The following is a 57,671-nucleotide window of genomic DNA, read 5'->3' as shown; positions in this document are numbered from 1 at the left end:
CTAATCCGCTCACGAACAGCCATAAGAAATAGAGCCACTGCTTCTGTGGAAGCAGTGCGGACAGGAGTCCGATCAGTCCCCACGCGGCAAGGTGAAAAAGCGTCCAGTAGCCGAGACCAAGGAACAGATCGGAAACCAGCGCTGTTAATAGCCCTTCAGCAGTCCCCATCTTCCAGCCAAAAAACCATCCGGTCAGAATGATAATGAGTGTCGCCGGCTGGATATTCATTCCGTGAATCGCAAGCCGGCCGGCGACCGCGGCTGCAGTTAGCAAAGAGAGCAGTGTCATTTTATGAATGGCCAGCATTATGGTACCCTCCAGGTCACTTATTTTACCGGACAAGCGCCACCGACGCAGTCGCTTTGATCGACAATTTCAAGGTCTTTCTGTTCCTTGAGACGGAGCGTTTGATAGAGTTCAGCAACATCCGCGCGGATTTTGGCTTTGCGCTCAAGGTACACTGCTTTACTGATTGGCTCTTTCGGTGCTTGAGCAAAGCCATGACCACTGTATGGGAGCAGTGAAGTTGACTTGCATAACTCTCGGTATTGCTGCAGCAAATCGGCAATCTTATCCGCTTCATCTTTATGAAAAGTAATGGTACAGCTGACCGAGTTATCTGCCCAGTAAGTTTGAAGAAACAGCTGTGTCGCAAACTGCTCCTCAATCGATACATCATTCGCGGATACAAAGCTTTTATGATAGGCACCGCCTGCTTTAACCGGGAATTCGACGACCATCGTATTCTCAGAGTATACATCTTTTTCGATCGTATAGCCGGCTTGTTGCAGTGCGGGCAGCAAGGGATCACTGTCCTGAAAACGGATGCGTTGAATCAAGTATTTATCGAAACTAAAGTGCATTCCTTCGGATATCCCGACAAGCTTTGAGACTGTTCCGGAAGGTTTGACGGTTGTGTGTTTGATTGATGGACTGCAGCCGAGTGTCTGGGAATACCGTTGATCGGCTTTGACGACCATTTGATAAAAGGCATCAACACATTGTGCCGCTTGCTCATTAAATACCGGTTTTTGATACGAAGTTCCGCTTTCCGGGTCTTGCTCATCAACGAATCCTCTGACGAGACGTTCTCCAAATCGTTCGAGTACCCAGTCTTGGATGCCGCTCATTGAGATGCCGATGCGCCGGTTCTTCTCGATGATTGTTCTTGAGCATTGCCAATCATAGTGCGAGAACGTCACGCGTTTGGCATAGCGGACGGCAAGACTGAAGACTTCTTCCATCGACCAGCCCATTTCTTCTGCAATCCCTGGGAAGACTTCAAATAAGTTGCACGGTTCGCCGTTTCCTAAAGAAATTTCGCCGCAGGGGTTGGTTCCTTCTGCGTCAGCGTCGATGCCTGGCTGACGGCCGTCTGCCAGCCGTCCGTAGTTGCGGATGTTGTCCAGATTGACGATACCCGGTTCTCCATTTTTGGCAATCGCCTCGGCAACCGCATCGTAATGATTAAAATCAGGAGTGACCAGCACACTGTTGTTTGAGGCCCAGCGATGATCCATTAATTGTTCCTGATCCTGTTTCATCGTGACGAAGGCTTGGTCGTCCGGATCACCAAGGGCAATTTCCGCACTGCGGCGCACATTGCCGGCAACGACATTTTTGCCGATTAAATTGCAGATGTCCGTGCAGTCCACGGATGTGAGCTTTTTCCCATTTGCCTGATTCAGCACACGGTTTACTGCGCCCAGCATGTCAATGAACGGAACAGGGCCTGCAGCCACACCACCGAATCCTTTAATTTTCTCCCCTTTTTCACGAATCGAGCTGACATCGATGACCACATGGGAGGCATGGTCAATCCTAGACGAGAAGTGAGCATCAATGAGCAGGGCGTTCGATTCTACCCATCCTTCGCGTGTATCCGGTGTTTGGTAACAGAGGTAAGATTTGCGGTCATGATCCTGATACCAGGTATCGGCATCTTCCGCGCCCGCCTCAAGCGCTGCGGCGTAATCGCCGTTTTCTTTACTGATTAGAATATCCAGCTTCACGTGACGCGTCACCGGAGGGATTTGACGGATATTTGCTTTGGAAACGGAGAAACCGACACCGCCGCCTTTCATTAATTCGTCAAACAGGAAAGAGAAGGGCATGGATACGGCCGGCTGCTCTTTCTCCAGATAGAAAGGAACGATGTGACTGTCCCCATAGGCTTGGGGACGAATTGCAATAAACCAGCAATTATTCAATGCATCGCCGACACGCTGCTGATAGTCCGTACCGGAGATCCAAAGGTTGCGCCCTGATGGGGTGGAGGCAAGGCTGTAAATGAGTTTAAATAAACGCTCGGCTTCTTTTCCAAGCTCGCGGACGGTTGCTTCGGATACGTGATCCGTATGGAGTCTCGGATCCAGATTGATATTGCCTTCGACCACTCGCTTTACCGTCTCGTCCCATTCTTCGTAGCGGCCAAACGGCTCAATCCAGCGGGCATAGGTTCTTTTATAGGTGACCCATCCGAGTTCGCCCCAGTGTGGCTGAACGTCCGACTTTATTTTTTGTATGTAAGCATCAGATAACTTAATCTGCATTATTTTACTCCTCTCAACTACGTTTCCTGCTCATAGTAACTAGATATTGTATTAAAGTCAATTGTATAATCAATATATAGTATTTTGGCTTATTCGGTACAATCATGCATGGTTATCGGATTTTCGGTGGGACAGCCTTTGGATGCATCAATCCAGTTAAATAGAGTGTCACATAATTGTCACTTTGTGAAAACATACCCTATAGACCCTTTATCTGTACAATAACCGTGCAGGCGACAAGGATTTTTTCTGATGAGCGAGGACTAGGGACGTAATGGTTTTGCTGATAGAAATCGATGGCTGCGAAAATAAAATATGAGCTTATTCTTGAAATTGAGAATCATTATCAATAAAATGTGTAGGTGGAGAATAGTCGCTTGCGTTTCAACCCATACTTAAATAAGTACGGGTCTTGAATTCGAATGGCATCATTCTGATTATTGAACTGGTTTTTTTTGATCCCTGCATCGGTAGGAAAATTTATACTATTCGGGACCCCTCCCTTGGCAGTGTTTCTTGATAAATACGGCAGACCTTAGTGGAAGATGAGGAAACAATAATGAGAGACCACGAAACTGGGATTGGCGTGAGCAGCAGTAAAATTATTCTGATTGGCGAACACTCGGTTGTTTACGGAAAACCGGCGATTGCTCTGCCTGTTCCGGTCGTGCATGCAGTGACCAAAACAACGCGCTGTCTTGGACTGCTGAGGCTGCAATGCAGCTTCTATAATGGCATTTTGCGTGATGGAACGGATCAGATTGCCGGACTCAGAACGATTATTCCGGCAGTACTGCATGTTTTAAAGCGGCCTGAAAAAGATATATCGATCACAATTAACAGTACGATACCTGCAGCGCGCGGCATGGGTTCAAGCGCTGCCGTTGCGATATCAGTGGTACGTAGCTTATTCAACTATTTTGATACACCACTTGAACGGAACGTGCTGCTCAATCTCGTCGGCGTTTCTGAAAACTATTTTCATGGAAATCCGAGCGGTCTCGATGCGGCTGCGGCCAGTAGTAATCATCCGATTTTCTTTAGGAAAGGAAAAGGAATGGAATGGATTCACCATAAGCTGCGCGGTTGTTTGGTCATCGCCGACAGCGGGATAAAAGGGCAGACGAAGCGTGCGGTCACCGCCTTGAAACAACGCCTGATGCAAAGTGCACCGCTCCAGCGGAAAATAAACCAATTAGGTGTACTTACCTCCAACGCTAGAGAAGCGTTGGAGGCGGCCGAAGAAGAAGTCTTGGGTTCCATATTGCTGGAAGCGCATCGTCTTCTCCAAGAGCTGGGCGTTAGTCATCCTTCTTTGGATCATTTAGTTGCGGTGGCGATGAACGATGGGGCGCTTGGCGCGAAGATGACCGGTGGCGGCTGCGGCGGCTGCATGATTGCCCTGGTCAAGGATGTGCGCAAGGCACATGATTTAGCGAAAAAGTTAATGGGTGCCGGAGCATCTAAAACCTGGATTCAGCCGCTTCAGGGCAGAGATTTTCCGGTCAATGCCGGGCTCTTGCACTGATCTGCAACAAGAGAGAAGGAGAGTGAGCACATTGTATGCTGCTGCACGCGCGTATACAAATATTGCTTTGATCAAGTATTGGGGGAAGAAGGACGAACAGTTGATTCTGCCGATGAACAGTAGTTTGTCGCTTACGCTTGATGCATTTTATACGGAAACAAGTGTTGAACCGCTGCAAGGGCTGCACGAAGATGAAGTGATGATGGATGGTGTGGTTTTAAGTGGCGCTTCCGTTGCAAAAATCAGCCGTTTTATGAATCTTGTTCGTGAAAAATCGGGAAGGCGCATGTTTGCTCGAATTGTAACGAGAAATCATGTTCCGGTGGCCTCTGGTTTTGCGTCTTCTGCCTCCGGTTTTGCCGCGCTTTCAGCCGCAGCAGCTCGTGCCTATGGCATGGACTGCTCGGGAGCTGCGCTCTCTCGGCTTGCGCGTCGCGGTTCGGGCTCGGCTTCGCGTTCGATCTACGGCGGTTTTGTTAAGTGGATGAAAGGAACAGATGATGCGAGTTCTTATGCGGTTCCGGTTGATCCGGCAAAGTGGCCGATTTGCCTCGTGTCCGTTGCTGTGAACAAGCAGCCCAAAAAGATTTCCAGTCGTGAAGGAATGAGGCGAACCGTCAAGACATCATCCTTTTATCCGGTTTGGATCAAAGAGGCGGAAAGGGATCTTGCCAGAATTGAACCGGCGATTCGCAAACACGATTTGGACATGGTCGGCAAAATTGCTGAAGCAAATGCACTGAAGATGCATGCGGCTATGCTGGCAGCGGATCCTCCCTTTACATACTGGGAAGAAGGAACAATGACAGTAATGCGGTGCGCCGTTCATCTGCGCGAGCAAGGCATACCATGCTATTTTACGATGGATGCCGGCCCAAATGTCAAACTGCTTTGCTCGGAAGCAAATGTCGGGCGGATTCTCGAAGATCTATCTGAATTTTTCCCTTCAGAATCCCTGACCGTTGCCCGGCCAGGACCTGGCGTTGACTATTTGAAGAACCCTATTCAATAAAGGAGACATTCACAAATTGCATGGCGTACAATGTGCACCTGGGAAACTTTATATAGCGGGAGAGTATGCGGTTGTTGAACCGGGCTATCCTGCCATCATTGCTGCAGTCGACAAATCCGTCACCGTAACCATTGAAAGAAGGGAAACATGTGGCCGAATTCAATGGGCCAATGCAACACTCGACTTGAAACGCAGTGCGACGAACCAATGGAACACTGAGGGTGATGTTTCTACGTTCCGTTTTGTCTTATCGGCAATCGAACGAACCGAGCAGTACGTACAATCGCTCGGAAAACAACTCGGCGTTTATCAACTGACCATCAGCAGTGATTTGACTAGAACAGACGGTAGAAAATACGGATTAGGTTCCAGTGCTGCTGTGACGGTTGCCTGCACGAAGGCAATCCTTGCTTTCTATGAAGTGAAAATTGAGCAACAAATCGTATTCAAGCTGGCTGCCCTTGCACATCTTTCTGTTCAAGGAAACGGATCATGTGGGGATATTGCTGCCGGCGTTTACGGCGGCTGGATTGCCTATACCTCATTTGATCGCAAATGGCTGGCACCGTTCACTTCTTCAAAAAAGGATTGGCTGCCGCTGCTCAAAATGGATTGGCCGAAGTTATCGATTCGGCCGCTTGTGCTTCCCGCGAATCTGCACTTAATTGTCGGATGGACAGGCATCCCCGCCTCAACAGCCAAGCTCGTTGATCGGGTGGAAAAAGCAAGACGCGGTCAGAAAAAAGGCTACCAGCACTTTTTGAAGCAAAGCAAAACATGTGTAGAAAAAATGATCGCCGGTTTTTTAAACCAGCAATCCGAGTTAATTTTGGAAGGGATTCGCGAAAATCGCAGGATTCTTGCTCAATTATCCAAGCTGTGTGGGGTCTTCATTGAAACCAATAAATTGCATCAGCTCTGCAGCATTGCCGAAAATAATCGAGGTGCAGCAAAAACATCGGGTGCCGGCGGAGGCGATTGCGGCATCGTTCTTGCTGACCAGGAGACCGATCAGATGGCACTAATCAAAGCATGGAAAGAACATGGAATTACTCCGCTTGCTCTGTATGACAGAGAGAGGTAAAAGGAAGAAGGATCGTGAGATGGAATCGCGTAAAGATCAGCATGTCCGACTATTTCAGGAAACCCACCAGAAGCATACGAATGATTTTGATTCTGTAAAATTCATCCATGATGCGCTGCCGGAAATGAGTCTTAGGCAGGTCACTTACACAACGGATCTGCCGTTCGGCAGTTGGCCGGTTCCTTTTTTTATCAATGGGATGACTGGGGGAAGCCAGAAGACAAAGAAGATCAATGAATGTCTGTCAAAAGCAGCGGCAGCAACGGGGCTTGCGGTTGCATCCGGCTCGCAGAAGGCAGCTTTAAGAGATCCGGAATTGTGCGACACTTTTCAAGTGCTGCGCCGCGTCAACCCGGATGGATTTATTTTTGCAAATATCGGTGCTGAGCTCGATGAGGAGCAAGCGAAACGTGCAGTCGATATGCTGGAAGCGAATGGGCTGCAAGTGCATTTAAATGCCCCACAAGAAATCGTAATGCCTGAAGGTGATCGCAATTTTTCTTCATGGCTAAAAAATCTGGAACGGATTGTTCGCGCTGTTGATGTTCCTGTTGTCGTGAAAGAGGTGGGGTTCGGGATGAGCCGGGCGACTTATCAGAAGCTGATCGATGCAGGTATTGCGGCCATTGATGTTGCCGGTAACGGAGGGGTAAATTTTATAGCGATTGAGAATCTTCGCCGTGAGCGGGCACGATTTGACTACTTACAAGACTGGGGCCAATCGACGGTCATCTCGATGCTTGAAGCGCAGCCTTATATTGATCAGACGGTCTTCTTTGCGTCCGGAGGGGTGCGCAATCCGCTGGATGTTCTGAAAGCTCTTGCACTTGGGGCCCGTGCGGTCGGTATTTCAGGAACCTTTCTTCATACCGCACTCGCGGAAGGCAAGGATGGACTGATTGCCCAGATTGACGAATGGAAAGAACAAATGAATCAGATTATGCTGCTTCTTGGCTGTCCGACTGTACAGGCACTTCGGAAAAAGAATCTGATCCTGAGCGGTTCCCCTTTCGAGTGGGCGCGTCTAAGAGGACCACGGCCCGAAGCACTGGCCACCCGTTCAGCTACGTGAAATGGACACTGTCTTACGTACACGGCGCTATTGCTGTGTCCTAAATCAGAAAGGAGAATGGCTACCCATGACTGCACATTCAAAAAAGGATTCCGAAATGATTGAAATTTGGGATGATGTTGTCCGGATCAAGGATCTTGTCCTCGCGATTGCGATCAACAGCATCACAACGTTAGGCGGCTATTTTGCTGCACCAAACCATGCGCCGATGCCGCTCTTGTTTGGTTTAATCGGGGCAGTTATCGGGTTTATTATTTGCTCACTCTTCATTAAACCGAAACGTATTTTTGAAGAGACGGAAAGTGGGGAATAATGGATGGACCTTGTCCTTTTAGCAGAAATGATCGCTGCAGCTGTTGCGGCTGCACTTATATATACAATTATTGGCATTATCCCGGGAACGGACGAAACGGCCGTTCTGGTGCCCGTCACGCTTATCTTGGTGCTCACCGGTGTTCAACCCGTCATTGTCCTCTGCTTTTTTATTTCAGCTGTGATTGCCAACAACCTCATGGATGCGGTACCTGCCGCCATTGCCGGGATTCCCGGCGGCGTTATGGCGAGTCCGCTCGTGGACCATGCGCAGTTGCTTAAACGAAAGGGAATGGCCGATCGGTCGCTGCGCAAAATGGCCGCGGGTTCGCTGATTGGCGTACTGGTCAGTGTTCCAGTCAGTCTGCTGCTTGCAAGAAGTCTGATCCCGCTTGCTGAAGCAATTAAAGCGTACGCCGATCCGCTCTTCTTTGCCGGCGCTGTTTTACTTGCCTTACTGAGTAAGAATAAGTTACTGGCCCTTGCCTCCATTCTCCCTTTCACATTGCTCATTGAAGGGCTGCGCTATCTCTATTGGGGCATCGGCATTGTACCAAGGGGAACCACAGTGTTCATCTCGTTCTTTCTCGGCATAACGATTGGACCGGTCGTTCTGACTCTATTTGAGTTGCTGAATAAAGAGAAAAGAGAATGTCTGAAGTGTGATCAACCGCGCAGGATTACCCTTCAGAAAGTACCCTTCGAATGGAAATCGCTCAATCCGTTTCACGCGTTGAAAAAACAGGAATGGGTCACAAGCGCCGGAGCGTCACTGATCAGCTGTTTCACTTTTATTCTTAGCCCGGTCGGGATGACGACGCTTCTTGGCGAACTCTTTTCAAAACGGACGCAAGATCCGGTTGATCGGTCGATGCTTGCAATTACAACGATGAATGCACTGGCAAACGCGACCTATCTTTCCGGAACGCTGATCCCGTTGATCGCGTTAGGCGTGCCCCTTTCTCCGGTTGCCATAGGCCCTGCTCATGCGCTGTTTGACTCACCACCGGTCTTTACCGCAACGCACAATATGCACCATATCCTTTCGCAGACCGATTTCATTTTGGCGACAGTGATTGGCGCCGGCGTTGCCCTTATTGTCACGTATACGCTGGCAATCAAATATGCGCAATCGATTTGTGCCTTTGTGTTCAAACGGATTCCCCACGAAGCAATACTCGGCTTGTTTTGCGCTTTCGTTCTCCTGCTCGCGTATATGGATGCGGGTTGGATGAATATCGGTGGCGTCATGCTGATCGGACTTGTTTCCGGACTGCTTCACCGCTGGGGCGTGGGGTACGGGATATTATTCATGGTCTTGTATGCGGCGCCATGGCTCGTTTTGGGCTTGTGATTATGATCCATTCGCTCGCCGATACGAGCGCTGGGCGCAGGGATGAACATCGATTTCTGATTGAATTGAATGGGTCCATTAATTTTAGCGGACGAAACATAGGTTATTCTCATATTTTGGAGGCAACGAAGATGAATGCGTTAAAAGATATTTTTAATCGAATAAAAGCGGATCCTGAAAATAGTCATTTCACAAATAAAAATATCGAACCACTCTACTATGCCACTCCGACGGCAAAGCTGTTAATCATCGGCCAGGCTCCGGGTGTGATCGCGCAAAATACAAAGATAGTGTGGAACGATCGAAGCGGCGCGCGTTTGCGAGACTGGATGGGTGTATCAAGAGATACTTTCTATCATTCGGGAAAAATTGCTGTGCTCCCGATGGATTTTTATTTTCCCGGCAAAGGAAAGAGTGGCGATTTACCACCGAGAAAGGGATTCGCTGCAAAGTGGCACGATCCAATCATTAGGGCAATGCCGGATATCGAGTTAACCTTATTAGTCGGCTCCTATGCACAAAGGTACTACCTGAAGACGCATTCGAAAATGACGTTAACTCAGACTGTTAAAGATTATCGCAGTTATTTACCTGACTATTTTCCATTGGTTCATCCGTCACCGCGGAACTATATTTGGATAATAAGAAATCCTTGGTTTGAGAAAGACGTTTTACCGGATTTGAAGAAGTATATTAACCGAATTCTATCAGATCAGTAAGTGATGATTGAAACGCATACCGAATACATGTTGATTCGAGCACCGGTTGATGCTCCTAAAAAAGCCGAGGGAATAGATACCGTTGATGATTTATAGCCGCATAGCGGATGAGCAGCTTTTTTTTCGAATCAAATCCGGACGGAAACTTACAACGACCGGGATAATCACGGTGAAGACCGGATACCCATCCAAATAAAACAGCACCCTCCTTTTTCAAGAAGCTACTGCTACGAAGCCTTCCTTGGTAAGGAACGAAAAATAAAAAGGATTGAATTCTTGTATACCGCAAGAACTCAATCCTTTTTGTCACGCACAGAATACACAATCGCTTCTCTGTCCTCTTTTTTGCCAAGTGCATAAACCTTTTGGCTATCTTCTTCTTCAAAAAAATGAAACGGCACTTTTCGGTTATAGTCATGAGGAAATCCGTCGAGCAGAACGATGCCGTCTGTGTACTTTAGATCGTCATCCAGATAGGGATCAAATAAATAGAGATAGTGATTCGACGTGTCTGACTTTGTTGCCAGCACATAATGCTCGCCGCCATAGTTTAATCGGAAAATGGCCGCGCCGCTATTCTTAATCGCATCAACGATTTCGCTGCCTTCTCGCAAATGAACGTGTTCACCGGCATCATAGTTTCCGTGGATGTGCAGTCCTTTAATGGGTCCGTTATGATTCAGCCATTCGGAGATAAATTTCATTGCCGATTTTGATGTGCCGCTCTTGCCGACTTCACCAACTGAATTATAGGTATCGAGGGATTAGGCGGTAATTGCTTTGATCACGTCAGGCGGAATCACTTCTCGCGGAAATAGATAGTTTATGGCATTCAATAGCGTTACTGTTCCGCAGTCATACTCAGACATCTGGTAATACAATGGTGTCTTCATGCGATTCCCTCACTTATTATGATTGTTTGAATCAAAGATGCCCCGGAGTGCATTGCTTATCTGTTGTTTTTAGTTTGCGATGTGGTCCAACAGATAACTGATATCTGTGATGATCAATTTTCGATTCTTGACAATCAGAGCGCCGTCACTTTTTAATTCACCAAGCATTCGATTGACGCTGCTGCGCGCGCTGATGCCGCAGAAGCCGGCAATGTCATCATTTGTTAACATGAAATCGATCAGAATTCCCTCGCGCACTTTGCGCCCGAATAAATCAATCAGACTGTAAATAAACGCACAAACCGCGCCTTTTTTCCCATTCATGATCATTCGCTGGGAACGAAAAATATTTTCCGATAATTTCTTGCGATAATAACTTTTGATATAGTTTTGCAGCTCTGGTGTCGCATTGACGTATTTCCAGAAGGTGACACGGTCCACTTGATAAAAGGTTGCTTCATTGGATTCCACGCGTACATTAAAAGGCTGTTCCGTAAACTTGGAAACCTCATCCCGAAGTAGCGAGATGACATCGGGTTTGACGATATAGGAAAGATTGAATTCTCTTCCGTCTTGAAGAATAATGCTGTTTTTTATAATCCCTTTTTTGAGAACATAAGTATACCGTTCTTCGAGACCGTGATAAGTCAGATAGGTATGTCTACTTTTGTTAATTGTTGGTACATCGTGCGCATCCAGAAAATTAATCAAATATTCAATTTCACTTAATACCATGGATTTTTCCTTCCCATCACAAACGTTCAAGTTAAAAAATAGAGATACAATTGTTACATTTAACCCTATTTTAACTGCTTTTTATCTGATGTATGTCACAAATAAAGTAAACATTTGTTAACTTTTTATGATAATAGCAAACGAAACGGACAGTCTTTTTGTTTTGATTTATAACAGATGGTGCACGCAGAAGGGTTTGTGGAACCTTGTGATACGCATGTCACGCGTCCCTTTTTCTCATACTAAGGATCATAAATCTTTTCTACTTGCTATTTTCAAAGTAAAAGAACTGAAAAGAGGGCTGTCCATTTATGGTTAGCATTGAACTACCTTATGACAAAAAAACAATCGAGGCTAATCTGCCCGACCACAATTATGCGGGCAAATTAGTATCTCAAGCAGCGACTTACCACACGGATCGGTCGGAAAACGAGATCGTCGAGGCTTCACTCGATCATCCAATCGGCTCAGTGCCTTTGGAAGAACTGGCAAAAGGTAAGAAAAATATCGTGATTATCAGCTCGGATCACACGCGTCCGGTCCCGTCACACATTATTACACCGATCCTTTTACAACGGTTACGTGAAGCTTCTCCGGATGCGCGCATTCGTATTCTTGTCGCAACCGGATTTCATCGCCCATCCACCCATGAAGAACTTGTTAACAAATATGGACAAAAGATTGTCGATGAAGAAGAAATCGTGATGCATAGATCGACAGACGACGCGTCGATGGTCAAAATCGGCCAACTGCCGTCCGGAGGCGACTGCATCATCAACCGAATTGCCGCCGAAGCCGATTTGTTACTTTCGGAGGGATTTATTGAATCGCATTTCTTCGCCGGATTTTCCGGTGGTCGCAAATCCGTACTGCCAGGTGTTGCTTCCTACAAAACGATCATGGCCAATCATTCCGGCCCGTTTATTGATTCCAATAAAGCACGTACCGGTAACCTGAATCACAATCCGATTCATGAGGATATGGTTTATGCGGCACGTACGGCAAATCTAGCTTTTATCGTCAATGTCGTGCTCGATGAGGACAAGAAAATCATTGGTTCCTTTGCCGGAGATATGGAAGAGGCACATAAAAAGGGCTGCGCGTTTCTTCGCGGACTGTCTAGCGTAAAAAAAATTGACTGTGACATCGCAATCTCAACGAATGGCGGCTATCCTCTGGATCAGAACATCTATCAGGCAGTAAAAGGGATGACAGCTGCTGAAGCAACGAATAAGGAAGGCGGCACAATTATCATGGTTGCCGGCTGCCGAGACGGACACGGCGGCGAAGGCTTCTATCATAATATCGCGGATGTTGCCGATCCAAAGGAATTCTTGGATCGCGCCATCAATACACCGAAGCTGAAAACAGTCCCGGATCAATGGACAGCTCAGATCCTAGCTCGAATTCTGGTTCATCATCATGTCATTGTGGTTTCTGATTTGGTCGATCCTGAACTGATTACCCGTATGCACATGGATCTTGCGACTTCCCTTGATCAAGCACTTGAAATGGCTTATACGCGTGAAGGTAAGGATGCCAAAATAACGGTTATTCCTGACGGCTTGGGTGTTATCGTTCAATAACAATTCCAGAAAAAGAGGAGAGGTGGACAGAAAATGGAAAATGACGAACTGCATACGCCGCTCCAAGATGCTTCTGAGCCCAGTCAAACGAAGACACATGAAAAAGACAGCGGTTTTGCGGATCTCGGTTTTGCAAAGGTTGATCTGACGAGAAAGCAGCGCAACGGCTATCCGGAAGTGATTTATGGTGAAGGTAAAACAGCCGAGCAAATTATCGGCATCATTGAGACCATGCGCAAGCAGACGGTGAACATTTTATGTACGCGCCTTTCCTCGGAAAAATTTGAAGCAATAAAAAAGGTTGAGCCGGATGCTGTTTATTACAAAGAAGCACGCTGCGCGCTTGTGAATCGTGCCGAAGTGAAGAAAACCAGCAGCTATATTGCGATTGTGACCGCCGGGACCTCCGATATTCCGGTTGCCGAAGAGGCAGCGGTTACTGCTGAAGCTTACGGAAACAGCGTGAAACGGGTTTATGATGTCGGCGTTGCCGGTATTCATCGGTTATTTGCCCGTTTGGATGTGATTCGCGCGGCAAAGGTTGTGATTGTCATTGCCGGTATGGAAGGTGCGCTCGCCAGTGTTGTCGGCGGTTTGATTGACAAGCCTTTGATTGCGGTGCCGACGAGTGTTGGCTACGGCACCAACTTAAAAGGTGTGACGGCGCTGCTTACAATGCTCAACAGCTGTGCATCGGGGATCACCGTGGTGAATATTGACAATGGTTTTGGTGCTGCCTACTCAGCCAGCATGATCAATCATTTGTAAAATGGCTTTGGCCCGCATGGAGGATTAAGATGAGAACTCTTTATTTAGATGCTTTTTCAGGAATCAGCGGTGATATGTTCATTGGCGCACTGCTTGATCTTGGCGTCGACTTTGACCGATTTCAATCGGAACTCGCTCAATTGCATGTCAGTGATTATCAGCTGCACAATGAGCGCCTTGCGAAAAACAGTATCTACGGGACAAGCTTTGACGTCGTACTAAATCATGAAAAGGATCACGGATTTATTGAACATCATGATCACCATCATCATCATGATGTTCGGCATTTGAGCGATATTTGCTCCCTTATCAATGCAAGCGGCTTATCTGAAAAGATCAAGAAGCAATCGATTGCCGTTTTCACTGAGATCGCCAAAGCAGAAGCGGCCGTTCATCAGATGCCTCTGGCTGATGTCCATTTTCACGAGGTCGGCGCTATGGATTCGATTGTCGATATTGTCGGCTGCTTTGTCGCACTGGACTTACTAGGCGTCGATGATGTGCGCGCGTCCGCACTAAGCGATGGGTCCGGTTTTATCCAAGTTGCACATGGGCAGATGCCGGTACCGGTTCCCGCTGTCATGCAGATGCGTATCGGCACCAATATCCCAATAAAACAGCGCACGGATGTTCAGACCGAACTCATTACGCCGACCGGTATGGGCCTTGTCAAGGAGATCGTCAGTCACTACGGATCCATTCCGGAGGATGGAATTCTGCTCAAGACCGGATACGGGTTCGGCAAGCGCGACACCGGTTCCTTTAATGCGCTGCGCGCGTTGCTCTTTGAAACGAAGAAAAGCATGCAGACGGTGAATACGGATCATGATACGGTGCTGCTGATCGAAGCAAATCTTGATGATCAAAGCGGAGAATCACTAGGATTTGCAATGGATGTGTTGCTTGAAGCAGGCGCATTCGATGTATTTTTTACACCGATTTACATGAAGAAAAATCGACCGGCATGCAAGCTCTCTGTTCTTTGCGCGCCGGAAGAACGCGAAACATTTGTTGACTTGCTGCTGAAACACACCTGCACCCTTGGTGTTCGCTATCAATTAATGCAGCGGTCAATCATGAAGCGCAGCTTTAAAAAGGTAGAAACAAAGTATGGAACAATTCGTGTGAAGGTTGCCAGCCGTGACGGTGTCGTTAAGCAGACTGCTGAGTATGACGATTGTGCTCAGGCTGCACGCTCATATGGTGTTTCTCTAGCTGCGGTTGAGCAGGAGGTTCGACGGCAGCTGCTGGATTCATTGAATCAGAATTAGATTATTTGGAGGGAATACTGTGATTCATCAACTCGTTGCTGAATTCTTAGGGACAGCATTAATGATTGTTTTTGGTGTTGGCGTCCACTGCTGTGAGGTGCTCAATACATCAAAATATCAGAATTCCGGTCACATTTTTGCTATTACAACTTGGGGTTTTGGTATTACCATCTCGTTGTTTATCTTCGGAGATGTGTGTATTAACCCAGCGATGGTTGTCGCTCAGGCCGTCCTTGGCAATATTCCATGGACGAGTGTCATTCCATTAAGCATCGCAGAAGTACTCGGCGGTATCTTCGGTTCCATTGTTGTCTTTATCGCTTACTATGATCAATTCAATGCATCCAAAGACGTCGATCGGGTCAAAATTCGTAACATCTTTTCAACAAACCCAAATGTGCGTCATTTGCCGCGCAACTTTTTCGTCGAATTTATTGATACGTTTATCTTTATTACCGGAATCTTAGCCATCGCTTCGATTAAAACACCAGGCATTGTGCCGATTGGTGTTGGCCTTCTTGTGTGGGCAATCGGTATGGGTATGGGGGGTCCGACGGGATTCGCGATGAACCTCGCGCGTGATATGGGTCCACGTATTGCCCATGCGATTCTGCCGATTCCGGGCGGCAAAGCGAGCAACGATTGGCAATACGGCATTATCGTTCCGGGCATCGCACCATTCTTAGGCGCTGCTTGTGCCGCACTTTTCGCCAGAGGATTCCTCGGACTATAACCAGGCTGTCATTAATAAAAATAACTATAAAAAAGGAAGGTAAATACTGATGAGTACGTTAACTGAAAAAAAACAGGCTCTAGTTGATCAATTGAAAAAGATGAATCGTGTGGTTGTTGCTTTTTCCGGAGGTATTGACAGTACACTCGTTCTGAAAATGGCGCTGGATACGCTGGGCAAAGACAATGTACTTGCCGTTGTTGCCAACTCCGAACTTTTTACGAATGAGGAATTTGACAAAGCCGTCTCCTTGGCAAAAGATCTGGGCGCTGTTGTTAAGAAAACTGAACTCAACTATCTGTCTGAAGAACATATCAAACACAATACGCCGGACAGCTGGTACTATGCGAAGAAAGGCTTCTATGCGCGAATGAACGAGATCGCGGCGGCTGAGGGCTTCGAGTTTGTACTGGACGGCATGATCAAGGATGACGAAAGCGACTTCCGCCCAGGTCTGCGCGCCCGGACAGAGGCAGGCGCACGAAGCGTTCTGCAGGAAGCAGGTTTCTATAAAACCGATGTTCGTGCTTTGGCAAAAGTAATTGGCCTGAACAACTGGAACAAGGTTTCTTCATGCTCAGTATCTTCCCGCTTCCCTTACGGAACAACACTCACGTTGGAAAAAATCGATCAAGTCATGAAGGCGGAAAAATACATTCGCGATCTCGGTTTCCCTGTTGTCCGCGTCCGCTATCATGGTGAGATTGCCCGTGTTGAGGTTCCGGCAGAACGTTTAAACGACTTCATTGAATTGAATGATAAGGTCAGTCAGACGCTCATGGATTTTGGCTTCCGTTATGTGACACTTGATTTGAGCGGCTTCCGCAGCGGACGGATGAACGAAACCCTTTCAGCAGAAGAACGCAAGGCCTTTGTTTCTTAAGTATAGGGACATCAATGAGCGGCTGAAATTTTCGAATCTCGAAAATGGATGCCGTTTTTTTTAACGATGAGAACGAAAGGAAGAATTAACGTGTTGAAAAAGTGTCTGCCCTATTATTTAGGTTCAATCATTCTGCATGTTGTTGGTATTGGTCTGCTTTTTCTTGTGGCAGAAAATAATCCGGTCATGCTCGGGCTTGGACTTGTCGCCTATACACTCGGTCTTCGTCATGCCTTTGACGCGGATCATATCGCAGCTATTGACAACATTGTGCGGAAACTGACGCAGCAAAAGGAGAACCCGATGGGTGTCGGCTTTTATTTCTCACTCGGCCATTCATCCGTAGTTCTGCTCATGGCCTTGGTTTTAGCCTTGTCCGTGAGTTGGGTGCAGAATCATCTGCCGCAATTCGAACGTGTCGGCGGTGTTATAGGCGCCACGGTCTCCGGTGGATTTTTGATCGCAATTGCAATCATTAACCTATTTGTTTTAATTGATTTGCAGAAAATGTTTATTCAATTAAAAAAGAGTGCTTTCGATCAGGAAAAGTTCGAACAGCTGCTGCAGTCCCGAGGCTTTCTGTCCCGCGTGTGCGCACCGCTTTTTGCGTTTATCAACAAGAGCTGGCACGTGTTTCCGCTGGGCTTCTTGTTTGGTTTAGGGTTTGATACCGCGACAGAAATCAGCCTGCTTGCACTTTCCGCAGAGTCCGCACGAGCGCATATGTCTGCTGCTGCCATACTTGCTCTGCCGATTCTTTTCGCAGCAGGCATGAATGTTATGGACACAACTGATTCGGTCATGATGACACGTGCGTACCGCTGGGCGCTCGATACGCCTGTTCGAAAAATTTATTACAATATTACGGTTACGGCCATTTCGGTTGCTGCGGCATTAATGATCGGTGCCATAGAACTGAGTCAGGTTGCGGGTAAGGCGTTCCAGCTGCAAGGCGGCTTTTGGAACTGGGTGCAGCAGATTAATTTAAATTGGGTCGGCTATGGATTAAGCGTTCTTTTTGTCACGATATGGGGGCTTTCGTATATTATCTGGAAATTTTTCCGTATCGATCAGCGCTGGAACCAAAATTATCTCTAATTGATTGCACCATTATTAAAAAGCAAACTTCCTTAATGAACCCTTGGAATTCCTATGCTTAAGGAAGGGGATACAAGGCATTTTTATAGTGAAGAGTGGTAGATGATCATTACGTTTCTCTAATATAACCGAACACTTTTCCAAATTTTATTAGTCTCTATTGCAAAAAAGTGATAAGAAGCCAATAATGGACATGTAAGCGGTTTACAATAGGAGCTACCCTGGTAAAAACGCAGCCCATTTTTACCAGAGACTGCGAATGAAGCATTACAATTCGGTCGAAGCGACTTATGAAGGGGAGATCTGAATATGAAACGTGTTGTAATCACTGGTGCATCATCGGGTATGGGACTAGCAGCGGCAAAACTGTTTGCTGAACGCAACTGGGATGTTTTGATGGTCGATTTAAATGAAGAAGGCTTGGCAAAGGCAGCTTCGGAATTGCGGCAGAAAACAAAGGTTGAAGTTTACACGTACGCGGTCAATGTTGTTGATGAAAATGCTGTTTCAAGTCTGGCAAATCAGATTAAAGCTAAGTTTGCAACAATCGATTCGTTAATAAATAATGCCGGGATTGCGAGAATGGGCAGTGTTACGGATACGGACAGTAAAACGTGGGATGCAGTGCTGAATGTTGACGTTAAATCTGTTTTTCTCATGTCTAAATATTTTGTTCCACTTTTGATTGACAATAAAGGCGGAACAATCGTAAATACTGCTTCGATCTCAGGACTCTGCGGTGATTTTGGAATGGCTGCCTATAATGCTGCTAAAGGTGCTGTGGTCAATCTGGTTCGTTCCTTAGCTCTGGACTTTGCGAAATACAATATCCGGGTCAATAATGTGAATCCGGGTGCAACGGAAACACCTATGTTTCTTCAGAATCCAGAGGAGGTTCAACAGCAGTTCAGGGACGCAATTCCACTGGGACGTTTAGCTAAACCGGAGCAAATTGCGAAGGTCATGTATTTTCTTGCTTCGGACGAATCTGATCCGATTGATGGTGTCAATCTGCCGGTAGACGGCGGACTGAGTATCCAATCCGGACAGCCGCAGCAATAAATGATTCGCAGGTAATGATTCATTAGGTTGCTAGAATTAGAGAAATTTTAATAGACTGAAGAAGAATATGAATGGTTACTTTCAAACCTCTAAATACGCCTTCAAGGACCTGAAAATCTTGATGAACCAAGATTTTCAGGTCTTTTTTCAAGAAAAGAAAGTATAAGATTTTACGGATTAATAAAAAGTAGGAAAAACAGACACGAAAGCGCGGTGCACCCGCGGTCGCGCTCAGTTGATGCGAGCAACCGAAGCGATGAATTCAGCACCATAAAGACACAAATCAATCACATATGCCCGGTCTTTCTTACTTTATAAAAAGTATCTTGATCGTTACCCGTAATACGTCTGGCTTTTGCAAACACGTGATTCGACCGCGAGACGACCAGACTGTCGGCATAAAAGACAAATAAAAGGATTCTCTTCCTCAAGAGGTCTTTTTTTGATACGATAATCAAGTTGATTTTATTACTATTCTTTCTGGGACGGCTGTGATGTATTGTGATGTGGAGAAGAGGTATTGGCGCAAATGTGCGCTATAATTACATTTATTATTTCTGTTCTTTTTTTGGTGTGGCGGCGCTTTGGGTACTCTATCTGACGCATCGCGGGATGTCGCTGGTCGAAGTGGGGCTGCTTGAAAGCATTTTTCACGTAAGCAGCTTTATATTTGAGGTGCCGAGCGGGGCACTTGCCGATCGCTTGAGTTATCGAGCGGTTTTGATTTTGGGCCGCGTCTGTTCAATTGTGAGCAGCTTTATCTTGATTTTTTCTCATGATTTTCTGTGGTTTGCTGTCGGGTTTATTATTTCTGCATGGTCTTATAACCTTAACTCCGGTACGAATGAGGCTCTGATCTACGAGTCGCTGCGCAATCTGAAACAGGAAAAGAAGTACATCAAAGTATCGGCAAATGTCAACGCAATCTATGAATTTACGGACACCTTGGGCATTTTTGTCGCAGGCTGGTTCGTCAATGTTTACTTTGAAGGTGTGTACTGGATCCAGATCGGGATTTCATTGCTGGCGATTCTGACCGTCATGATGATGGTTGAACCCGTGAAATCGGAACGGAAAGAAGAAAAGATTACCGGATATTTCGCCATTTTGAAGAACGCCGCTGCTTTTTTAAAAGAAAACGCTCAACTGCGCTTCCTCATGTTCTTCTTTGCTCTATTTCAAGGTATTGCCGCAACGTACTACTTTTATTTTCAATCATTCGTGGATGGGCGCGGGTTCAAAGGAATTCAAATCAGTCTGCTGATGGTCGTTTCGGCTGTGTTTCAAATTATCGGAGCGAAAATCTCACCCAAAATAGAAAAAAAAGTCGGTCAAGTCCGACTGATCAAGTATTTTTCCATTCTATTGTGCGTGCTGCTCATCTTGTCTTATGTGAATCAGCTGGTGATGCTGATCGTCTGCTTCATCGTGATGAACGCGCTGGTTGCAGTCAGCCAGCCGATTTTCAGCAACTATTTTAATGAATTGATCCCATCGTCCAGCCGTGCGACCCTGCTGAGCGTTTCCAGCATGCTGTTCAGCGTGACGATGATTCTTCTCTTTCCACTGACAGGATGGATGATTGAGAAGTTGGGCTTTACCCTGAGCTTTGGAGTAATGGGCAGTTTGGCAGCATCTTTGTTGCTGGGACTTCCGCACCTAGCGAAGAACAGGCAAAATCAATAACGATGGATTAAGGAAGATATTGCTGCCACTTGATCGCGTCAATATAGGCTGCCATATAGGCATGTTTTGAAATCGCAAATTGCTCTAAGTAGTCGTTAAGTGCAGCCCAATCTGCCTGTTCGAGTAAGAGAACACCATTAAGATGGGTTCTGAAGTTATTGTCTTGTCCCATCAGTGCTTCTTTTACTTCGGCGGGAAAAGGGAGCGTAGCGAGAATATCTTCCATCTTTTGATTCGTAAGTGCATCAATTGAGGAAAAAAGTCCAACAAGGCAGTAGTTGTCCTCCTCGTCCTGTGCATTCAGGAGTGTCGCCAGCTTTTCCAGCATGCGCCCACGAATAATGCAAGCTTTGATTAACTCAGCGTTAGGCAGGTTTTGAAGCTCTTGAAGAAGAAAAAGATGCATCCATTTTGATAAATCCTTTACACCGATCCGTGTGAGGGCATTCTGAATGGAGCGGACAGGAATCATCGCACCGTAATGGAGAGTATTCGCAATCCGCATGATTTTATAGGTGAGTCCAAGATCATGCTGAAAGTGTTTGGAGAGAGCTCTTAAATTGACGTCCTCTTTTTTTAATTCTTTAATGATGTGCAGCACATGATAATTGAACGAAGGAATGTCGGTTCCGTTAATCATCGCCGGCTTGCTGAAAAAGTAACCTTGAAAGAGATGGTAGCCCATGCGAAGCGCCAAGGTATATTCTTTTTCCGTCTCTATTTTTTCAGCTAAAAAAAGCTTCTGCTGTCCGTATTTCTTGATCAGGCGAATTTGCTGATGCAGCGGATTCCGATTGAATTCAATCTTGATCATATCGACCAGTGTCATCAGCGGAGACCGCATTATTTTCGGATCGAAGGTAAAGTCATCCAAAGCCAGTGTGTAGCCGGCTTTCTTTAACCCTTTGCAGGCATCGATAACCTCCTGGGTCAGGGGAACATTTTCTAGAATCTCCACAATGATTTTATTTGGAGACAGTAATTTTGGAAAGTCATTGGTGAGAAAATTTTCCGAGAAATTGATGAACCCTTTCGTTCCATCGATGAGCTGGTCGAAATTCATGACCAATATGGAGTTTGACAGCAATGCTGCTGTGGCTTGATTATCATCGGTTCCTTCGAAATAATTATTCATGCTTTTTCGATAAAGCAGTTCATAGCCGTACAGATTTATTTTCCGATCAAAAATCGGTTGCCTGGCAACATAGACATCCATCAATACTCATCTCACATTCAAACAGCGCAAGGGTGCAGTTCTTTGTATTTATATTAGCTTGAAAAATGGGAAAAGACAATGACATGTATGACGAAAGGAGGAGACGATGTTGGGAAATATATGGGATCCGGAGCAGGTGGTTTCAGAAAAATTAGCGCGAACATTGATCGAACGGCAGTTTCCTGAGCTCGCGCCAGCAAAGGTTTCTGCGCTAGGCGAAGGCTACGACAATACTGTTTATCTTGTCAATGAACGGTATGTATTTCGATTTCCTCGCCGGCAGATAGCGGTTGGACTGCTGCGTGCGGAGAGTGGAATCTTGCCAAAACTGGCAGATCATTTACCGCTGCAGATTTCTAAACCGCTTTTTTTTGGCAATCCGGACGCTGAGTTTTCATGGCCGTTTCTTGGTTATGAGAAGGTTCGCGGGTATTTGCCGGTTATCCTGACCCATGAAGAACGTGCGCGTTCGGCAGCAGACTTGGCTCAATTTTTGCGAGCTCTGCATCATTTTCCGGCAGAACAGGCTGCTGCACTAGGTGTTCCCGATGATGAGCTCGGACGGCTGGACATTGGGAAACGCAAAATGGCGCTGCTCCAACGTGTGGATCAGTTAGCGATGCAGAATCTGTATCATCGAGTTGGTAAGCTACGGCAATACGTCGAAAAAACGGATCCGATTCCTCTGGCTGAGCAACGGTGTCTGGTGCATGGCGACCTGCATATTCGGAATCTAATTAGTAATCAGCTTGGCAGGGTGACCGGTGTGATTGACTGGGGAGATGTTCATATTGGTGATCCTGCTGTGGATTTATCGATTGTGTACAGCTTTTTGCCTTATGGTGCGCGTTCGCAATTTTTTGCGGTTTATGGTGAAGTGAGCGATGCGACGAAAGCATTAGCTAGGTGGAAGGCGGCTTTTACAACGGTTTCACTGTTCATGTACGGTTATGATCGGCAGAATGCGGACATTGTTGAGGGATGCAGGCAGAGTCTGGATTTGATTCTAGAGGATTGAGCGTCGAGAGAAGGATTTGGAAATCCAGCCGTCGAACTTCTTATCATGAAAGTGAGGCGATCGAGTGTTCGACAAACCCATCCAAATCCCATACCACGTGCTCCAGTATGAAGCGCTGACGCGGCGGATGAAAGCGGGCAGTACGCGTGATCATGTGCTGTCGCTCTATAAAAGGGCGTTCGCCGGTTGGCATGGTGAGCAATCTATGGACGATCCGCTCAGCTATCTCCCCGACAAAGAATTTCGTATTTTCCACAACCTCCGTTTGTCAGACTATGTCCACGTTTTCCAAATTGATTTTCTTGTTCTTTGTGATCGTTTTGCGCTGATCCCATTACACAGGCCGAGTATTTAACTGATTCGCTGCAACAGTGGTTGAATGAACACGACTGGTCACTGCCGATTATTAATCGTGTGGTGATCGCTTCAAACGCTCAGCTGCAATTTAAAGGATTGAGGAGCCGCGAAAAAATGAGCCAGGTAGTTCGGCGGGCAAATCTCAGAGCAGAGCTTTCACGTTTCAGTAAGCAATTCAGCAAAGCACATTTGTCTGTGAGGGATTTGGACAACATTTCAGATGCACTGCTTGCGGCCCATAAGCCACTGATTATCAAACCCTTTCGATCATTGATCAACCCCGAAGCAATCATAAAAGGTGTGCGCTGTCCCGAGTGCGGTGCAATGCCAATGGAGAAGCTGAAACAGAGCTGGATTTGTCCACATTGCGAGCATACCTCTCTCGAACCGCGCATTTACTTGCATGACGCGACTATTATCTAATTCACGGGCCGGCAATTACAAACAACCAATGCCGCGATTTTCTCATGCTAAGGCCCAATTTAACCGCGAGACGCTTGCTTCATCGAACAGCACTTCGTTACGAGGGTGAAAAAAAGTCTAGGATTTACTATTTATCAGAGGACGTATTTGCCGAAAAATCAAACCGGTCGATAAAAAGTTAAAAGTGATCGATAAATTCGTCAAAGTGACTGATAAAATCTGGATAGCGGTCGATAAATTCGTCAAGGTGACTGATAAAATCTGAATAGTGGTCGATAAACACAAACAAGGAGGCTTGAGCACATGCCCAACCAAGAAAAAAACTACCATACAGCATTCGGTTGCTACGGTATTGCCGAACACAACAACAAAATCATTATTATCGACAAAACCGGCGGCCCGTATATTCATCGCTACGATTTGCCTGGCGGCAGCCAGGAACCTGGCGAATCATTGATCGAAACACTGCACAGAGAATTTAATGAGGAAACCGGCATGGCGGTTTCCGACTGCTTTCAAATTGGCACCTTTGACTTCTTTTTGCCGTGGAACTGGAAGCAGTTCACTCATGTCCATCATGTCGCGGTTTTCTATCTAGTGACGCAGATCAGCGGATCGTTTGAGCGTCCTGCTGAATTTGACGGACAGGATTCGGCCGGCGCGCACTGGATCAGCATTGACGCGCTGAACATCAATAATTCATCTCCGCTTGTGCTGAAAGCGGTCGATTGGTTACGCAATCAGTCACGTCCCGATCAGGCAACCATTTACGAATCATGGCCTGTGCTGTGACTGCGCCCAAGCTTCTTGAACCGCCCATGCCTGATGTTCGTGGAATAACAACTGACCACATTTCGAGACATCAATCCATTCTAAGAAGTTGTCGGATTCAGTCGGCTGCTGTACTTGCTGACCAAGCCGTGCGGTATAAAAATAACCGTCACTGACCATGGGCTGAACAACGGGAAGCGTTGACAGAAAATAACGTTGCGCATGGCCAAAATAGTGAATCTCATCGATGGTGCAGCCTGTTTCTTCAAGCAGCTCGCGCTTCAGGCACTGTTCATCTGTCTCACCAGACTCAATTCCTCCGCCGGGAAGAAAATATTGGTTGCCGTTAGCGCGGATCAACGCTGTGCGGTCGCCTTCAAAAATTACAGCATAGGCGCCTTTTCTCAGTATATAGTTCACTCCGTTTTTCACGGTTCCGAAAATGCGCACAGTCTCCACCTCATTAAAAATCGAGAATAAGTTCATAATAGCATAGAGAATATGTTGTGGAGGGCTTGCTATGGTCTTTTTTAAACCATTAACCGCCGAAGATGCGGAGCAGTATCGCGCATTGAGGCTCGAAGCATTGACAAATAATCCGGAGGCATACGCATCGGACTTGAATACGGAACAAAATCGGACAATGGATCAAATTCGTAAACATCTGTCTGACCCCGATGTCTTGACTGTTGGCGGTTTCGATGAGGAACGACTGATCGCGATTGCATCACTGCATCGGGAAACGCTGCCGAAAATGGCGCACCGTGCAACACTCACCAGCGTCTATGTATCGCCAGAATACCGAGGTCAGGGCCTTTCCAGAAAAATCATCGAATTTATGATTGGTGATGTGATAAAAGACGGTGTTACCAAAATTTATTTATTTGTCGTCACGAACAATGAGCCTGCGATTCGCGCCTACAAAAAATTCGGATTTAAGATCTACGGCGAAGATTATGACGCAATGAAGGAAGACAGCGGATTTGTAGACGAGTATCTGATGGTAAAGTATATCTAAGCCCATTGAGCGGCCGGTGCTAAACGGCCGGAATCAGCTGCAGGTGACAAGTAGCCGCCAAGCGTTCCGGAATAAAGGGTTTCCGCTTCGTTCAGAACGAGAAAATCAGACGGTTTGATAAAATAGGCGGGCTTGCTGAAGCGGTATGCGCCGCTTTTCTCGAGCAGTGTTGAAACAAATTGAGAGCAAAAATAGGCATTTATTCCGCTTATTCTGCGGTGAAGCATGATGCCGATAATTCCCTTAAAATTATAATGATAGGAGTCACCGTAATCTTGAAAGTAGGCGAGCAGAATACGAGCTCGATAATAGGCATTCTGAGTCATTGGAAGACGCAGAACGCTGATTTGCGTTGCTTGATCCATATCAGCGAACTGTTCCTCAATAAATCCTCCGTTAAGAAAGTTCAGCCTGCTTTTCCTACCGAAGCTGTAAGCGGTCATAGGTGAATCAAGAGAAATGGCCACGTGTGAATAGGTATCACCGGTCCAAAGCCGGACGAGTTTTGCGGGCAGTGTTTTTGAATGAGTAAGTAAGATATAAGCATACATGACGGGCAATCCTTTCGATCAATGTACCTATACTTTAACTTGACGACGGATCTTCAGGAATAAGCCTCAGCCATATATTCCTCTAAGACTTAAGGCTAATATCCAAACAGAGTCATACTGGGCACCTGTTCTCAGGAGGGCATGAAAAATACCGACCGGCGTTGCCGATCGGTATTTAATAATTAATGAGTCTTGCTAAAGGCGGTTTCATCTTTCAGTTCATCGCGCAGTCCTTCTACGCTGTCCTTGCGTCGCTTGTTTTTTTCATGCAGCTGACGTTTTTCATCCTCGTTCATTTCATCGCCGTGCGCTTTTAAATAGTCATTGGTTTCGTCAATGTTTTGCTGCGTGTTACCGATGTTGTGGCCGATTTTCTCCCAATTGTCAGAACGATCATCTGGTTTTGCCATTGTTTCTCCCCCCTTTTTCGTCAATTATTATGTGATTGATGAGGATGTCTATACATACCAAACTTGGCCATCACTCCTAGACTGAGCAAAAAATTGTCATCATTTTTAGCCGGAAAAAACGTGAACAAGAGTGTTGACCACTAGGTCAATGCATGCTATAGTGTCATTGACCTAGTGGTCAAAGCGTGATCAAAAGGAGGTTCACTGAGATGCCGGTTATTGAATTGAGCCACATCAGTAAACGTTTTGGCAAGTTTGTTGCTGTGAATGATCTGTCCTTTTCTGTTGAGCAAGGTGAATTTTTCGGATTCATCGGACCGAATGGAGCAGGCAAATCGACAACAATGAATATGATGTTGAATTTTATTAAACGAAGCGGCGGGGAGATATCACTTCTCGGAAAAAATGTTCCGCAGCATGATCTGGAGGTCAAGAAAAGAATTGGCTATGTGCCAAGCGATGTCCGTTTTTATCCGCAGCTGCGCGTTCAGGATCTGATTCGCTATACGCTTGATTTTCATCAAATGAAAGGCGATCAGGCGGAGATTGATCGCTATTGTGAACTGTTTCAGATTGATCGCAAGAAGAAGTTCGGTGATCTGTCTTTAGGAAATAAGAAAAAGGTTGCATTAGTCTGCGCACTCATTCATCATCCGGAGTTAATTATCATGGATGAACCAACGAACGGACTTGACCCGCTGATGCATGCTCGGCTGTTCCGAGTGCTCAAAGAAAAGCAGGAACAGGGGGCGACCATCTTCCTCTCAAGTCACAACCTGAAAGAAGTTGAGGATTATTGTTCAAAGGTCGCGTTTATTCGCAGCGGCCAGTTGATCGGTGTTGAAGATCTGTCTCAAGTCAATAAAAAGATGAAGATTGTTGTCTTGAAAGGAAGCAAGCTGCCGCTCGATGAAATGAAGGCTATTGGTGCGACCTGCACGAAAAAAGAGGAACATGAAGCGCGTTTTCTCTATGAAGGCGGCTTGCCGCAGCTGTTCTCAACCTTGTCGAATCTTTCAGTAGATCTTGAAGATGTTACTGTTGCGAATCGTGATTTGGAAGAACAGTTCATGTCTATGTATGAACGTCAGGAGGGTGAACGATTATGACCTTATTCAAGCTTGAATGCAGGACACACATAAAAACACTTTTGATTTGGATTGTTGTTGTCGGATTGCTGACGCTTGGTTTGGTGTCGTTATTTCCCGCAATGAAGGACATGGGTCTGCAGCAGATGGACTTGAAGTCAATGCCGAAAGATATGCTGAAGGCATTCAATTTATCGGATATGGCGGCTCTGGCGACGATCAAAGGCTACTTTGGTTATGAATACCAGTATGTGATCATTGCCACCGGTATTTTCGCAGCGATGCTCGGAACCAATGCACTTGCCAGAGAAGAGGCGGAGGGAACAATCGGCTATCTCTATGCTCAGCCGATTACGCGTCTTTCCATCGTTGGATCGAAAATGCTCGCCAACAGTTTGCTATATACATTATACTGGGCAGTATCAATGGTCATTGCTTTTTTGGGATGCATCCTCTTCAAGGAGTCGGGAGCATCCGTTGCTGGGCTGTTTAAGAGCTTTGCACAATTAGCTTTTTCCGGATGGGTAATGGGCCTTACTTTTCTTGCGTTCGGTTTCCTATTATCGGCGTTCCTGTCCACAAATAAATCGGCGACTTCATTATCTCTTGGTATTGTTTTTCTTACCTTTATACTTGGTGTTGTGGGTAAGATGAATGATGATTTTCAGGCACTGGTTTTCTTCTCGCCGGTTGACACGGCGCTTCCGAGCACTGTTTTTAAGAATGGGATTGAATGGAAATACATTGTGACCGACCTGATTGTGATCGTGGTTTCTTGTCTGCTTGCGCTTTGGACATATAAGAGGAAGGATTTGAAAGTGTAATGGATGAAACGAAAGAAAAGGCTATTTTGAACGCTGCGATTCATGAATTTGCGGTAAAGGGATTTGACCGGGCATCGACCAATCAGATCGCAAAATTATCGGGCGTCTCAAAAGGGCTGATCTTTCACTATTTTGATTCTAAAGAGAAACTCTTTGAAGAAAGTGTGGATTATGCCATACGGTTTACAATGAAAGAGCTTGACTATGAGAACTGGAATTTATCGTCTGATATGCTTGCAGATATGCGGAGAATATGTGCCATGGAAATCAGTATTTATAAAAAATATCCAGATATTTTCCAGTTTATCATGAATGCATTTACTCGACCTCCGGAAAAACTGACGAAAAAAATGATTAGTCTATATAATGAATTGAATGCAATGACTCCGGATTTCGTTGGGGATACGATTGAAAAACTCGACTTGAAGGACGATGTAGACCCGAATCTTTTAAAAGAGGTACTGCTCTGTATTTTTAATGATTACAGTAATCGGACGATGACTTATCTAAAGAAACACCCGAATTCGAATATTGACGATCTCATGCCGTTCATCGACAGGGTGATTGCAATGATCGAAATAACCCTGCGTGGTTTGATCAGAAGTAATGAAGAACTGTGAAGTGAAGAAAAGGGAGCGGGAGTATGATCGCGCGTGCGCGGTTAAAGTCCCGCTTTTTTAATTTTTACTATAAAAAAGTATATAAATTTTAAGGAAAATAGTATAAGTGCAACTATGACTTCGCCTTGCTAGAGGCTTGGCAAAGCCAAGTTTTCTAATCGTTTGATGCGCTGAACGTCTAATGATGTGTTTAAGGCATCTTCACGCAGAAGATCAATGCGGTCCAGTACATCAAAGTGCTTGTCTTTAATCTCTTGTTTCAATGCAGCAAATCCGGAGCGCATGTCATTCTCCATGTGATTTATTCGTGTGTCAAGCTGATCCATTCTCTGTTCAAACTTGCCCATCCGTTCATCGAGCGTGCTGATGTTGTTTCCAAGCTCTTTAATGGCTTGCATCACCATTTGCAACTCGCTTGCCATCATGATCATCTCCTTTCTTTTTCATAAGTATAACAGCCATCAAATCAAAGGTACACTATAAAAAGGAGATCATTCGTTCGCTAAATGATCTCCTTTTTTTACACAAATAAGAAAGTATAAAGATTTAGAGGAATTTAGTGTAAATGCAACTAAGCCTTTGCCTTTGTCAGAGGCGCAGCCAAGTTTTCTAATCTGTTTATGGTTTATTTTCTACGCTTATTCCGGCTGTTGCACACGGTTTCTGCTTGTGCCGGTTTCCAGAACTTCAACAACACAATCAAGCGCGCCTTCATCGATATTTTGAATGGCTGTTTCCGTAAAGAAACCAACATGTGGTGTCAACAGGACTTGATCCATAGCGATCAACTTAGCGAGAAGCGGATCATCAAGCGGTTGTCCGCTTAGATTTTTGTTAATCACGGTTTCGTTCTCAAATGTGTCAAGCGCAGCCCCGGCAATTTCTCCGGTTTCGAGTGCATCAATAAGATCCTCTGTGTTGATGAGCCCTCCGCGTGCGATGTTGATAAGAAAAGCACTCTTTTTCATCAGTTTTAATGTATTTTTGTTGATCATATGCCGTGTTGAATCAAAGAGAGGCGTATGCAGGGATACAATGTCTGCTTCTTTCAGTACAGCCTCCAGCGATGGGCGATAGTCGAGAATTGATTTGACGCGATCGTTTGGGTATTGGTCGAAGCCGATAACCTTTGCCCCGAGTCCTTTGAAAAGCTCGGCGGCCGTGGCTCCGATGCGGCCGGTTCCCACGATGCCGACGGTTAATGAGCGGATTTCTTTAGAAAGCAGACCGGACCAGCGAAAATCTTGATTAGAGATGCGCTTCTGAAATTGTGGAATGTGGCGAACGAGCTGCATGGCCTGAGTGACTGCAAGCTCTGCTACGGCATAAGGCGAGTAGGCAGGAACATTTGTGACGATTAAGCCGTTATTTTCCGCTTCGGCCAAGTCAATCATGTCATAGCCTGCCGTGCGTGTCGCGATCTGCCTGATTCCATAGTCCTTCAGCTGTGCGTACAGCTTCGGTCCGCCAAGCGCAATCGGCTGTTGAATGCAGATGCCGTCAAAGCTTTTTGCACGTGCAACGGTCTGTTCGGAGAGGAAGTCCGGTGTGGTCACTATGTCAACTTTATGTGATTCAGCCCAGTCTGCGATGATCTTCTTTTCGTGATCTTGTACGCCGTACATCAATAGTTTCACTATTTTTATCCTCCTTAAATCTAAACATGTGAATCTGTTCACAACAAGTGTATCGAAGTGTTCAAAATATGTAAACGGTTTCGATATAAAGCGTAAACGCTGTTATGTAATAAAGTCGCAATGTGCAATTAAGAAATTGTTAAGGATTCGATGATAATCTATGTCTGAAAATTGTTACGAGCAAGGAGTTGTTTTATTGAAAAGAAAACATTTATATGAAATTGATTTGATGAGAGCGATCATTATGTTTGGTGTTCTCTCCGTCCATACAATGAGTATCTTTGACAGTCAGCTGAAAGGATGGACAATGAGCTCTGTGACGATGTCGGCGATTCATTCCTCAATGCATGTCACACGTATGGCATTCATGTTTATTACGGGATTTATTTTGTTTATCGTTTACGCCAACCGTGATTTGCGGATTGCAGATTTTTGGAAGAAACGCTTTTTGCTCATTGGCATTCCCTATTTGTTTTGGAACATTATCTATCTCTTGTTTCAGAATGATTATTTAATGCATACACGAGAGCCTCTATTTCAATTCCTGAATGATTTGTGGCTTGCGTTCATCCATGGGGATCAATTTTATATTTACTACGTTCTCGTTACGTTTCAATTCTATCTTGTGTTCCCATTTATGCTTCGCGGGCTGCAAAAGTTTAAAAAGTGGCATTTGCATGTGTTCCTATGGAGTGTGTATGTGCAATTGATCACAACGGTTTTTATCAAATTTGTGCTGCCTCATCTGGATACATCTAGCTGGCCGTACTTATTGTCTCATTACGGCGTGTTCGTCGTCACCTACCAATGTTATTTTGTACTCGGCGGCTTGGCAGCGTGTCACTATAACGAGATTTGCACATTTATTGATCGGCATATCAAATTGCTGATCGGTATCCTTGCCGTCAGCTGGATGGGTATGTGCCTGCATTATTATTTAAACCGCGTCATCTTACATGAAAGCGATCGTGCTGCTCAGTCTGTGCATCAGCCTGTATATCTGCCCTACACTATTCTGATCATCGCTTTGTTGATTTTTATCGGAAGGTACTGGGCGAAGCGCAGGGAAACAGGGAGCGGGCCGGTGTTTAATCGATTCGTTCAGACCGCATCAATGACGTCGTTCGGTATGTATCTGGCGCAGCCTTTTCCGCTCTATTTGGTCAGTACTTATTTTGTACCCTATTTAAAAGTCGGTTCACTTGCTTTTTACTTGTCTCTGCCGCTTGCCATTCTTTTTGTTTACGCAGCATCTATGCTTATTGCCTATGCTTTTTATAAAACACCGATTCTGTCCTATTGCATTGGTCGTCGTTCAAAATGGCCGAGCCTGAAGCGGTCAAAGCCTGCAGCTTTGCCTGAAGAAACAAAATAAACGAATTAAAGGAGATAACGTCTATGTCACAATTAACACGCGAATTGCATGAGCATATGAAGCCAAGTGACAGATCTATGATAAATGAAGGCAATCATTGGTATTCGGCAGGCGAACTTCAATCCGAAATCAAAAGAATTCAAGCAATTATGGTGCATGCGGGGATTGAAAAAGGGGACAGGGTCGTTCTCGGACTGCCAAACTCCTATTCATTTCTTTGTTTCTTCCTTGCAATTATTGATTACGGAGCAGTTGTTGCAACCATAAATCCGGAAATGACGGATACGGAATTTAAACGATTCATACAGAGGTGCCGACCGGTTCACGGGTTCGTTCACGATCGGCATGCTGCCGTTTTATTCGATGACACGATGGCTTATTCTTTGAATTCGCTCTGCATTTATCATGGGGATTTGTCGGATCTGTCCTATTACTTCAGAAATAATCACCAATGGATAAGGGTATGGAATGCGGAGGCCGCGTTTGAATCATGTACTTCGGTCGAGCCTCCTGAAGATGCAACAGCCATTCTTCTCTATACATCAGGAACGACCGGGGCACCGAAGGCAGTCGGCCTGACACACCGGCAAGTGTATGCGGCAGCGCGGCATATTATCGCCTCGCACCGACTGAGCGCATCCGATCGTGCTTATAACATACTTCCGCTTTTTCATATCAATGCTCAGGTTGTCACCGTTTTGTCTACACTTCTTTCAGGAGGGCAGATCATAATGGCGCCAAAGTTCAGCGCGTCTAAGTTTTGGAATGTTGTCATCCAAGACAAGGTGACATGGGTATCGGCGGTGCCGGCGATCATCTCGATTTTGCTTAAGATTCCGAAACCGACGGTCATTCCTGATTCTTTGCGTATGATCCGATCCGCGTCAGCTCCGCTTGCACCGCAGCTGGCAAAACAATTTGATGATGTCTTTGGCATTCCGCTGATCCAATCCTACGGTATGACTGAGGCAGCAAGTCAGATTTGTGTTAACCCGCTGCCGCCTATGAAACGTAAACCTGCATCGGTCGGCATTCCGTACGGCTTGGAATTGAAAGTTGTTGATGATCAGGATCAGGAACTGGCGTGCGGGAAAGTGGGAGAGCTTACGATACGCGGCGACAATGTGATCAGATGCTATGAAGACGGCGCAGGAAAGGACGCTTTCCAAGACGGCTGGTTTCACACCGGTGATGTTGGCTGGGTTGATGAAGACGGCTATGTCTTCATATCAGGAAGGAAAAAGGAATTAATTAATCGCGGAGGCGAGAAAATCAGCCCTTATGAAGTGGAACAGGTCATCCGAACGGTTTCCGGGATAAAACAAGCTGCCGTTATTGGGTTGGATGATCCAAAGTACGGAGAACGAGTTGCCGCTTATATTGTCGCTGAAGAGAAAGTCCAGACTGATCGGCAGGAACTTATACGGGCTGTTTGGGAGCAATGCAAGCGATCCTTATCCGCACACAAATGGCCGGAAACCATAGAATTCTTGCCCGAAATACCCACCGGACCAACAGGGAAAGTTCAAAGAAGCCTGTTAAAGCATCATTTGCTCGTTCAAAATCTTGAAATAGGGAGTATTAATAATCATGCGTAAATCAAAGCTGCTCGCTCTGTCACTTATACTCATTATCGGTTTTCTTGTCTCCGGGTGCGGAACATCATCATCGGACACCGGAAACAAAGTCATTCGCATCGGATACCAAAAAGGCGATGAATTTAACATTGCTCAGATCAGGGGAAATCTAGCCAAAGCACTAAAGAAACAAGGATATAAAGTGGAGTGGAAAGAGTTCCAAGCGGGTTCGGCATTGCTTGAAGCGCTGCGGGCCGGAAGCATTGACTATGGTCGAACAGGAAATACGCCGCCGGTCGTCGCACAAGCATCAGGTACGGACATCGTCTACGTCGGCGTGGGAAAATCCAAAAATGTCGGCAGCGGCATTGTTGTTAAGAAAAACAGCTCAATTACATCGCTTGCCGATTTAAAAGGGAAGAAGATTGCTTTTTCAAAGGGATCCAGCTCTCATTATCTTGTAGTCAAAGCATTAAAAAAAGCAGGCTTAACATTGAATGATGTGCAGCCTGTGTACTTGCAGCCTGCAGATGCACGTATCGCGTTTGAGAAGGGCAATGTTGATGCTTGGGCAGTTTGGGATCCATTCACAGCGGCAGCACAGATTACCGGCAATGCAAAAATGCTTGTCAACGGCAAGGGGATTACGACTGATCGCGACTTCTTCTTGGCGAAACGCAGCTTTGCAAAAAGTCATACAAAGGTCACCAAAACAGTTATGAGTCAAGTATCAGAAGCCATGGATTGGGCAAATAGCCACCATACGGAATTGATTGCAAAGCTGGCAGACGCCCTCAAAATGGATAAGGACATTGTAGCAATGTCTGTCAATCGCCGCACCTATGGCATTGACAAAATGAATAGCACTATTCTCGATGAACAACAATCGATTGCGGATCAATTCTATCAATTAAAAATCATTCCGAAGAAAATCAATGTACGTGATGCGTTGCTGAGCAATTAAGGAGGCATAAATCATGAAAATCAATGTAAGAAAAGATTTGATGCATGTTCTCCCGTGGCTGATTCCGATCGTTTTGCTGCTCGTCTGGCAGGGATTATCGTCATTGGGAGTCCTATCCGCAACGGTGCTTCCTTCGCCGCTCGGTGTTATTCGTGCAGGGATTCGGTTGTTTAAAAGCGGGGAATTGATGAATAATCTCGGGATCAGTCTCTATCGCGCGATGAGCGGTTTCTTGATCGGGGGTATTACAGGCTTTGTTTTAGGACTGTGCAATGGAATTTTTAAAGTTTCCGACTCACTTTTTGATTCTTCTGTGCAAATGCTGCGCAATGTACCGCATCTGTCTCTGATTCCTTTAATGATTCTCTGGTTCGGCATTGGCGAGACACCGAAAATTGTCCTAGTTGCACTCGGTGTGCTGTTTCCGATCTATATTAATACGTATCATGGCATTAAATATGTGGATAAGGAATTAGTAGAAATGGGACAAGCCTATGGATTAAACGGATTATCACTTTTTACGCATATCATTTTTCCAGGTGCACTCTCATCAATTCTCGTCGGCGTCCGTTACGCACTCGGTGTGATGTGGACAACCTTAATTGTCGCGGAGACCATATCATCAAACTCGGGAATCGGCTATATGGCAATGAATGCACGAGAATTCATGCAGATGGATGTTATCGTCCTTTCCATTTTGATTTACGCATTACTCGGCAAATGTTCCGATCTGATTGCAAAACTATTTGAGAGGAGGTGGCTGCGTTGGTCACAGGTTTAAGACAGGCAGATGATCGACCGGTTACTGTACTTCATAGCCAAGATGAACTTTATGGATCGAAAAAGGTTGTGCTGGAATTGCGGAACATCCGCAAACATTATCAGGATCAGCAGGTTCTTAAAGGCGTCAACCTTACCATTCGCGAAGGCGAATTTGTCGCAATCATTGGGAGAAGCGGGTGCGGGAAAAGTACGCTGCTACGGCTGATTGCCGGTTTAGAGCAACAAACAGAAGGCGAAGTGGAACAGAACCGGCAGCCTCTGGCGGGGATCAATCATTCGGCACGCTTAATGTTTCAAAATGGCCGCTTTCTTCCTTGGAAAAAGGTGGTTGATAATGTTGGCATCGGCTTGAATGGCAATTGGAAAAAAAGTGCTGTGGAAGCACTGGAAGCAGTAGGTCTGTCCGGATTTGCTGATAAATATCCATTGACATTATCCGGCGGGCAAAAACAGCGAGTCGCGCTCGCGCGGGCATTAATCAATCAGCCGGAACTGCTCTTGCTTGATGAACCGCTCGGCGCGCTGGATGCATTGACCAGGATGGAAATGCAGGACTTGATTGAAAAGGTATGGAAAAAGCAGGGCCTGACCTGCATCCTTGTGACTCATGATGTGGAAGAGGCAGTTCGATTAGCGGATCGTGTTATTCTGCTTGAGCAGGGCGTAGTCAGCGAAGATCTTGCCATCCCTCTTGAGCGGCCGAGAACACGAACGTCGGCATCGTTTAATCACTATACCGAACAATTGCTTTACAAATTACTTACGCCTAAGAATAACTGATAAGAATTTGCTAGTCTGTGAAACGTGGGCTTTTTAATTGGCCTTTCGAAAGCATAAGCAGATTTCAATAAACAAAAAAATCGAGAGGATTCGTCTCCTCTCGATTTTTCATTTTGTTGTTGGGTGTAGGGTCTAGATGCCCTTGAATGCTTGACGATAGATTGCTTCCAGTTCGGTAACCAGCGGCATCTTCGGGTTGGCGGTCGTACATTGATCGCCAAATGCACGATCAGACATCTTTTCAACAGCTTTTTCAAAAGCTGCTTTGCTGACACCATTTGTTTCAATGCTCATCGGCATATTCAGCTCTTGAGTCAGTTTTTTAATCGCCTGAACGAGGTTTTCCACACTTTCTTCAGTCGTCTTTCCGCCTACACCGATGATCTGTGCAATCTCTGCATAGCGTTCATCGGCAATAAAGTGTTTATATTTCGGGAACGATGTGAACTTCGTCGGCTTCTGAGCATTGTAACGGATGACATGCGGCAGAAGAATCGCACAGCACCGGCCGTGTGCCAGATGGAATTCGTTGCCAAGCTTGTGCGCAAGGCTGTGATTGATTCCCAGAAATGCATTAGAGAATGCCATGCCGGCGATGGTTGACGCATTATGCATTTTCTCTTTTGCTAATTTGTCGCTGCTGTCCTTATAGGAGCGCGGCAAGTATTTGAACACGAGTTGAATTGCTTTGATACAAAGTCCGTCTGTAAAATCATTGGCCATGTTGGACACATAGGCTTCAATCGCATGCGTGAGCACATCCATACCGGAATCGGCGAGCACGCGCGGCGGTACAGTCATGACGAATTCCGGATCGATGATCGCCACATTTGGTGTCAGCGCATAGTCGGCGAGCGGATACTTCATATCATTTTCTTTGTCTGTGATCACGGAGAAAGAAGTCACTTCTGATCCGGTTCCCGACGTGGTTGGGATTGCGACGAATTTTGCTTTTTTACCGAGATCAGGGAATTTAAAGACACGTTTCCGGATGTCCAAGAACTTTTGTCTGAGTCCAAAGAACTCTGTTTCCGGGCTTTCATAGAACAGCCACATACCCTTTGCCGCATCCATTGCCGAACCGCCTCCCAGGGCAATGATGACGTCCGGTTTAAAGCTGCGCATCATTTCAGTACCTTTCATAACAGTAGTGACGGATGGATCCGGTTCCACATCAGAGAAAATTTCGTACTGGATCGGTTCATTTCGTTTTCTCAAATAGTGGACAACACGGTCGACGTAGCCGAATTTAACCATGCCCGGATCGGCAACGATAAAAGCGCGTGTAATATCCGGCATCACCGACAAATACTTGGTTGAATTTTTTTCAAAATAGATTTTCGGCGGAACCTTGAACCACTGCATGTTGTTGCGGCGATTGGCCATCGTTTTAATATTGATCAAGTTCGCTGTCCCGACGTTTGTGGATACTGAGTTGCCGCCGTACGTGCCGCAGCCCAAGGTCAGTGATGGAATAAAGTGGTTGTAAATGTCCCCAATACCGCCGAGTGACGATGGCGCATTAATGATCAGACGGCCGGCCTTCATCTTCATAGCAAAGGCATTAATTACTTTTTGGTCGTTTGAATGAATAACTGCCGAGTGCCCGATGCCACCAAATTCAAGCATTTCTTCACATCGCTGTAAGCCTTCTTCGGTTGTTTTCGCTTTGAAACAGGCGAGCACAGGACTCAGTTTTTCACGTGAAAGCGGTGATTCCGGGCCAACACTGTTCAGCTCGGCAATGATAACCTTAGTGTCATCCGGAACTGTGACGCCGGCAAGATTAGCAATGTATGCGGCCGACTTGCCGACAATTTTGGGATTGACGGCGCAACGCTTTTCATCAATGACCAGTGTCTCTACTTTTTTCCGTTCTTCATCATTTAAGAAGTAGCATTTGTTTGCGGTCATTTCTTGTTTGACCGCTTCATAGACTGCTGCGTCCACAATGACTGCCTGTTCCGAGGCGCAAATCATGCCGTTGTCAAAGGTCTTGGAAAGGATCAGATCGTTCACCGCCTGCTTAATGTCGGCCGTTTTTTCGATGTACGCAGGTACGTTCCCAGGACCAACGCCGATCGCCGGTTTGCCTGAACTGTAGGCGGATTTAACCATGCCTGAACCGCCGGTCGCGAGAATGAGAGCCACGCCGGGGTGATGCATCAGCTGCTGGGTTGCGGCAAGTGATGGTGTTTCAATCCATTGAATACAATTTTTCGGTGCTCCGGCACGTATCGCGGCATCACGAACCACGCGAGCCGCTTCGCTGCTGCATTGTTGCGCCGACGGATGGAAGGCGAAAATAATCGGATTTTTTGTCTTGATTGAAATGATGGATTTAAACATCGTCGTTGATGTCGGATTGGTCACTGGAGTAACACCGGCGATGACGCCAACTGGCTCGGCGATTTGGACAATTTCTTCATACGGATCCTCGTTAATGATGCCAACGGTTTTGTTAGTTTTTATTGAGTTATAAATGTATTCGGTTGCAAAAATATTTTTAATCATTTTATCTTCATAAACACCGCGTCCGGTTTCTTCGACGGCCATTTTCGCCAATTGCATGTGCTGATCAAGTCCGGCCAGAGCCATTTGTCGTACGATCTCATCAATTTGCGTTTGGTCAAGCGGTTTAAATTCATCCAGTGCGGTCTGAGCATTCGTTACCAATTGATCGATCATCGTTTCCAATGTTTCTTTTTTCGAATCCTTTGGATGTAATGCTTGTTCTTCAATAGCCATATGGTGGTCCTCCTTCGGAAAATAGGGATCATGACTTTGTGAATTAATTCACATATATAATTTACTTTATAACCAGTGGATTGGCAACAATTACGAAAACGCTGTCACAAAGTGGCCATTTGATTTTGTCTGATTTGTGTCGAGCAAATAATTGAGGTTTTAAGCAACAGTAAAGTGGGTTGCATCTTTGTTGCGCAGTAGACGGAAGAGGTGCAATAACTCGTAAGATGTGCGGATGTCTGGACTTGTAACGAATCGAGAAAAAGTCGTAACGAAGACTCTCAAATTCGTAACGAACTAAGGAAAAATCGTAACGAACTTCTAAAAAGTTGTAACTAATTTCAAACGAAGAGCGGAAATTCAACCCAACACTCGAAAAGTTCAACCCAATCTCTGGAAAGTTCAACCGAAGAGAGAGAAAACCCATTCGTCTCAACTGCTATCCGCTTGTCCCGCTTTCTCGGTTGAAAAAAGCGAATTGAGCGCACCTGCTCAATTCAGCTTAGTCCATAAAGCATTGGCGACATTAATACCCGCCCGTCATATCGCTGAGCAGTCCCTCGTAATCGTAATTTGCCGTGCTTTTTTCAGAATCGACCTCCCATTTGTTTCCTTCCTTCTTAAGATTGATTTTATAGCTGTCGTCGGATGTCTGTGTATCAGTATTTTTAAACACCTCCCCAATATTTTTTGCCATGTACACATACCAGCCTTTCAGCGCAGCATCATAGTCCGAATATTTGCCGCGGTTGTCATCAATAAACTGATCCTTCAATTTTTCAATCTCGTCATACATGTCGTCGAGGAAAAGTACTTTTGGAGTAACTTCGACAACGGCTGAATCCGGAAGGGCTGTATCAACCTTTAGAACGACGCTTCCTTTTTCACGATTGGCGCTTTCAAAGGCTTCATAAATTTGATTGGTTTGCTCATCAGACAACTGATCATCGAGCTCGCTGCCCATATTTTTGATGAATACGTCTTTCATTTGCGCTTTATCTTTATTTGCATCATTGGCGACAAGGGTTGCGTAGTTCGAATCATCTTTTCCAAAGAAAACAGTTTGTATATAGGCGTTCATGGCATCCTTAATTTGCTGCTGATCGTCTTTGAACTTCTTGGTATTAATTTTTACAACAATTTCATCAACCTTTTTATCTCCTTTATAGACGTTTGGCTGAAAGTGCAGTTCATAGGTTTTGTTCTTGGCGACTCGAAACGGAATGTAGCCGGTTACGGTTTTATCTTTGGCAAGGGAGTCAGTGTCCAGCATTTTAAAGCTGCCTTCTGAATCGTCATAGATGGAGTCATCCACCGATACTTTTTCATTCTTGGAATCATAGAGTGAGAAGTCATCAGTGAGCAGATCCAGCGAATCGTCGGAGTGGTTGGTAATACTGATATTGAGCGCGAGCAGTGCGCTATCGTCGGAGTTTTCTTGACCATCCTTTGTAATATATTGGCCGTTTTTCACTGTCACCGTCGCAATATCGGATTTGCCTTCTTCTTTCTTACTGCTTGAGTTGCCGCATCCGGCAATGAGCAGCAGAAGTGCGAGTCCCATGATGAGCAAAAGCTTAAGTTTAATCGTCATCGCCCCCCAAAATTGTTTGAAGTTCGGTTTGTCATGAAACCGTCAAAAAGTCTACGGTCAGTTCTATGTGATCACCTTTAAAAATAGACTGGATCAGTTTGTACCATTTTCATCCGCATGAAAAAATGCAGCTTTGATTAAATAGGAGTCACTTCACGAATTTTGCAGCATAGAATGGGCAAATACGGAAGGAGACGTGAAAGCGATGCGATTAGGAAAAAGCAGCATGGTGATCATCGGCACGTTCGTACTTATATTAATGTTTCTTCTTATTCTAGTCGGTATAGGTCACTCGAAGTCTTCTCCAGAACACCTGCTTCAGAGCTTTAAGGAGACGATCAAGACTAACGATGCGTCAGCACTCAAGCAGCTGCTCATTTCAGATAATAAAAGTGCTGAAATTACGAAATCCTCATCTCAGGCACTGCTTAATTATTTGCGTACGCACAAGGGAGCCTATCGAGAAATAACCGACAGCCTGACAAAGGCGGCACAGACAAAAAAATTAGATTCGGACGGCGTCCTGAGTATCACGCAACAGGGACGACGCTATCTGCTTTTTAAAAATTATAAATTGAAGCTTCAAACGCAGCCGATTACGGTAACTGGGTTGCGCAAGGGTGAACAATTGGCACTCAATGCTGATCAACAGGGAATTGCACATAAGGGAACCAAGTATGGACGAATTCTTCCCGGAACCTATGTTCTTCAAAAACAGCTGACCAATGATTTAGGCATTTTTGTAAAAAAAGAAAAAATAGCAGTGTGGGATCAACCGATAACAATCGACGTCAATTCGGCGGCCTGGATAGCACGTGATGCGTCGGTGCAAAAAGCAGTGATTGAGCGCATTAATCAGTTTAACAGCGAAGTATCCATTTGGGAGACTTCTGAATATGTACCGACAAAACTTCCTTCTGCTTCGGAACAATTTAAAAAGACCCAATCGGCTGCACGAATGATGCAATTCGAACAAATAAAGGGACAATTGGATGAAGTTCAATCTGCCTATTTAGGGATGGTGGTTGATCCGGACAGCCTGACGCTGACGCATTTCGGGGATCAATGGAACGCCTCAGTAGATACTGTTGTTTCCTATAAATACGGTTATAAGCTAAAGAAAGAGAAACAAATGAAAGACGATTCCTATCAGCGAGGCATCAATTTCCGGCTGGTTTATGATAAAAATCAGAAGCGTTGGCTGGTAAATGGAATTTCCGATAATTATATAACGCTTCAAACGGCATCTCTATGGACACATAAAAAGAAGCTGTCCGTCCCAAATCCGGTTGTTCACACATGGCCTGCAGACAAACAGCCGAATTTGTAGGAATATAAACTGCTTGAAAACTGGACCCTATCTCCATGAAGTATGAATAGGTGTTATCCCCAAAAAGAAAAGCCCAATGAAAAGAGCGAGGCAGTCTCAAAATCCGTTTTGGACTTTGAGACTGTCTCGTTTCTATGAATAACATAAAGGCGAATTGATTGATGGCAGGTTTTGCCTGAATGGGCCATTCTTTTTTCTAATTCCGAACGTTTACCAAAATAAATTATATAGCGTTCGCTGTTTCGTTGACGGCGGCTCCTATCTGCTGATATAATGAACGATGTAAAAAAAGAGTTTTATTTTGTCTGCATACGTCGAAATTAATTTTCAACATGTCATCATGAGTATTGCATTTATTCTATTCGCTTCATTGGCTTTGAAGCTTTTTTATTTTGGGTTCATAGCCGTTCATCGACAAATATTGGCGGATGCGGACAAAATAAGAAAATGAGGGGGATTATTGTGAACGAGAATTGGTTGTCACGTTATTTTCAATTTTCCGAGTTAAAGACAACTTTAGGCCGTGAAACACTTGCTGGTTTGACTACCTTTATTTCCATGGCGTACATATTGTTCGTCAATCCGAGTGTTCTCGGTGCATCAGGCATGGATAAAGGTGCTGTATTCACAGCAACCGCGATTTCCAGTGCGCTTGGCTGCTTGATCATGGGTATCATAGCTAAGTACCCGATTGCAATCGCACCGGGGCTTGGTGTTAACGCATTTTTTGCTTATTCAGTATGCATCGGCATGAAAATTCCGTGGGAGACGGCACTGGCCGGCGTATTCATTGCATCGGTAGTGTTCTTTCTGATTACGATTTTCAAGCTTCGTGAAATTATTATTGACGCAATTCCGCAAAGCCTGAAGCTGGCAATGGCTGCAGGTATTGGCTTATTCATCGCATTTATCGGCCTTCATGAAGGCGGTTTGATCGTTGCCGACAAAGCAACGACAGTAGCTTTCGGACCGCTGAATGTCGGCACAACTTGGCTGACCATCTTCGGATTGATTGTCACGATCATCCTTATGGTTCGAAAAGTTCCCGGTGCTATTTTCATCGGCATGGTTCTGACTTCGATTGTGGGCATCATTTTCAAACTGATTCCGCTTCCGTCTTCGATTGTTTCGACTGCGCCTAGCCTCGCGCCTACTTTCGGCAAGGCAATTACACATGTTCCGGACATTAATACATTACAGCTCGGCGTTGTTGTCCTGACGTTCCTGCTTGTTACATTCTTTGATACGGCCGGCACGCTGATCGGACTTGCTGAACAAGCCGGATTCATGAAGAACAACAAAATGCCGCGCGTCGGACAAGCACTGCTTGCTGACTCGACATCAATGCTTGCAGGTTCTGTACTTGGTACATCACCAACCTCTGCTTACATTGAATCATCAACAGGTATTGCAGTCGGCGGACGTTCCGGATTCACTGCGGTTGTTACCGGTATTTTGTTCCTGTTCGGCATGCTGTTCTCGCCGCTGCTGTCTGTTGTTACGTCACAAGTAACCGCACCTGCGCTGATCATTGTCGGTGTACTGATGGCATCTGCTTTGAAACAAATTCCTTGGGATAAATTTGAAATCGCGGTTCCTGCATTCCTGACTGTACTCGGCATGCCGCTGACGTACAGCATCTCTGATGGTATCGCACTTGGTTTCATTCTTTACCCGATCACGATGATCACGGCAGGACGCTGGAAAGAAGTTCATCCGATTGTCTACGTACTGTTCTTTGTTTTCATCGTCTTCTTCGCATTAATCTAAAAGCGATCTTTTTAAAAGCCTTCCTCATTGAGGAAGGCTTTTTTGCAGGTAAAGAAAATTTATCGTTCTGCCCTGCTGACGATGAGCCTCATAAGCTGCTGATTCCCATCTGTTCTTAGCGGTTGGGCGATGAGGTAAGCGCCCAATCTGATAAATAGACGGAGAAATTACCCTTATTTAGAAAATGAGCGAAAAAATCGCTTAAATAGACGGAAAAATTCCGCTTATCGAATCTAAAAACATGAAAATAGAGAGCTTTGCTTTGCATAAGCGGAAAAATTACCCTTATTTACCGGCAAAATAAGCTCCATGGTGATATAAGCGGAAAATTTCCGCTTATTTTATTCGTTGCTTATAAGGATCAGAATGCTTAGTGAAACAGAAGTAGGATGTGCCAGAAGTTGCCTGCGGGCTCGCTGTGCACCCGTGGTCGCGCTCAGTTTGCCCGGTTTTTCTAACGCGACCTGTGCGCACCTGCCTAAAGCAGAACCGATGTCCCTTTTCGATTCAAAACATTTTTCGCGGCATAATGCATTTTGCAGATCCCTGTATTGCCGAATACATGCACCTCGTCAGTGACATGATAAGGATAATCTATCCTAAAGGGCGTGAATGAAATGGCTGCTTTAATCATTGCAATTTTGTTTTGGATTCTTGGAATGGCTGTGCTCTGTGCAAGCTTTTATCTGACGAAAGAGATGAGACAGGCTGGTGACCACTTAATTGTGGAAGCGGAGCATGAGAAGGGAAAGGATGATTCTGCAAGTATAGCCATGGCGATCGAAGCAAGCTTCCTGAAGCGTATTCCAAGTTACATGATTCACATGGTGACAGGGACCATCGGTGCAACATTGATTGCGCTTGGCTTTGTCGCGCTTGCTTTTTACGTTCATTAATGAAGTGTCGATGAAGCCTGTCGAAGCAGCAGGTTAATTGATATAATAAAAATATGAAATTTCGATAAAAGACGACATTTAACGCGTGCAGCTGCGCGTGATTGACATGGAGCGGTGAACATTCATTGGGAAAACGAAAGCAAGGGAATTCGGATAAGCGATCAAACATTACGCTATTGAAAAAGCAATTTACTGTCGGAGAAGATGAGACCATCAATCAATGTCTCGAACGGATGAAAGCCGAAGGATACGCGCCGATCAGGCGGACAGAGCGTCCGATTTTTCGAGAAACGGAATCAGGACCGGAATGCATCGGTCGGCAATGTGTTTTCGACGGAAAATTGATTTCGTCAAAAGGCGAACAATAGTACGAAACATTTCATCTAATGTTCGATAATCCGGTTGACATGCGGTGAATGTTGTTGATATGATGAGAGGGTCAAAAAGAAAAGCGAACCCTCATATATTTTTGGGAATATGGCCCAACTGTCTCTACCTGGCGACCGGAAATTGCCGGACTATGAAGGGAAAATAGCAACGTTTTGTTGGAAGCCGCTGCCCGCGGTAAAAGACCAGACGGTTGTTTTCTCTTCATTTTCAGGAAAACAGCTGTTCTGGGCTTTTTATTGTCTGGATTTTGAATGTGTTTAAAGAGCCTGAGAGACAGAAAAAGAGCTGATGATGTCGATTCGGCTCGACAATGTGTTCGTTCACGCTCTTTTTAAATGCTTTTTATTTGGGAGGCAGTATTGTGAGTCAAGCAGTAGTTGGTGTGATTATGGGAAGCAGCTCCGATTGGGAAACCATGAAGAATGCGTGCGATGTTTTGGATATGATGGACATTCCTTATGAGAAGAAGGTTGTGTCCGCGCACCGTACACCGGATTTAATGTTTGAGTATGCGGAGACTGCACGCGAACGCGGAATCAAAGTGATTATTGCAGGTGCTGGCGGAGCCGCGCATTTACCGGGTATGACCGCGGCAAAGACGACCTTGCCGGTCATCGGCGTTCCTGTGAAATCCCGAGCGCTCAGCGGTATGGACTCATTATTATCCATTGTTCAGATGCCGGCCGGCATTCCGGTGGCAACTGTAGCAATTGGTGCATCCGGGGCGACCAATGCCGGTTTACTCGCTGCTCAGATGCTCTCGGCATTCGATGATCAGTTGAAGAACCGTTTAGAAGACTATCGTGAATCTCTGGCCAAGAAGGCAAAGGAAAGTGATCTGAAATGAAGCAGAAAACGATCTTGCCGGGACAAACCATCGGCATTCTCGGCGGCGGACAATTAGGACGGATGATGGCGATCAGCGCGAAACAAATGGGCTATCGGATTGCCGTACTTGATCCGACTAAGGATTGCCCGTGCGCGCAGGTCGCGGACATCGCAATTGTTACGGATTACGACGATCCGGAAGGCGCAAAGAAAATGGCGGCATGTGCTGATGTCGTCACCTATGAATTTGAAAATGTAGACGTTCAGACGGTGGACTACCTGCAGGAAAACAGTTATCTTCCTCAGGGCGGCCACCTGCTTGAAATAACCAAGGATAGACTGAATGAAAAGGCGGCAATCCGCGAAGCGGGCTTGCCGGTTGTTCCCTACATGCCTGTCCGTAATCATGATGAATTGGAAAAAGCTATTGCTGAAATCGGATTTCCGTCCGTACTGAAAACAACTCAGGGCGGCTACGATGGAAAAGGCCAGTACGTTCTCAAATCTGAATCAGATTTAGAGGAAGCACGCCCTTATATAGGAAAGACTCCATTTGAATTGGAAAAATGGCTTCCGTTTGAAAAAGAAATCTCTGTTATTGTTGTACGCAGCACGACCGGGGAAACCTCTGTATTCCCGGTTGCTGAAAACATACATCGTCATAATATTTTGCATCATACTCTAGTGCCGGCGAGAATACCTGAAAGTCTCCGCGTTGAAGCAACCGAACATGCGTTGCAGCTTGCGGAAGCCCTCAAGCTCGTCGGCACGCTTGCCGTCGAAATGTTTGTCGGCACGGACGGAAAGGTGTACGTCAATGAGACCGCACCGCGTCCGCACAACTCCGGACATTTTTCAATTAATGCCTGCGAGACGTCTCAGTTTGAACAGCATGTGCGTGCGATCTGCGGTTTGCCGCTGTCCAGCACGCAGCTGCTCAAACCGGTCATTATGATCAATATTCTTGGCGAGCATGTCCAGCCGGTTTTGGACAAAATTGATTTATTGAAATCCGCGCACCTCCACTTATATGGAAAAGACGCGGCGAAAACCGGACGCAAGATGGGTCATCTGACGATCCTGGGTGACAGTGTTGATGAAGCAATTGAGCAAGCAGAGAGATTAGGAATATGGAAAATTGAACAGGAAGTGGGTAAGCATTCATGATTGATCGGTATACACGGCCGGAAATGGGCGCAATTTGGACAGAAGAAAACAGGTACAGGGCATGGCTTGAAGTCGAAATTCTTGCCTGTGCCGGTTGGTCGGAACTCGGAGAAATACCAAAGGAAGACGTTGAAAAGCTGAGGAAAAATGCGACATTTACGGTTGATCGCATCCATGAGATTGAACAACAGACGCGTCACGATGTTGTAGCGTTCACACGAACCGTTTCCGAATCGCTAGGCGACGAAAAGAAATGGGTACATTACGGTCTGACCTCGACGGATGTTGTGGATACCGCTCAAGGCTACCTGCTGAAGCAAGCAAATGAAATTTTGGAAAAAGATATTGAACAGTTTATTGAAGTCATCCGCCAGAAGGCGAAGAAATATAAAAATACGGTCATGATGGGCCGTACGCACGGGGTTCATGCCGAACCGACAACCTTTGGCCTTGTTTTAGCCCTGTGGTATGAAGAAATGAAACGCAATCTGGAGCGTTTCAAACGCGCAGCCGACGAAGTGCAGTACGGCAAAATTTCCGGTGCGGTCGGCACGTATGCCAATATCGATCCTGCTGTTGAAACCTATGTGTGCGAACATCTCGGGATTAAGCCGGCGCCGATCTCAACACAGGTGCTTCAACGTGATCGTCACGCACACTATATGTCCGTGCTTGCGCTGATTGCGACCTCAATTGAGAAATTCGCGGTTGAAGTACGCGGCTTGCAGCGTTCGGAGGTTCGCGAAGTTGAAGAATATTTTGCAAAGGGTCAGAAGGGCTCATCGGCAATGCCTCATAAACGCAACCCGATTGGTTCGGAAAACATGTGCGGACTTGCCCGCGTGATTCGCGGTTATATGCTGACTGCCTACGATGATGTGCCGCTTTGGCATGAACGCGACATTTCACACTCATCGGCAGAACGGATCATCCTTCCGGACGCGACCATCGGCTTGGATTACATGCTCAATCGTTTCTCAACGATTATTGAGAAGCTGACTGTTTTCCCGGAAAATATGAAACGCAATATGAAGCGTACCTTCGGCTTGATCTTCTCGCAGCACGTTCTGCTTGCCTTGATTGAAAAAGGAATGAGCCGCGAAGCTGCTTATGATATTGTTCAGCCGAATGCAATGAAGTCATGGGAGACGGAAACGCCATTTAAAGAAATCGTTGAAGGTGATGCGCGTATTACCGATCAATTGACTCAGGCTGAAATCGATGCCTGCTTTGATGAAACCTACCACCTGAAAAATGTTGACTTTATCTTTGAACGTCTGGGTTTGAACGACTAAATCTGTATCTTCAGCGAAAAGGGGAAAAACAAATGAGTCAGCTTTTATATGAAGGAAAAGCGAAAAAAATGTTCACGACGGATGATCCGAACGTATTGCGAGTGGTGTACAAGAACGACGCAACTGCATTTAACGGTCAGAAAAAAGCGCAGTTTGAAGGAAAAGGCCGCTTGAACAACGCGATCTGCACCAAGATCTTTAAAATGCTACAGGGAAAAGGTGTTCCAACGCATTATATCGAAACGATTTCCGAAACTGAGCAATTAGTCAAAGCGGTGAGCATTGTTCCGATCGAAGTTGTTGTTCGAAACGTTGTTGCAGGCAGTCTGTCAAAACGTCTCGGTGTTGATGAAGGTGAAACGCTCGGACGCACAATCGTTGAATTCTACTATAAAAGTGACGAACTTGGCGATCCGATGATCAACAGCGATCACGCTTTGGCAATGGACATCGCAACAAAAGAAGAACTCGCGGAAATCCGCCGCCTTGCACTCAGCATTAACGAATCATTGCAGGCATTCTTCGCTGAAGCAGGCATCTTGCTTGTCGATTTTAAAATCGAGTTTGGCAAACTGAAAGAAACAGGTGCCATTGTGCTTGCCGATGAAATCTCGCCGGACAGCTGCCGTCTATGGGATAAAGAGACTCATGAAAAGCTTGATAAAGATGTTTTCCGCCGCAATATCGCTGATCTCCCCGAAACCTATGAAAAACTTTTGAAACGCTTGGAGGATGTCAAATGAAAAAGGTGAAGGTGTTCATTACATTGAAAGAAAGTGTGCTTGATCCTCAAGGTCAGGCGGTCATGCAGTCGCTGCACAATATGGACTATAAAGCCGTTAAAGATGTGCGCATCGGCAAATACATTGAACTCCAGATGGAAGACTCAGCAGATGTCGCGGAGCAGGTCGATACGATTTGCGACCAGTTGCTCGCAAATACGGTTATTGAAAATTATCGCTATGAAGTCGAGGAGGAGGTTCATTCGTGAAAACCGCGGTCATTGTTTTTCCCGGCTCCAACTGCGACCAAGATATGTATTACGCGATTAAAGATGGACTGGATGAAGAAGTAGACTATGTGTGGCATGCGGAAACCTCGCTGGACGGCTATGACGCGATCATGATTCCCGGCGGTTTTTCCTATGGCGACTATCTGAGATCAGGCGCAATCGCACGTTTCGCCGGGATTATGCCGGCAGTCATCAAGGCTGCCAAAGAAGGCAAACCGGTACTGGGTGTGTGCAACGGCTTCCAGATTCTGCTCGAAGCAGGACTGCTGCCCGGAGCAATGCTGAAGAACAAGCATCTCAAATTCATTTGTGAAACCGTTAATCTTCAGGTTAAAAATAACGATACACAATTTACAAAGCTTTACAATCAGGATGAAGTGATTCGCATTCCGATCGCACACGGCGAAGGCAATTATTTCTGCGACGACGAGACGCTCAAGGAACTGCAGGAGAATAACCGGATTGTCTTCACCTATTCAGGAGAAAATCCAAACGGATCAAGAGCTGATATCGCCGGCATTATTAATGAGGCCGGCAATGTGCTCGGCATGATGCCGCACCCGGAACGCGCCGCCGATGCACTGCTCGGCAGCGATGACGGTCTTCGTCTGTTCCAGTCGATCCTAAACCATTGGAGGGAATCTACTCATGCCGCTTACACATCTTGAACCATCACCGGAGCAGATTGAACAGGAAAAAGTATACCGCACAATGGGGCTCACGGAAGAAGAGTACCAAAAGGTGAAGAATTTGCTCGGACGCAAGCCAAACTATACGGAAACCGGGCTGTTCTCGGTGATGTGGTCGGAACACTGCAGCTACAAGACATCAAAGCCGGTGCTGAAGTATTTCCCAACAACCGGCGAACATGTCCTCCAGGGTCCTGGCGAAGGTGCCGGTATTGTTGACATTGGTGACGGTCAGGCAGTTGTGTTCAAAATCGAAAGCCATAACCATCCTTCGGCCATCGAGCCGTACCAAGGTGCCGCAACCGGTGTCGGCGGAATTATCCGCGATGTGTTCTCAATGGGCGCACGTCCCGTGGCACTGCTTGACTCACTTCGTTTTGGCGATTTGGACAGTTCTCGTGTCCGCTATCTTTTTGAAGAAGTGGTCAGCGGAATTGCCGGATACGGTAACTGCATCGGCATTCCAACGGTTGGCGGCGAACTTCAATTTGATCCGTGCTACAACGGAAATCCGCTTGTGAATGCGATGTGCGTCGGCATCATGGATCATGCCGACATTCAGGTCGGTCAGGCGCGCGGCATTGGCAACACGGTTATGTACGTTGGCGCAAGCACAGGCCGCGATGGTATTAACGGCGCGACCTTCGCTTCCGAAGAAATCTCTGAAAAATCGGATGAGAAGCGTTCGGCAGTACAGGTTGGCGATCCGTTCATGGAAAAATTGCTCGTTGAAGCATGTCTTGAATTAACGAAGCATGATGCGCTTGTCGGTATTCAAGATATGGGTGCGGCCGGGCTTGTTTCCTCCGCAAGTGAAATGGCAGCTAAGGCCGGCGTCGGCATTCATATGAATCTCGATCTGATTCCGCAGCGTGAAACGGAAATGACGCCATATGAAATGATGCTCTCCGAATCACAAGAACGCATGCTGATCGTTATTAAGAAGGGCAGCGAGGAAGAAATCAAAGCGATTTTCGCCCGTTGGGGTCTTCACGCGGTAGCGGTTGGCGAAGTTATTGAAGAAGAAGTGCTTCGCCTCGAGCATAAAGGCAAGATTGTGGCCGATGTTCCATCGGATTCTTTAGCGTCTGCACCGGTTCGCCATATGCCGTCCAAGGTTCCTGCAGTTTATCTTGCAAATCAAGCGGCTCCGGCGTGGAAGCCTGAAATCAATAATTACGCGAAAACAATTAAAAAACTGCTCGGTCAGCCAACTCTAGCTTCAAAAGAATGGGTGACTCGTCAGTATGACTATATGGTACAAACGAACACGGTTGTTGCACCGGGCTCTGATGCAGCAGTTGTCCGTGTGCGCGGAACGAAAAAAGGCCTCGCCATGACAACGGATTGCAATGCCAAGTATTTGGCACTTGATCCTAACGAAGGCGGAAAAATTGCTGTTGCTGAAGCAGCGCGAAATATTGTCTGCTCCGGCGGCGTGCCGCTCGCGATCACTGACTGCTTGAACTTCGGCAGTCCGGAAAATCCGGAAGTGTTCTGGGAAATCGATGAATCCGTCAAAGGAATGGCAAAGGCGTGTGACGTCCTGAAGACTCCGGTTATCAGCGGCAACGTCTCCCTCTACAATGAAACCGATCGCGGTGCCATTGATCCGACTCCGGTTGTCGGCATGGTCGGCCTCGTTGAAGATCTTGATCATGTCATGACTGCTTCCTTTAAGAACGAAGGCGACGCAGTCTATGTCATCGGCACGGCAAAACCTGAATTCGGCGGCAGTGCATTGCAGATCCTTATGGACGGCGAAGTGAGCGGTAAGGCTCCGGCACTTGATCTTGAACTGGAAAAGGGCCGTCAGGGTAAAGTTCTTGAGGCAATTAAGTCAGGCTTTCTCGCTTCGGCTCACGATATTTCCGAAGGCGGTCTAGCTGTTGCCGTTGCTGAGTCGGTATTTGGCACGGAGCTCGGCTGCGATCTTAAATTTGATACCGATCCTGCAGTAGAACTTTTCTCAGAAACTCAGTCACGTTATCTGATTACTGTACCTGAAATAACCAAGAAGGATTTTGAAGCATTAGTAGGCGACGCTGTTTTTGTCGGCAATGTGACACGCAGCGAAACCGTAAACCTAGCCTTTGCATCGTCAACCGTCACTCTGAATCGGAATGAACTCGAGAACGAATGGAGAGGGGCACTGTCATGCATTATGTCGGCAAAGAACTGAATGAAGAATGTGCGGTTTTTGGAATCTGGGGTCACGAAAACGCGGCAAAGCTGACCTATTACGGTCTTCACAGCATGCAGCACCGCGGACAGGAAGGCGCCGGTATTGCGGTTTCCGACGGAAAACATATTTATGATCACAAAGGACTCGGCCTCGTCAATGATGTATTTGACCATGATAAGCTCGATGCTTTGAGCAAGGGGTATGCAGCCATTGGTCATGTTCGTTATTCGACACAAGGCGGTAACAGCTATGCCAATGTGCAGCCGCTCGTTTTCCGCTCACAAAAAGACTCGCTCTCGATCGCGCATAACGGTAATTTGGTGAATGCCCATAAATTAAAAGGAGAGCTTGAAGAACGCGGCAGCATTTTTCAAACGACATCCGATACGGAAGTTATCGCTCACTTGATTAAACGCGACTATGCCGATAATTTTATCGAAAGCGTCAAGCACGCATTATCGGTAATCAAAGGCGCTTATGCGCTTGCAATGCTGACTGAACACCAATTGATCGCGGCTTTGGATCCAAATGGACTGCGCCCGCTTTCACTTGGTAAATTGGGTGACGCATGGGTGGTTGCTTCGGAAACCTGCGCGTTTGATCTGATCGGCGCGACTTATGTCCGCGATGTCAATCCGGGTGAAATCATTGTTATTGACAATGAAGGTCTGCACTCAGACTTCTTTACCAACCGGACCGAGCCTGCGATCTGCAGCATGGAATACATCTATTTTTCTCGTCCAGACAGCAATATTCAGGGCATCAATGTGCATGCGGCAAGAAAAAATCTTGGCCGTATGCTCGCCCAAGAAGCGCCGGTTGAAGCAGACGTTGTCACCGGTGTTCCGGATTCCAGTATTTCGGCGGCGATCGGCTATGCCGAAGCAACCGGAATTCCGTACGAACTCGGCATGATCAAGAACCGTTATGTCGGTCGAACCTTTATCCAGCCGTCACAGGAATTACGTGAACAAGGAGTGAAAATGAAGCTTTCTCCGGTTCGCGCAATTATCGAAGGCAAGCGTGTGGTCATGGTCGATGATTCGATTGTGCGTGGCACAACAAGCCGCCGCATCGTCGGCATGCTGCGTGATGCAGGCGCGACCGAGGTTCATGTTCGGATCAGTTCGCCGCCGATCACCCATCCATGTTTTTATGGGATCGACACATCAACGTCTTCCGAATTGATCGCGTCTACGCATTCAGTAGAAGATATTCGTGAATTAATCGGTGCTGACTCACTCGTTTACTTAAGTCCTGAGGGATTGAAGAAAGCGATCGGGCGCGACCCGGCAATGAAGAACTGCGGACAGTGCATGGCTTGCTTCACGGGCAAGTACCCGACGGAAATTTATCCGGATACGGTTCTGCCGCATGAAAAAGAACTGCTTGTCTGAGGAGGACCATCATGGCGAACGCATATAAAAAAGCCGGCGTAAACATCGAAGCCGGCTATGAAACAGTCGGACGAATCAAGAAGCATGTGCAGCGAACGTTCCGCCCCGAAGTGATCGGCGGATTAGGCGGTTTCGGCGGTGCAATTGATCTGTCCCAAATGAACATTAAAGAACCGGTCTTGGTTTCGGGAACAGACGGAGTTGGTACCAAGCTGATGATCGCTTTTGCGACGGAGCGACATGACACGATCGGCATCGACGCTGTTGCAATGTGTGTCAACGATATCGTCACGCAAGGCGCCGAACCGATCTATTTTCTCGATTATCTGGCCTGCTCCTCACTCAAGCCGGAAAAAGCGGAAGCGATTGTCAAAGGAATTGCTGACGGCTGTGCCGATGCAGGCTGTGCATTAATCGGCGGTGAGACCGCTGAAATGCCGGGCATGTATCAAGAAAATGACTATGATATTGCCGGTTTTTCGGTCGGCGTTGTGGAAAAATCAAAACGGATTACCGGTGAGAATGTAAAGGTCGGCGATCTCTTAATCGGGCTCGCATCAAGCGGCATACACAGCAATGGATTTTCACTTGTCCGCAAACTTATTTCCGATGCCGGTTTAACCTACAGCGATGCCTATGCACCGGAACCGGGAAAAACGGTAGGCGAAATCTTGCTCACGCCAACGAAAATCTACGTTAAACCTGTGCTTGATTTACTTAAAAAGGTTGATGTTCACGGAATTGCACATATTACAGGCGGCGGATTCTATGAAAATGTGCCGCGTATGTTCCCAGATGGCTTAACGGCGGAAATGGACGTCTCTGCTTGGAAACGTCCTGCTGTGTTTGATTGGCTGAAAGAGTTAGGCAGTCTGCAGCTCGATGACATGTTTCATACCTTTAACATGGGCATCGGCATGGTGGTGGCTGTTGCTCCTGAAGATGCAGACCAAGCTCTGGCTGCGCTGAAGGCGTTTGGTGAAGCACCGGTTGTTGTTGGAAAAGTTGTCGAAGGTCATGAATTGACGCTGGTGAATTGTGATGAAGCATAAGATCGCTGTTTTTGCCTCAGGACACGGTACGAATTTCGTCGCAATCAACAAAGCGATTCAAGAGGGACAGATTTCTGCAACCATCGAACTGGTTGTTTGCGATCAGCCGGGAGCAGCCGTTATCGAGCGCGCGAAGCGGGCGGGTGTCGATACGTTGGTCGTTTCAAGGAAAGACTACCCGTCCAAAGCGGCATTTGAACAAGTCATTGCCGACGCGTGCAAAGAACATGATGTCACGTATATTTTTCTTGCAGGGTACATGCGAATTCTCGGCAAGGTCATGCTTGCTGCGTATCCGCATCGGATTATTAACATTCATCCATCATTACTTCCTTCTTTTACCGGACTGGATGCGATTGGTCAAGCCTTTGAGAAAGGCGTAAAGATCACAGGCATTACGATTCATTATGTGGACGAGGGCATGGATACCGGCCCGATCATCGCCCAAGCAGCCGTTCCGGTGAAAGATAACGACACAGTTGAGACACTGGAAGCACGCATCCATGAAACAGAGCACAACGTGTATCCGGCAACCATCGCGAAGCTGCTCAGCAAGTGATCGAACGATCCAGTGGGGCGGGAGTTAAAGCTAATCCGATGAGTAAGCACACTATATATAGCAGTACTTCATAAACAGACATATTGCGGATTGAAAATAGAAAGGATGTATCGAAGTGGCAAAACGAGCATTAGTCAGTGTTTCTGATAAGACAGGGCTTATTGATTTTGTAAAAAAATTGGTAGACGCCGGAATTGAGATTATCTCAACCGGCGGCACGAAAAAAACGATTGAAAATGCGGGAATTCCCGTTATGTCGATCAGTGAAATCACTGATTTTCCGGAAATTCTTGACGGACGTGTGAAGACGCTGCATCCGGCCGTTCATGGCGGTTTGCTGGCTGTTCGCGGTAAAAAGGAACACATGGATGCAATCAAAGAACTAGGCATTCAACCGATTGATTTTGTTGTCGTTAATCTTTATCCGTTCAAAGAAACCATTTCAAAACCGGATGTTGCTTATGATGACGCGGTTGAGAACATTGATATCGGCGGACCGAGCATGCTTCGCTCAGCTGCGAAGAATCATCGCAGCGTGACCGTTGTCTGCGATCCTGGCGACTACGATCTCGTTGCGGAAAGTCTCGACGAGAATGCCGATGTTCCTTTTGAACTCAAACAAAAGCTTGCGGCAAAGGTATTCCGCCATACCGCGGCTTATGACGCGCTGATTGCCGACTACTTCACCAAGCAAGTCGGTGAGGAATTCCCAGAAAAGCTTACCCTGACTTATGAAAAGAAACAGCCGCTTCGTTATGGTGAAAATCCGCATCAAAAGGCTGCCTTCTACAGTGATCCAATCGAAGACGAATCAACGATTGCCGCAGCAAAACAGCTGCACGGCAAGGAACTTTCCTATAATAATATCCGCGATGCAGATGCTGCACTTGGCATTGTAAAGGAATTCAGACAACCGGCTGCGGTTGCTGTTAAACATATGAATCCATGTGGCATCGGCATTGGTGAATCCGTTAACGAAGCCTATGCCAAAGCCTATGAGACAGATCCTGTATCTATTTTCGGCGGCATCATCGCATTGAACCGGGAAGTGGATGCTGCTCTTGCCACAGAGCTCCACAAGATCTTCCTTGAAATTGTCATCGCTCCTTCATACTCTGAAGAAGCTCTGGCAATTCTCGAAAAGAAGAAGAATCTTCGTTTGCTGCAAGTCGCGATGAGCGATGAACCGCAAGACTTCGCTCAATATACATCTGTTCGCGGCGGTATGCTCGTTCAAGATTTGGACACGAAGGGCTATGCCGACATTGAAGAAAATCTGAAGGTGGTCACCGACCGCAAGCCGACAGAAGCAGAAATGGAAAGCTTGAAATTTGCTTGGACGATCGTCAAACATGTGAAATCAAACGCAATCGCACTCGTTAATGATGGACTGATGGTCGGCATGGGCGGCGGTCAGACAAACCGTGTCGGTGCAGCGAAAATTGCACTTGAAGAAGCCGGCGATAAGACAAAGGGTGCTGTGCTTTCTTCCGATGCATTCTTCCCAATGGGCGATACCGTTGAAGCAGCAGCCAAAGCAGGTATTACTGCAATTATTCAGCCGGGCGGCTCCATCCGTGATAAGGAATCAATCGAAATGGCAAACAAATACAACATTGCCATGGTACTCACCGGCATGCGCCACTTCAAACATTAAGTTTATTCGCTTATTGAAAGGGGTACGATCATGAACGTGTTGATTGTCGGCGGCGGCGGCCGCGAACATGCGATGGCTTGGAAGGTATCGCAAAGCAAGCTGGTAGAAAAAGTTTACGCTGCGCCTGGCAGCGACGGCATGGCTGCCGTTGCGGAATGTGTTCCGATTGATGCGATGGATTTTGAAGCACTGGCGACCTTTGCTAAAGATCACGATGTTGCACTGACGCTTGTCGGTCCGGAGCAGCCGCTTGTCGGCGGAATTGTCGATGTTTTCGCGGCGAATGGGCTGAAGGCTTTCGGACCATCGAAAGCGGCAGCACAGATCGAGGGCAGCAAATCGTTTGCCAAGGCATTGATGGCAAAATACAAGATCCCAACATCACATTATCAAACCTTTACGGACTATCAAGAAGCCAGTGATTATCTTCAGAAGGTCGGCGCACCGATTGTTCTTAAAGCCGATGGACTTGCTGCCGGAAAAGGGGTCATTGTCGCCATGACGATGGCGGAAGCCGAAAACGGTCTAAAAGAGATCATGAAGGATAAAAAATTCGCCGATGCGGGATCTCGTGTGGTCATTGAAGAGTACCTTGAAGGTGAAGAATTTTCATTAATGGCTTTGGTGAACGGTGAAAAAGTCGTTCCTCTGGCAATTGCTCAGGATCATAAGCGGGCCTATGAAGGCGACAAAGGCCCGAATACTGGCGGAATGGGCGCCTACTCACCGGTTCCACAGATTGCACAATCAATTGTAGACGGAGCTGTGAAAACCATTTTGCAGCCGACTGCTGACGGCATGGTGTCTGAAGGCTTCACGTTTACAGGTGTGCTTTATGCCGGATTAATCCTGACTGCTGCCGGTCCGAAAGTGATCGAATTCAACTGCCGATTCGGTGATCCGGAGACACAGGTTGTGCTGCCTCGAATGGAATCTGATTTCATTCAAACCGTACTCGACGTACTGGACGGCAAACAGCCTGATCTTGCATGGAGCGAAAAAACAGCGGTCGGCGTCGTGCTCGCCTCCGAAGGATACCCAGGCAACTATGAGAAGAATTTGAAGCTTGGAAATCTGGACGCACTTCCGGAAGATGCCCTGCTTTTCCACGCCGGAACGAAAAAATCCGGTGCGGACTGGCTGACCAATGGCGGTCGCGTACTACTCGTTACAAGACTTGGCAACGATTTGCGCTCGGCCCGTGACGCAGTCAACAAGGATCTCGAACGTATTCAAACGGATGCCGTATTCTTCCGCAAGGATATCGGGCATCACGCATTGGAAGTTTCAAAATAACCGATAAGTGATAAAAGCTGTCTTTGCCTGAAGGGTGAAGACAGC

General features: G+C 46.4%; 57 protein-coding genes and 1 riboswitch (1 of these 58 running past the window's edge). Of the genes, 44 read left to right on the top strand and 13 right to left on the bottom strand.

What is annotated here, in order from left to right; genetic code table 11:
- A protein-coding gene (locus tag NOM01_RS13975; protein ID WP_255749115.1) for an ECF transporter S component crosses the window boundary here: on the bottom strand, nucleotides 1-307 show its 5' portion. The gene continues 194 nt to the left of window position 1, outside the view; only the first 307 of its 501 coding nucleotides appear in the window; the start codon lies at nucleotides 305-307; its stop codon lies off the left edge, out of view.
- Between the two features lie 20 nt (nucleotides 308-327).
- Nucleotides 328-2,553 carry a ribonucleoside-triphosphate reductase, adenosylcobalamin-dependent gene (gene nrdJ / locus NOM01_RS13970; RefSeq protein ID WP_255749114.1) on the bottom strand — a complete coding sequence of 742 codons (2,226 nt, stop codon included), beginning with the start codon at nucleotides 2,551-2,553 and terminating at the stop codon, nucleotides 328-330.
- A gap of 559 nt (nucleotides 2,554-3,112) precedes the next feature.
- Here nrdJ and mvk point away from each other — a divergent pair.
- From mvk to NOM01_RS13935, 7 genes are all read left to right on the top strand, one after another.
- The gene (mvk, locus tag NOM01_RS13965; RefSeq protein WP_093672854.1) at nucleotides 3,113-4,081 is read left to right on the top strand and encodes a mevalonate kinase; all 969 of its coding nucleotides are present in this window, start codon (nucleotides 3,113-3,115) and stop codon (nucleotides 4,079-4,081) included.
- A 22-nt stretch (nucleotides 4,082-4,103) separates the two neighbouring features.
- Nucleotides 4,104-5,093, top strand: a complete 990-nt coding sequence (mvaD, locus tag NOM01_RS13960) for a diphosphomevalonate decarboxylase (protein ID WP_255749113.1) — start codon at nucleotides 4,104-4,106, stop codon at nucleotides 5,091-5,093.
- 16 nt (nucleotides 5,094-5,109) lie between these two features.
- A complete protein-coding gene (locus NOM01_RS13955; RefSeq protein ID WP_255749112.1) occupies nucleotides 5,110-6,177 on the top strand; it encodes a phosphomevalonate kinase in 1,068 nt (355 codons plus the stop codon).
- 19 nt (nucleotides 6,178-6,196) lie between these two features.
- A complete protein-coding gene (gene fni / locus NOM01_RS13950; protein ID WP_255749111.1) occupies nucleotides 6,197-7,249 on the top strand; it encodes a type 2 isopentenyl-diphosphate Delta-isomerase in 1,053 nt (350 codons plus the stop codon).
- Between the two features lie 67 nt (nucleotides 7,250-7,316).
- Nucleotides 7,317-7,562 carry a hypothetical protein gene (locus NOM01_RS13945; RefSeq protein WP_255749110.1) on the top strand — a complete coding sequence of 82 codons (246 nt, stop codon included), beginning with the start codon at nucleotides 7,317-7,319 and terminating at the stop codon, nucleotides 7,560-7,562.
- Nucleotides 7,563-7,565: 3 nt separating this feature from the next.
- Complete coding sequence (locus NOM01_RS13940) at nucleotides 7,566-8,915, top strand: tripartite tricarboxylate transporter permease (protein WP_255749109.1); 1,350 nt, start codon at nucleotides 7,566-7,568, stop codon at nucleotides 8,913-8,915.
- A gap of 131 nt (nucleotides 8,916-9,046) precedes the next feature.
- A complete protein-coding gene (locus NOM01_RS13935) occupies nucleotides 9,047-9,634 on the top strand; it encodes a uracil-DNA glycosylase family protein (protein WP_255749108.1) in 588 nt (195 codons plus the stop codon).
- 293 nt (nucleotides 9,635-9,927) lie between these two features.
- Here NOM01_RS13935 and NOM01_RS13930 read toward each other — a convergent pair whose 3' ends face one another.
- From NOM01_RS13930 to NOM01_RS13920, 3 genes are all read right to left on the bottom strand, one after another.
- Nucleotides 9,928-10,338: a hypothetical protein gene (locus tag NOM01_RS13930; RefSeq protein ID WP_255749107.1), complete on the bottom strand. Its 411-nt coding sequence runs from the start codon at nucleotides 10,336-10,338 to the stop codon at nucleotides 9,928-9,930.
- Between the two features lie 60 nt (nucleotides 10,339-10,398).
- Complete coding sequence (locus NOM01_RS13925; protein ID WP_255749106.1) at nucleotides 10,399-10,527, bottom strand: hypothetical protein; 129 nt, start codon at nucleotides 10,525-10,527, stop codon at nucleotides 10,399-10,401.
- A 69-nt stretch (nucleotides 10,528-10,596) separates the two neighbouring features.
- Nucleotides 10,597-11,262, bottom strand: a complete 666-nt coding sequence (locus NOM01_RS13920) for a Crp/Fnr family transcriptional regulator (protein ID WP_255749105.1) — start codon at nucleotides 11,260-11,262, stop codon at nucleotides 10,597-10,599.
- A 311-nt stretch (nucleotides 11,263-11,573) separates the two neighbouring features.
- On the opposite strand from NOM01_RS13920, the gene larA reads away from it, so the two are divergent.
- The 8 genes from larA to NOM01_RS13880 all read left to right on the top strand — a co-directional run bounded on the left by larA (nucleotide 11,574) and on the right by NOM01_RS13880 (nucleotide 20,349).
- Complete coding sequence (larA, locus tag NOM01_RS13915; RefSeq protein WP_255749104.1) at nucleotides 11,574-12,848, top strand: nickel-dependent lactate racemase; 1,275 nt, start codon at nucleotides 11,574-11,576, stop codon at nucleotides 12,846-12,848.
- Between the two features lie 33 nt (nucleotides 12,849-12,881).
- Nucleotides 12,882-13,616, top strand: a complete 735-nt coding sequence (gene larB, locus NOM01_RS13910; RefSeq protein WP_255749103.1) for a nickel pincer cofactor biosynthesis protein LarB — start codon at nucleotides 12,882-12,884, stop codon at nucleotides 13,614-13,616.
- A gap of 29 nt (nucleotides 13,617-13,645) precedes the next feature.
- Nucleotides 13,646-14,887, top strand: a complete 1,242-nt coding sequence (gene larC / locus NOM01_RS13905; RefSeq protein ID WP_255749102.1) for a nickel pincer cofactor biosynthesis protein LarC — start codon at nucleotides 13,646-13,648, stop codon at nucleotides 14,885-14,887.
- A 19-nt stretch (nucleotides 14,888-14,906) separates the two neighbouring features.
- A complete protein-coding gene (gene larD, locus NOM01_RS13900) occupies nucleotides 14,907-15,620 on the top strand; it encodes a D/L-lactic acid transporter LarD (RefSeq protein ID WP_255749101.1) in 714 nt (237 codons plus the stop codon).
- Between the two features lie 49 nt (nucleotides 15,621-15,669).
- On the top strand, nucleotides 15,670-16,503 hold the full coding sequence (gene larE / locus NOM01_RS13895; protein WP_255749100.1) for an ATP-dependent sacrificial sulfur transferase LarE: 834 nt from the start codon (nucleotides 15,670-15,672) through the stop codon (nucleotides 16,501-16,503).
- A gap of 66 nt (nucleotides 16,504-16,569) precedes the next feature.
- Nucleotides 16,570-17,601, top strand: a complete 1,032-nt coding sequence (locus NOM01_RS13890) for a HoxN/HupN/NixA family nickel/cobalt transporter (RefSeq protein ID WP_255749099.1) — start codon at nucleotides 16,570-16,572, stop codon at nucleotides 17,599-17,601.
- Between the two features lie 309 nt (nucleotides 17,602-17,910).
- Nucleotides 17,911-18,663, top strand: coding sequence for a meso-2,3-butanediol dehydrogenase (gene budC / locus NOM01_RS13885; protein WP_255749098.1), 753 nt, complete (start codon nucleotides 17,911-17,913; stop codon nucleotides 18,661-18,663).
- 504 nt (nucleotides 18,664-19,167) lie between these two features.
- Nucleotides 19,168-20,349, top strand: coding sequence for an MFS transporter (locus NOM01_RS13880; RefSeq protein WP_255749097.1), 1,182 nt, complete (start codon nucleotides 19,168-19,170; stop codon nucleotides 20,347-20,349).
- Nucleotides 20,350-20,356: 7 nt separating this feature from the next.
- Here NOM01_RS13880 and NOM01_RS13875 read toward each other — a convergent pair whose 3' ends face one another.
- Complete coding sequence (locus NOM01_RS13875) at nucleotides 20,357-21,565, bottom strand: EAL and HDOD domain-containing protein (protein ID WP_255749096.1); 1,209 nt, start codon at nucleotides 21,563-21,565, stop codon at nucleotides 20,357-20,359.
- Nucleotides 21,566-21,674: 109 nt separating this feature from the next.
- Between NOM01_RS13875 and NOM01_RS13870 the strand changes: the two genes are divergently transcribed.
- The 4 genes from NOM01_RS13870 (at nucleotide 21,675) to NOM01_RS13855 (ending at nucleotide 24,155) form a co-directional block, all read left to right on the top strand.
- Complete coding sequence (locus NOM01_RS13870) at nucleotides 21,675-22,583, top strand: phosphotransferase (RefSeq protein ID WP_255749095.1); 909 nt, start codon at nucleotides 21,675-21,677, stop codon at nucleotides 22,581-22,583.
- Nucleotides 22,584-22,647: 64 nt separating this feature from the next.
- Entirely contained in the window at nucleotides 22,648-22,938 is a 291-nt protein-coding gene (locus NOM01_RS13865; RefSeq protein WP_255749094.1) for a nuclease-related domain-containing protein, read from the top strand.
- A 116-nt stretch (nucleotides 22,939-23,054) separates the two neighbouring features.
- Nucleotides 23,055-23,363, top strand: a complete 309-nt coding sequence (locus NOM01_RS13860; protein ID WP_255749093.1) for a zinc ribbon domain-containing protein — start codon at nucleotides 23,055-23,057, stop codon at nucleotides 23,361-23,363.
- Nucleotides 23,364-23,666: 303 nt separating this feature from the next.
- Nucleotides 23,667-24,155 (top strand): NUDIX hydrolase, encoded by a 489-nt coding sequence (locus NOM01_RS13855; RefSeq protein WP_255749092.1) that lies wholly within the window; start codon nucleotides 23,667-23,669, stop codon nucleotides 24,153-24,155.
- Here the strand turns inward: NOM01_RS13855 and NOM01_RS13850 are convergent.
- The gene (locus NOM01_RS13850) at nucleotides 24,138-24,584 is read right to left on the bottom strand and encodes an NUDIX domain-containing protein (protein WP_255749091.1); all 447 of its coding nucleotides are present in this window, start codon (nucleotides 24,582-24,584) and stop codon (nucleotides 24,138-24,140) included. The genes NOM01_RS13855 and NOM01_RS13850 overlap by 18 nt on opposite strands.
- A 70-nt stretch (nucleotides 24,585-24,654) precedes the next feature.
- On the opposite strand from NOM01_RS13850, the gene NOM01_RS13845 reads away from it, so the two are divergent.
- Nucleotides 24,655-25,152, top strand: coding sequence for a GNAT family N-acetyltransferase (locus tag NOM01_RS13845; RefSeq protein WP_255749090.1), 498 nt, complete (start codon nucleotides 24,655-24,657; stop codon nucleotides 25,150-25,152).
- Here the strand turns inward: NOM01_RS13845 and NOM01_RS13840 are convergent.
- Together NOM01_RS13840 and tlp are read right to left on the bottom strand one after the other, a co-directional pair.
- Entirely contained in the window at nucleotides 25,149-25,703 is a 555-nt protein-coding gene (locus tag NOM01_RS13840; RefSeq protein ID WP_255749089.1) for a C40 family peptidase, read from the bottom strand. The two genes, NOM01_RS13845 and NOM01_RS13840, sit on opposite strands and share 4 nt — an antisense overlap.
- Before the next feature lie 182 nt (nucleotides 25,704-25,885).
- Complete coding sequence (gene tlp / locus NOM01_RS13835) at nucleotides 25,886-26,113, bottom strand: small acid-soluble spore protein Tlp (RefSeq protein WP_255749088.1); 228 nt, start codon at nucleotides 26,111-26,113, stop codon at nucleotides 25,886-25,888.
- 209 nt (nucleotides 26,114-26,322) lie between these two features.
- On the opposite strand from tlp, the gene NOM01_RS13830 reads away from it, so the two are divergent.
- From NOM01_RS13830 to NOM01_RS13820, 3 genes are read left to right on the top strand one after another with little or no spacing between them, the layout of a single operon-like run.
- Nucleotides 26,323-27,222 (top strand): ABC transporter ATP-binding protein, encoded by a 900-nt coding sequence (locus tag NOM01_RS13830; RefSeq protein ID WP_255749087.1) that lies wholly within the window; start codon nucleotides 26,323-26,325, stop codon nucleotides 27,220-27,222.
- Nucleotides 27,219-28,025: an ABC transporter permease subunit gene (locus NOM01_RS13825; protein WP_255749086.1), complete on the top strand. Its 807-nt coding sequence runs from the start codon at nucleotides 27,219-27,221 to the stop codon at nucleotides 28,023-28,025. Before NOM01_RS13830 ends, NOM01_RS13825 begins: the two co-directional genes overlap by 4 nt.
- A complete protein-coding gene (locus NOM01_RS13820; RefSeq protein WP_255749085.1) occupies nucleotides 28,025-28,645 on the top strand; it encodes a TetR/AcrR family transcriptional regulator in 621 nt (206 codons plus the stop codon). The genes NOM01_RS13825 and NOM01_RS13820 overlap by 1 nt, the downstream gene beginning before the upstream one ends.
- Nucleotides 28,646-28,773: 128 nt before the next feature.
- Here the strand turns inward: NOM01_RS13820 and NOM01_RS13815 are convergent, their stop codons facing one another.
- Together NOM01_RS13815 and NOM01_RS13810 are read right to left on the bottom strand one after the other, a co-directional pair.
- A complete protein-coding gene (locus NOM01_RS13815; RefSeq protein ID WP_255749084.1) occupies nucleotides 28,774-29,067 on the bottom strand; it encodes a hypothetical protein in 294 nt (97 codons plus the stop codon).
- Between the two features lie 216 nt (nucleotides 29,068-29,283).
- Nucleotides 29,284-30,282 carry a D-2-hydroxyacid dehydrogenase gene (locus NOM01_RS13810; protein ID WP_255749083.1) on the bottom strand — a complete coding sequence of 333 codons (999 nt, stop codon included), beginning with the start codon at nucleotides 30,280-30,282 and terminating at the stop codon, nucleotides 29,284-29,286.
- A gap of 196 nt (nucleotides 30,283-30,478) precedes the next feature.
- Between NOM01_RS13810 and NOM01_RS13805 the strand changes: the two genes are divergently transcribed.
- The 5 genes from NOM01_RS13805 to NOM01_RS13785 all read left to right on the top strand — a co-directional run bounded on the left by NOM01_RS13805 (nucleotide 30,479) and on the right by NOM01_RS13785 (nucleotide 35,761).
- Nucleotides 30,479-31,657, top strand: a complete 1,179-nt coding sequence (locus NOM01_RS13805; RefSeq protein WP_255749082.1) for an acyltransferase — start codon at nucleotides 30,479-30,481, stop codon at nucleotides 31,655-31,657.
- 23 nt (nucleotides 31,658-31,680) lie between these two features.
- Nucleotides 31,681-33,255, top strand: coding sequence for an AMP-binding protein (locus NOM01_RS13800; protein ID WP_255749081.1), 1,575 nt, complete (start codon nucleotides 31,681-31,683; stop codon nucleotides 33,253-33,255).
- Nucleotides 33,248-34,198 carry a sulfonate ABC transporter substrate-binding protein gene (locus NOM01_RS13795; protein WP_255749080.1) on the top strand — a complete coding sequence of 317 codons (951 nt, stop codon included), beginning with the start codon at nucleotides 33,248-33,250 and terminating at the stop codon, nucleotides 34,196-34,198. Before NOM01_RS13800 ends, NOM01_RS13795 begins: the two co-directional genes overlap by 8 nt.
- Before the next feature lie 13 nt (nucleotides 34,199-34,211).
- Nucleotides 34,212-34,979 (top strand): aliphatic sulfonate ABC transporter permease SsuC, encoded by a 768-nt coding sequence (gene ssuC / locus NOM01_RS13790; RefSeq protein WP_255749079.1) that lies wholly within the window; start codon nucleotides 34,212-34,214, stop codon nucleotides 34,977-34,979.
- A 68-nt stretch (nucleotides 34,980-35,047) separates the two neighbouring features.
- Entirely contained in the window at nucleotides 35,048-35,761 is a 714-nt protein-coding gene (locus NOM01_RS13785; protein WP_255749123.1) for an ATP-binding cassette domain-containing protein, read from the top strand.
- Between the two features lie 132 nt (nucleotides 35,762-35,893).
- On the opposite strand, the gene adhE is transcribed toward NOM01_RS13785, so the two are convergent.
- A complete protein-coding gene (gene adhE, locus NOM01_RS13780) occupies nucleotides 35,894-38,509 on the bottom strand; it encodes a bifunctional acetaldehyde-CoA/alcohol dehydrogenase (protein WP_255749078.1) in 2,616 nt (871 codons plus the stop codon).
- A 526-nt stretch (nucleotides 38,510-39,035) separates the two neighbouring features.
- Complete coding sequence (locus NOM01_RS13775; RefSeq protein ID WP_255749077.1) at nucleotides 39,036-40,103, bottom strand: DUF5105 domain-containing protein; 1,068 nt, start codon at nucleotides 40,101-40,103, stop codon at nucleotides 39,036-39,038.
- Nucleotides 40,104-40,308: 205 nt separating this feature from the next.
- On the opposite strand from NOM01_RS13775, the gene NOM01_RS13770 reads away from it, so the two are divergent.
- From NOM01_RS13770 to purD, 16 genes are all read left to right on the top strand, one after another.
- On the top strand, nucleotides 40,309-41,433 hold the full coding sequence (locus tag NOM01_RS13770; protein ID WP_255749075.1) for a TcaA second domain-containing protein: 1,125 nt from the start codon (nucleotides 40,309-40,311) through the stop codon (nucleotides 41,431-41,433).
- A gap of 477 nt (nucleotides 41,434-41,910) precedes the next feature.
- Nucleotides 41,911-43,203 carry an NCS2 family permease gene (locus tag NOM01_RS13765; protein WP_255749122.1) on the top strand — a complete coding sequence of 431 codons (1,293 nt, stop codon included), beginning with the start codon at nucleotides 41,911-41,913 and terminating at the stop codon, nucleotides 43,201-43,203.
- Nucleotides 43,204-43,820: 617 nt separating this feature from the next.
- A complete protein-coding gene (locus tag NOM01_RS13760; protein ID WP_255749074.1) occupies nucleotides 43,821-44,099 on the top strand; it encodes a hypothetical protein in 279 nt (92 codons plus the stop codon).
- 125 nt (nucleotides 44,100-44,224) lie between these two features.
- Nucleotides 44,225-44,467: an NETI motif-containing protein gene (locus NOM01_RS13755; protein ID WP_370646126.1), complete on the top strand. Its 243-nt coding sequence runs from the start codon at nucleotides 44,225-44,227 to the stop codon at nucleotides 44,465-44,467.
- Between the two features lie 71 nt (nucleotides 44,468-44,538).
- A riboswitch (purine riboswitch) is annotated at nucleotides 44,539-44,640 on the top strand.
- Between the two features lie 159 nt (nucleotides 44,641-44,799).
- Nucleotides 44,800-45,336 (top strand): 5-(carboxyamino)imidazole ribonucleotide mutase, encoded by a 537-nt coding sequence (purE, locus tag NOM01_RS13750; RefSeq protein ID WP_370646125.1) that lies wholly within the window; start codon nucleotides 44,800-44,802, stop codon nucleotides 45,334-45,336.
- Nucleotides 45,333-46,484, top strand: a complete 1,152-nt coding sequence (gene purK, locus NOM01_RS13745; RefSeq protein WP_255749073.1) for a 5-(carboxyamino)imidazole ribonucleotide synthase — start codon at nucleotides 45,333-45,335, stop codon at nucleotides 46,482-46,484. Before purE ends, purK begins: the two co-directional genes overlap by 4 nt.
- Complete coding sequence (gene purB / locus NOM01_RS13740; protein WP_255749072.1) at nucleotides 46,481-47,779, top strand: adenylosuccinate lyase; 1,299 nt, start codon at nucleotides 46,481-46,483, stop codon at nucleotides 47,777-47,779. The genes purK and purB overlap by 4 nt, the downstream gene beginning before the upstream one ends.
- A gap of 32 nt (nucleotides 47,780-47,811) precedes the next feature.
- Entirely contained in the window at nucleotides 47,812-48,522 is a 711-nt protein-coding gene (gene purC, locus NOM01_RS13735; protein WP_255749071.1) for a phosphoribosylaminoimidazolesuccinocarboxamide synthase, read from the top strand.
- Nucleotides 48,519-48,770, top strand: coding sequence for a phosphoribosylformylglycinamidine synthase subunit PurS (purS, locus tag NOM01_RS13730; RefSeq protein WP_255749070.1), 252 nt, complete (start codon nucleotides 48,519-48,521; stop codon nucleotides 48,768-48,770). The genes purC and purS overlap by 4 nt, the downstream gene beginning before the upstream one ends.
- Nucleotides 48,767-49,459: a phosphoribosylformylglycinamidine synthase subunit PurQ gene (purQ, locus tag NOM01_RS13725; protein WP_255749069.1), complete on the top strand. Its 693-nt coding sequence runs from the start codon at nucleotides 48,767-48,769 to the stop codon at nucleotides 49,457-49,459. Before purS ends, purQ begins: the two co-directional genes overlap by 4 nt.
- Nucleotides 49,440-51,662, top strand: a complete 2,223-nt coding sequence (gene purL / locus NOM01_RS13720; RefSeq protein WP_255749068.1) for a phosphoribosylformylglycinamidine synthase subunit PurL — start codon at nucleotides 49,440-49,442, stop codon at nucleotides 51,660-51,662. Before purQ ends, purL begins: the two co-directional genes overlap by 20 nt.
- A complete protein-coding gene (purF, locus tag NOM01_RS13715) occupies nucleotides 51,638-53,062 on the top strand; it encodes an amidophosphoribosyltransferase (protein WP_255749067.1) in 1,425 nt (474 codons plus the stop codon). Before purL ends, purF begins: the two co-directional genes overlap by 25 nt.
- A gap of 11 nt (nucleotides 53,063-53,073) precedes the next feature.
- Entirely contained in the window at nucleotides 53,074-54,114 is a 1,041-nt protein-coding gene (gene purM, locus NOM01_RS13710; protein ID WP_255749066.1) for a phosphoribosylformylglycinamidine cyclo-ligase, read from the top strand.
- Nucleotides 54,104-54,673: a phosphoribosylglycinamide formyltransferase gene (purN, locus tag NOM01_RS13705; RefSeq protein WP_255749065.1), complete on the top strand. Its 570-nt coding sequence runs from the start codon at nucleotides 54,104-54,106 to the stop codon at nucleotides 54,671-54,673. Before purM ends, purN begins: the two co-directional genes overlap by 11 nt.
- 115 nt (nucleotides 54,674-54,788) lie before the next feature.
- Nucleotides 54,789-56,330 (top strand): bifunctional phosphoribosylaminoimidazolecarboxamide formyltransferase/IMP cyclohydrolase, encoded by a 1,542-nt coding sequence (gene purH, locus NOM01_RS13700; protein WP_255749064.1) that lies wholly within the window; start codon nucleotides 54,789-54,791, stop codon nucleotides 56,328-56,330.
- 30 nt (nucleotides 56,331-56,360) lie between these two features.
- A complete protein-coding gene (gene purD / locus NOM01_RS13695) occupies nucleotides 56,361-57,626 on the top strand; it encodes a phosphoribosylamine--glycine ligase (RefSeq protein ID WP_255749063.1) in 1,266 nt (421 codons plus the stop codon).
- The last annotated feature ends 45 nt before the right edge of the window (nucleotides 57,627-57,671 follow it).

This window comes from Sporolactobacillus sp. STSJ-5 (genome assembly GCF_024385605.1).
Taxonomy (GTDB): domain Bacteria; phylum Bacillota; class Bacilli; order Bacillales; family Sporolactobacillaceae; genus Sporolactobacillus.
This window is presented reverse-complemented; position numbering and strand designations above follow the sequence as displayed.

Excerpts from the sequence above, each read along its gene's own strand:
- nrdJ (WP_255749114.1), bottom strand. The coding sequence starts at position 2,553 with ATGCAGATTAAGTTATCTGATGCTTACATACAAAAAATAAAGTCGGAC.
- mvk (WP_093672854.1), top strand. The coding sequence starts at position 3,113 with ATGAGAGACCACGAAACTGGGATTGGCGTGAGCAGCAGTAAAATTATT.
- fni (WP_255749111.1), top strand. The coding sequence starts at position 6,197 with ATGGAATCGCGTAAAGATCAGCATGTCCGACTATTTCAGGAAACCCAC.
- NOM01_RS13945 (WP_255749110.1), top strand. The coding sequence starts at position 7,317 with ATGACTGCACATTCAAAAAAGGATTCCGAAATGATTGAAATTTGGGAT.
- NOM01_RS13940 (WP_255749109.1), top strand. The coding sequence starts at position 7,566 with ATGGACCTTGTCCTTTTAGCAGAAATGATCGCTGCAGCTGTTGCGGCT.
- NOM01_RS13935 (WP_255749108.1), top strand. The coding sequence starts at position 9,047 with ATGAATGCGTTAAAAGATATTTTTAATCGAATAAAAGCGGATCCTGAA.
- NOM01_RS13930 (WP_255749107.1), bottom strand. The coding sequence starts at position 10,338 with ATGAAATTTATCTCCGAATGGCTGAATCATAACGGACCCATTAAAGGA.
- NOM01_RS13925 (WP_255749106.1), bottom strand. The coding sequence starts at position 10,527 with ATGAAGACACCATTGTATTACCAGATGTCTGAGTATGACTGCGGAACA.
- NOM01_RS13920 (WP_255749105.1), bottom strand. The coding sequence starts at position 11,262 with ATGGTATTAAGTGAAATTGAATATTTGATTAATTTTCTGGATGCGCAC.
- larA (WP_255749104.1), top strand. The coding sequence starts at position 11,574 with ATGGTTAGCATTGAACTACCTTATGACAAAAAAACAATCGAGGCTAAT.
- larB (WP_255749103.1), top strand. The coding sequence starts at position 12,882 with ATGGAAAATGACGAACTGCATACGCCGCTCCAAGATGCTTCTGAGCCC.
- larC (WP_255749102.1), top strand. The coding sequence starts at position 13,646 with ATGAGAACTCTTTATTTAGATGCTTTTTCAGGAATCAGCGGTGATATG.
- larE (WP_255749100.1), top strand. The coding sequence starts at position 15,670 with ATGAGTACGTTAACTGAAAAAAAACAGGCTCTAGTTGATCAATTGAAA.
- NOM01_RS13890 (WP_255749099.1), top strand. The coding sequence starts at position 16,570 with ATGAGAACGAAAGGAAGAATTAACGTGTTGAAAAAGTGTCTGCCCTAT.
- budC (WP_255749098.1), top strand. The coding sequence starts at position 17,911 with ATGAAACGTGTTGTAATCACTGGTGCATCATCGGGTATGGGACTAGCA.
- NOM01_RS13880 (WP_255749097.1), top strand. The coding sequence starts at position 19,168 with ATGTGGAGAAGAGGTATTGGCGCAAATGTGCGCTATAATTACATTTAT.
- NOM01_RS13875 (WP_255749096.1), bottom strand. The coding sequence starts at position 21,565 with ATGGATGTCTATGTTGCCAGGCAACCGATTTTTGATCGGAAAATAAAT.
- NOM01_RS13860 (WP_255749093.1), top strand. The coding sequence starts at position 23,055 with ATGAGCCAGGTAGTTCGGCGGGCAAATCTCAGAGCAGAGCTTTCACGT.
- NOM01_RS13855 (WP_255749092.1), top strand. The coding sequence starts at position 23,667 with ATGCCCAACCAAGAAAAAAACTACCATACAGCATTCGGTTGCTACGGT.
- NOM01_RS13845 (WP_255749090.1), top strand. The coding sequence starts at position 24,655 with ATGGTCTTTTTTAAACCATTAACCGCCGAAGATGCGGAGCAGTATCGC.
- NOM01_RS13840 (WP_255749089.1), bottom strand. The coding sequence starts at position 25,703 with ATGTATGCTTATATCTTACTTACTCATTCAAAAACACTGCCCGCAAAA.
- tlp (WP_255749088.1), bottom strand. The coding sequence starts at position 26,113 with ATGGCAAAACCAGATGATCGTTCTGACAATTGGGAGAAAATCGGCCAC.
- NOM01_RS13830 (WP_255749087.1), top strand. The coding sequence starts at position 26,323 with ATGCCGGTTATTGAATTGAGCCACATCAGTAAACGTTTTGGCAAGTTT.
- NOM01_RS13825 (WP_255749086.1), top strand. The coding sequence starts at position 27,219 with ATGACCTTATTCAAGCTTGAATGCAGGACACACATAAAAACACTTTTG.
- NOM01_RS13820 (WP_255749085.1), top strand. The coding sequence starts at position 28,025 with ATGGATGAAACGAAAGAAAAGGCTATTTTGAACGCTGCGATTCATGAA.
- NOM01_RS13815 (WP_255749084.1), bottom strand. The coding sequence starts at position 29,067 with ATGGCAAGCGAGTTGCAAATGGTGATGCAAGCCATTAAAGAGCTTGGA.
- NOM01_RS13800 (WP_255749081.1), top strand. The coding sequence starts at position 31,681 with ATGTCACAATTAACACGCGAATTGCATGAGCATATGAAGCCAAGTGAC.
- NOM01_RS13795 (WP_255749080.1), top strand. The coding sequence starts at position 33,248 with ATGCGTAAATCAAAGCTGCTCGCTCTGTCACTTATACTCATTATCGGT.
- ssuC (WP_255749079.1), top strand. The coding sequence starts at position 34,212 with ATGAAAATCAATGTAAGAAAAGATTTGATGCATGTTCTCCCGTGGCTG.
- adhE (WP_255749078.1), bottom strand. The coding sequence starts at position 38,509 with ATGGCTATTGAAGAACAAGCATTACATCCAAAGGATTCGAAAAAAGAA.
- NOM01_RS13775 (WP_255749077.1), bottom strand. The coding sequence starts at position 40,103 with ATGACGATTAAACTTAAGCTTTTGCTCATCATGGGACTCGCACTTCTG.
- NOM01_RS13770 (WP_255749075.1), top strand. The coding sequence starts at position 40,309 with ATGCGATTAGGAAAAAGCAGCATGGTGATCATCGGCACGTTCGTACTT.
- NOM01_RS13760 (WP_255749074.1), top strand. The coding sequence starts at position 43,821 with ATGGCTGCTTTAATCATTGCAATTTTGTTTTGGATTCTTGGAATGGCT.
- purE (WP_370646125.1), top strand. The coding sequence starts at position 44,800 with ATGTGTTCGTTCACGCTCTTTTTAAATGCTTTTTATTTGGGAGGCAGT.
- purK (WP_255749073.1), top strand. The coding sequence starts at position 45,333 with ATGAAGCAGAAAACGATCTTGCCGGGACAAACCATCGGCATTCTCGGC.
- purB (WP_255749072.1), top strand. The coding sequence starts at position 46,481 with ATGATTGATCGGTATACACGGCCGGAAATGGGCGCAATTTGGACAGAA.
- purC (WP_255749071.1), top strand. The coding sequence starts at position 47,812 with ATGAGTCAGCTTTTATATGAAGGAAAAGCGAAAAAAATGTTCACGACG.
- purS (WP_255749070.1), top strand. The coding sequence starts at position 48,519 with ATGAAAAAGGTGAAGGTGTTCATTACATTGAAAGAAAGTGTGCTTGAT.
- purL (WP_255749068.1), top strand. The coding sequence starts at position 49,440 with ATGCCGCTTACACATCTTGAACCATCACCGGAGCAGATTGAACAGGAA.
- purF (WP_255749067.1), top strand. The coding sequence starts at position 51,638 with ATGCATTATGTCGGCAAAGAACTGAATGAAGAATGTGCGGTTTTTGGA.
- purM (WP_255749066.1), top strand. The coding sequence starts at position 53,074 with ATGGCGAACGCATATAAAAAAGCCGGCGTAAACATCGAAGCCGGCTAT.
- purN (WP_255749065.1), top strand. The coding sequence starts at position 54,104 with ATGAAGCATAAGATCGCTGTTTTTGCCTCAGGACACGGTACGAATTTC.
- purD (WP_255749063.1), top strand. The coding sequence starts at position 56,361 with ATGAACGTGTTGATTGTCGGCGGCGGCGGCCGCGAACATGCGATGGCT.